This window comes from Amycolatopsis kentuckyensis, from assembly GCF_041679295.1.
In the GTDB taxonomy this organism is placed as follows: domain Bacteria; phylum Actinomycetota; class Actinomycetes; order Mycobacteriales; family Pseudonocardiaceae; genus Amycolatopsis; species Amycolatopsis kentuckyensis_A.
The window spans coordinates 335,678-390,289 of record NZ_JBGDMD010000009.1 but is presented as its reverse complement, the minus strand read 5'-3'; the positions used below and the strand labels follow the sequence as shown (position 1 = coordinate 390,289).

Annotated in this window: 57 protein-coding genes and 1 pseudogene (1 of these 58 running past the window's edge); 28 read left to right on the top strand and 30 right to left on the bottom strand. The window is 71.4% G+C overall.

Annotated elements, in window-relative coordinates; all coding sequences use genetic code 11:
• The first annotated feature begins 50 nt into the window (after positions 1-50).
• Together ACERZO_RS36115 and ACERZO_RS36110 are read left to right on the top strand one after the other, a co-directional pair.
• On the top strand, positions 51-1,148 hold the full coding sequence (locus ACERZO_RS36115) for an S-(hydroxymethyl)mycothiol dehydrogenase (protein ID WP_372670363.1): 1,098 nt from the start codon (positions 51-53) through the stop codon (positions 1,146-1,148).
• Positions 1,149-1,213: 65 nt separating this feature from the next.
• The gene (locus ACERZO_RS36110) at positions 1,214-1,768 is read left to right on the top strand and encodes a gamma-glutamylcyclotransferase family protein (protein ID WP_372670362.1); all 555 of its coding nucleotides are present in this window, start codon (positions 1,214-1,216) and stop codon (positions 1,766-1,768) included.
• On the opposite strand, the gene ACERZO_RS36105 is transcribed toward ACERZO_RS36110, so the two are convergent.
• The gene (locus ACERZO_RS36105) at positions 1,743-3,365 is read right to left on the bottom strand and encodes an FAD-binding oxidoreductase (protein ID WP_372670361.1); all 1,623 of its coding nucleotides are present in this window, start codon (positions 3,363-3,365) and stop codon (positions 1,743-1,745) included. The two genes, ACERZO_RS36110 and ACERZO_RS36105, sit on opposite strands and share 26 nt — an antisense overlap.
• A gap of 97 nt (positions 3,366-3,462) precedes the next feature.
• Between ACERZO_RS36105 and ACERZO_RS36100 the strand changes: the two genes are divergently transcribed.
• From ACERZO_RS36100 to ACERZO_RS36070, 7 genes and pseudogenes are all read left to right on the top strand, one after another.
• Entirely contained in the window at positions 3,463-4,026 is a 564-nt protein-coding gene (locus ACERZO_RS36100; protein ID WP_372670420.1) for a TetR/AcrR family transcriptional regulator, read from the top strand.
• On the top strand, positions 4,023-5,561 hold the full coding sequence (locus tag ACERZO_RS36095) for a glycerol-3-phosphate dehydrogenase/oxidase (RefSeq protein WP_372670360.1): 1,539 nt from the start codon (positions 4,023-4,025) through the stop codon (positions 5,559-5,561). The genes ACERZO_RS36100 and ACERZO_RS36095 overlap by 4 nt, the downstream gene beginning before the upstream one ends.
• Before the next feature lie 319 nt (positions 5,562-5,880).
• Positions 5,881-5,990 (top strand): annotated as a pseudogene (locus tag ACERZO_RS36090) (redox-regulated ATPase YchF); the annotation flags it as partial.
• 221 nt (positions 5,991-6,211) lie between these two features.
• Complete coding sequence (locus tag ACERZO_RS36085; RefSeq protein ID WP_372670359.1) at positions 6,212-6,481, top strand: helix-turn-helix transcriptional regulator; 270 nt, start codon at positions 6,212-6,214, stop codon at positions 6,479-6,481.
• A complete protein-coding gene (locus ACERZO_RS36080) occupies positions 6,478-7,011 on the top strand; it encodes a hypothetical protein (protein WP_372670358.1) in 534 nt (177 codons plus the stop codon). The genes ACERZO_RS36085 and ACERZO_RS36080 overlap by 4 nt, the downstream gene beginning before the upstream one ends.
• On the top strand, positions 7,008-7,919 hold the full coding sequence (locus ACERZO_RS36075; protein ID WP_372670357.1) for an ABC transporter ATP-binding protein: 912 nt from the start codon (positions 7,008-7,010) through the stop codon (positions 7,917-7,919). Before ACERZO_RS36080 ends, ACERZO_RS36075 begins: the two co-directional genes overlap by 4 nt.
• A complete protein-coding gene (locus tag ACERZO_RS36070; RefSeq protein ID WP_372670356.1) occupies positions 7,916-9,106 on the top strand; it encodes an ABC transporter permease in 1,191 nt (396 codons plus the stop codon). The genes ACERZO_RS36075 and ACERZO_RS36070 overlap by 4 nt, the downstream gene beginning before the upstream one ends.
• Here the strand turns inward: ACERZO_RS36070 and ACERZO_RS36065 are convergent, their stop codons facing one another.
• From ACERZO_RS36065 to ACERZO_RS36050, 4 genes are all read right to left on the bottom strand, one after another.
• A complete protein-coding gene (locus ACERZO_RS36065) occupies positions 9,107-10,453 on the bottom strand; it encodes a cryptochrome/photolyase family protein (RefSeq protein WP_372670354.1) in 1,347 nt (448 codons plus the stop codon).
• 64 nt (positions 10,454-10,517) lie between these two features.
• A complete protein-coding gene (locus ACERZO_RS36060) occupies positions 10,518-11,834 on the bottom strand; it encodes a citrate synthase (RefSeq protein ID WP_372670353.1) in 1,317 nt (438 codons plus the stop codon).
• 197 nt (positions 11,835-12,031) lie between these two features.
• Entirely contained in the window at positions 12,032-12,973 is a 942-nt protein-coding gene (locus ACERZO_RS36055; RefSeq protein ID WP_372670352.1) for a carbohydrate kinase family protein, read from the bottom strand.
• A gap of 41 nt (positions 12,974-13,014) precedes the next feature.
• Positions 13,015-13,596, bottom strand: coding sequence for a TetR/AcrR family transcriptional regulator (locus tag ACERZO_RS36050; protein ID WP_372670350.1), 582 nt, complete (start codon positions 13,594-13,596; stop codon positions 13,015-13,017).
• 101 nt (positions 13,597-13,697) lie between these two features.
• Here ACERZO_RS36050 and ACERZO_RS36045 point away from each other — a divergent pair, with 101 nt between their 5' ends.
• From ACERZO_RS36045 to ACERZO_RS36035, 3 genes are all read left to right on the top strand, one after another.
• Entirely contained in the window at positions 13,698-14,834 is a 1,137-nt protein-coding gene (locus ACERZO_RS36045) for an acyl-CoA dehydrogenase family protein (protein ID WP_372670349.1), read from the top strand.
• Between the two features lie 324 nt (positions 14,835-15,158).
• Positions 15,159-15,350 carry a hypothetical protein gene (locus ACERZO_RS36040; protein ID WP_372670348.1) on the top strand — a complete coding sequence of 64 codons (192 nt, stop codon included), beginning with the start codon at positions 15,159-15,161 and terminating at the stop codon, positions 15,348-15,350.
• A gap of 54 nt (positions 15,351-15,404) precedes the next feature.
• Positions 15,405-15,965 (top strand): Uma2 family endonuclease, encoded by a 561-nt coding sequence (locus tag ACERZO_RS36035; protein ID WP_372670347.1) that lies wholly within the window; start codon positions 15,405-15,407, stop codon positions 15,963-15,965.
• 19 nt (positions 15,966-15,984) lie between these two features.
• On the opposite strand, the gene ACERZO_RS36030 is transcribed toward ACERZO_RS36035, so the two are convergent.
• Genes ACERZO_RS36030 through ACERZO_RS36015 form a run of 4 tightly spaced genes read right to left on the bottom strand, consistent with a single transcriptional unit; the run spans position 15,985 to position 19,191 of the window.
• Entirely contained in the window at positions 15,985-17,202 is a 1,218-nt protein-coding gene (locus ACERZO_RS36030; protein ID WP_372670346.1) for an amidohydrolase, read from the bottom strand.
• Between the two features lie 45 nt (positions 17,203-17,247).
• A complete protein-coding gene (locus ACERZO_RS36025) occupies positions 17,248-17,823 on the bottom strand; it encodes a hypothetical protein (RefSeq protein ID WP_372670345.1) in 576 nt (191 codons plus the stop codon).
• A gap of 19 nt (positions 17,824-17,842) precedes the next feature.
• Complete coding sequence (locus ACERZO_RS36020) at positions 17,843-18,322, bottom strand: GNAT family N-acetyltransferase (RefSeq protein WP_372670344.1); 480 nt, start codon at positions 18,320-18,322, stop codon at positions 17,843-17,845.
• On the bottom strand, positions 18,289-19,191 hold the full coding sequence (locus tag ACERZO_RS36015) for an aldose 1-epimerase family protein (RefSeq protein ID WP_372670343.1): 903 nt from the start codon (positions 19,189-19,191) through the stop codon (positions 18,289-18,291). The genes ACERZO_RS36020 and ACERZO_RS36015 overlap by 34 nt, the downstream gene beginning before the upstream one ends.
• A 67-nt stretch (positions 19,192-19,258) precedes the next feature.
• Between ACERZO_RS36015 and ACERZO_RS36010 the strand changes: the two genes are divergently transcribed.
• Genes ACERZO_RS36010 through ACERZO_RS36000 form a run of 3 tightly spaced genes read left to right on the top strand, consistent with a single transcriptional unit; the run spans position 19,259 to position 21,491 of the window.
• Positions 19,259-19,837, top strand: coding sequence for a TetR/AcrR family transcriptional regulator (locus tag ACERZO_RS36010; RefSeq protein ID WP_372670342.1), 579 nt, complete (start codon positions 19,259-19,261; stop codon positions 19,835-19,837).
• Positions 19,837-20,670, top strand: a complete 834-nt coding sequence (locus ACERZO_RS36005; protein ID WP_372670341.1) for an MBL fold metallo-hydrolase — start codon at positions 19,837-19,839, stop codon at positions 20,668-20,670. The genes ACERZO_RS36010 and ACERZO_RS36005 overlap by 1 nt, the downstream gene beginning before the upstream one ends.
• Entirely contained in the window at positions 20,667-21,491 is an 825-nt protein-coding gene (locus ACERZO_RS36000) for an MBL fold metallo-hydrolase (RefSeq protein WP_372670340.1), read from the top strand. Before ACERZO_RS36005 ends, ACERZO_RS36000 begins: the two co-directional genes overlap by 4 nt.
• Here the strand turns inward: ACERZO_RS36000 and ACERZO_RS35995 are convergent.
• From ACERZO_RS35995 to pdxH, 3 genes are all read right to left on the bottom strand, one after another.
• Complete coding sequence (locus tag ACERZO_RS35995; protein ID WP_372670339.1) at positions 21,488-22,039, bottom strand: DUF3558 family protein; 552 nt, start codon at positions 22,037-22,039, stop codon at positions 21,488-21,490. The two genes, ACERZO_RS36000 and ACERZO_RS35995, sit on opposite strands and share 4 nt — an antisense overlap.
• Positions 22,040-22,063: 24 nt before the next feature.
• The gene (locus ACERZO_RS35990; protein WP_372670419.1) at positions 22,064-23,311 is read right to left on the bottom strand and encodes an MFS transporter; all 1,248 of its coding nucleotides are present in this window, start codon (positions 23,309-23,311) and stop codon (positions 22,064-22,066) included.
• Between the two features lie 138 nt (positions 23,312-23,449).
• Positions 23,450-24,115, bottom strand: coding sequence for a pyridoxamine 5'-phosphate oxidase (pdxH, locus tag ACERZO_RS35985; protein WP_372670338.1), 666 nt, complete (start codon positions 24,113-24,115; stop codon positions 23,450-23,452).
• 218 nt (positions 24,116-24,333) lie between these two features.
• On the opposite strand from pdxH, the gene ACERZO_RS35980 reads away from it, so the two are divergent.
• Complete coding sequence (locus ACERZO_RS35980) at positions 24,334-26,007, top strand: purine-cytosine permease family protein (RefSeq protein ID WP_372670337.1); 1,674 nt, start codon at positions 24,334-24,336, stop codon at positions 26,005-26,007.
• Between the two features lie 46 nt (positions 26,008-26,053).
• Here the strand turns inward: ACERZO_RS35980 and ACERZO_RS35975 are convergent, their stop codons facing one another.
• On the bottom strand, positions 26,054-26,764 hold the full coding sequence (locus ACERZO_RS35975) for a TetR/AcrR family transcriptional regulator (RefSeq protein WP_372670336.1): 711 nt from the start codon (positions 26,762-26,764) through the stop codon (positions 26,054-26,056).
• Positions 26,765-26,853: 89 nt separating this feature from the next.
• Here ACERZO_RS35975 and ACERZO_RS35970 point away from each other — a divergent pair, with 89 nt between their 5' ends.
• Positions 26,854-27,954, top strand: a complete 1,101-nt coding sequence (locus ACERZO_RS35970) for a lipase family protein (RefSeq protein WP_372670335.1) — start codon at positions 26,854-26,856, stop codon at positions 27,952-27,954.
• 104 nt (positions 27,955-28,058) lie between these two features.
• Here ACERZO_RS35970 and ACERZO_RS35965 read toward each other — a convergent pair whose 3' ends face one another.
• Genes ACERZO_RS35965 through ACERZO_RS35940 form a run of 6 tightly spaced genes read right to left on the bottom strand, consistent with a single transcriptional unit; the run spans position 28,059 to position 32,454 of the window.
• Entirely contained in the window at positions 28,059-28,775 is a 717-nt protein-coding gene (locus tag ACERZO_RS35965) for an urease accessory protein UreD (protein WP_372670333.1), read from the bottom strand.
• Complete coding sequence (ureG, locus tag ACERZO_RS35960) at positions 28,772-29,458, bottom strand: urease accessory protein UreG (RefSeq protein WP_372670332.1); 687 nt, start codon at positions 29,456-29,458, stop codon at positions 28,772-28,774. The genes ACERZO_RS35965 and ureG overlap by 4 nt, the downstream gene beginning before the upstream one ends.
• Entirely contained in the window at positions 29,448-30,119 is a 672-nt protein-coding gene (locus ACERZO_RS35955; RefSeq protein ID WP_372670331.1) for an urease accessory protein UreF, read from the bottom strand. Before ACERZO_RS35955 ends, ureG begins: the two co-directional genes overlap by 11 nt.
• Positions 30,119-31,834: an urease subunit alpha gene (locus ACERZO_RS35950; RefSeq protein WP_372670330.1), complete on the bottom strand. Its 1,716-nt coding sequence runs from the start codon at positions 31,832-31,834 to the stop codon at positions 30,119-30,121. The genes ACERZO_RS35955 and ACERZO_RS35950 overlap by 1 nt, the downstream gene beginning before the upstream one ends.
• A gap of 1 nt (position 31,835) precedes the next feature.
• On the bottom strand, positions 31,836-32,141 hold the full coding sequence (locus tag ACERZO_RS35945; protein WP_372670329.1) for an urease subunit beta: 306 nt from the start codon (positions 32,139-32,141) through the stop codon (positions 31,836-31,838).
• Between the two features lie 10 nt (positions 32,142-32,151).
• Complete coding sequence (locus ACERZO_RS35940; protein WP_372670328.1) at positions 32,152-32,454, bottom strand: urease subunit gamma; 303 nt, start codon at positions 32,452-32,454, stop codon at positions 32,152-32,154.
• Between the two features lie 280 nt (positions 32,455-32,734).
• On the opposite strand from ACERZO_RS35940, the gene ACERZO_RS35935 reads away from it, so the two are divergent.
• Positions 32,735-33,883: a citrate synthase 2 gene (locus tag ACERZO_RS35935; protein ID WP_086680247.1), complete on the top strand. Its 1,149-nt coding sequence runs from the start codon at positions 32,735-32,737 to the stop codon at positions 33,881-33,883.
• A gap of 22 nt (positions 33,884-33,905) precedes the next feature.
• Here the strand turns inward: ACERZO_RS35935 and ACERZO_RS35930 are convergent, their stop codons facing one another.
• Both ACERZO_RS35930 and ACERZO_RS35925 read right to left on the bottom strand, forming a co-directional pair.
• On the bottom strand, positions 33,906-34,493 hold the full coding sequence (locus tag ACERZO_RS35930; protein WP_372670418.1) for a TetR/AcrR family transcriptional regulator: 588 nt from the start codon (positions 34,491-34,493) through the stop codon (positions 33,906-33,908).
• Positions 34,494-34,507: 14 nt separating this feature from the next.
• On the bottom strand, positions 34,508-36,202 hold the full coding sequence (locus tag ACERZO_RS35925) for an SDR family oxidoreductase (RefSeq protein WP_372670417.1): 1,695 nt from the start codon (positions 36,200-36,202) through the stop codon (positions 34,508-34,510).
• A 229-nt stretch (positions 36,203-36,431) separates the two neighbouring features.
• On the opposite strand from ACERZO_RS35925, the gene ACERZO_RS35920 reads away from it, so the two are divergent.
• From ACERZO_RS35920 to serC, 6 genes are all read left to right on the top strand, one after another.
• Positions 36,432-37,271, top strand: a complete 840-nt coding sequence (locus ACERZO_RS35920; protein WP_372670327.1) for an ABC transporter ATP-binding protein — start codon at positions 36,432-36,434, stop codon at positions 37,269-37,271.
• Positions 37,268-38,077: an ABC transporter permease gene (locus ACERZO_RS35915; RefSeq protein WP_372670326.1), complete on the top strand. Its 810-nt coding sequence runs from the start codon at positions 37,268-37,270 to the stop codon at positions 38,075-38,077. Before ACERZO_RS35920 ends, ACERZO_RS35915 begins: the two co-directional genes overlap by 4 nt.
• A complete protein-coding gene (locus tag ACERZO_RS35910; protein WP_372670416.1) occupies positions 38,074-39,231 on the top strand; it encodes a sensor histidine kinase in 1,158 nt (385 codons plus the stop codon). The genes ACERZO_RS35915 and ACERZO_RS35910 overlap by 4 nt, the downstream gene beginning before the upstream one ends.
• Positions 39,228-39,848: a response regulator transcription factor gene (locus ACERZO_RS35905; protein WP_372670325.1), complete on the top strand. Its 621-nt coding sequence runs from the start codon at positions 39,228-39,230 to the stop codon at positions 39,846-39,848. Before ACERZO_RS35910 ends, ACERZO_RS35905 begins: the two co-directional genes overlap by 4 nt.
• A 23-nt stretch (positions 39,849-39,871) precedes the next feature.
• Complete coding sequence (locus tag ACERZO_RS35900) at positions 39,872-41,212, top strand: serine hydrolase domain-containing protein (protein ID WP_372670324.1); 1,341 nt, start codon at positions 39,872-39,874, stop codon at positions 41,210-41,212.
• Between the two features lie 515 nt (positions 41,213-41,727).
• Positions 41,728-42,852 (top strand): phosphoserine transaminase, encoded by a 1,125-nt coding sequence (serC, locus tag ACERZO_RS35895; protein ID WP_372670323.1) that lies wholly within the window; start codon positions 41,728-41,730, stop codon positions 42,850-42,852.
• On the opposite strand, the gene ACERZO_RS35890 is transcribed toward serC, so the two are convergent.
• The 6 genes from ACERZO_RS35890 to ACERZO_RS35865 form a co-directional block, all read right to left on the bottom strand.
• Positions 42,845-44,062: a glycosyltransferase 87 family protein gene (locus tag ACERZO_RS35890; protein WP_372670322.1), complete on the bottom strand. Its 1,218-nt coding sequence runs from the start codon at positions 44,060-44,062 to the stop codon at positions 42,845-42,847. The genes serC and ACERZO_RS35890 overlap by 8 nt on opposite strands.
• A gap of 48 nt (positions 44,063-44,110) precedes the next feature.
• Positions 44,111-45,628, bottom strand: a complete 1,518-nt coding sequence (locus tag ACERZO_RS35885) for an amidohydrolase family protein (RefSeq protein WP_372670321.1) — start codon at positions 45,626-45,628, stop codon at positions 44,111-44,113.
• A 171-nt stretch (positions 45,629-45,799) separates the two neighbouring features.
• Positions 45,800-47,005 carry an ABC transporter permease gene (locus tag ACERZO_RS35880; protein ID WP_372670320.1) on the bottom strand — a complete coding sequence of 402 codons (1,206 nt, stop codon included), beginning with the start codon at positions 47,003-47,005 and terminating at the stop codon, positions 45,800-45,802.
• Positions 47,002-47,688 (bottom strand): ABC transporter ATP-binding protein, encoded by a 687-nt coding sequence (locus ACERZO_RS35875; RefSeq protein ID WP_086680226.1) that lies wholly within the window; start codon positions 47,686-47,688, stop codon positions 47,002-47,004. Before ACERZO_RS35875 ends, ACERZO_RS35880 begins: the two co-directional genes overlap by 4 nt.
• Positions 47,685-48,779, bottom strand: coding sequence for a peptidoglycan-binding protein (locus ACERZO_RS35870; protein ID WP_372670319.1), 1,095 nt, complete (start codon positions 48,777-48,779; stop codon positions 47,685-47,687). Before ACERZO_RS35870 ends, ACERZO_RS35875 begins: the two co-directional genes overlap by 4 nt.
• Positions 48,776-49,318: a hypothetical protein gene (locus tag ACERZO_RS35865; protein ID WP_372670318.1), complete on the bottom strand. Its 543-nt coding sequence runs from the start codon at positions 49,316-49,318 to the stop codon at positions 48,776-48,778. Before ACERZO_RS35865 ends, ACERZO_RS35870 begins: the two co-directional genes overlap by 4 nt.
• A gap of 114 nt (positions 49,319-49,432) precedes the next feature.
• Between ACERZO_RS35865 and ACERZO_RS35860 the strand changes: the two genes are divergently transcribed.
• The 3 genes from ACERZO_RS35860 to sepH all read left to right on the top strand — a co-directional run bounded on the left by ACERZO_RS35860 (position 49,433) and on the right by sepH (position 52,272).
• Positions 49,433-50,095, top strand: a complete 663-nt coding sequence (locus ACERZO_RS35860) for a response regulator transcription factor (protein ID WP_372670317.1) — start codon at positions 49,433-49,435, stop codon at positions 50,093-50,095.
• Positions 50,092-51,240 carry a sensor histidine kinase gene (locus ACERZO_RS35855; RefSeq protein WP_372670316.1) on the top strand — a complete coding sequence of 383 codons (1,149 nt, stop codon included), beginning with the start codon at positions 50,092-50,094 and terminating at the stop codon, positions 51,238-51,240. Before ACERZO_RS35860 ends, ACERZO_RS35855 begins: the two co-directional genes overlap by 4 nt.
• A 192-nt stretch (positions 51,241-51,432) precedes the next feature.
• Entirely contained in the window at positions 51,433-52,272 is an 840-nt protein-coding gene (gene sepH / locus ACERZO_RS35850) for a septation protein SepH (RefSeq protein WP_372670315.1), read from the top strand.
• Here the strand turns inward: sepH and ACERZO_RS35845 are convergent.
• The 3 genes from ACERZO_RS35845 to ACERZO_RS35835 are packed head-to-tail and all read right to left on the bottom strand — an operon-like array spanning position 52,269 to position 54,076.
• A complete protein-coding gene (locus ACERZO_RS35845) occupies positions 52,269-52,622 on the bottom strand; it encodes an MmcQ/YjbR family DNA-binding protein (RefSeq protein ID WP_372670314.1) in 354 nt (117 codons plus the stop codon). The two genes, sepH and ACERZO_RS35845, sit on opposite strands and share 4 nt — an antisense overlap.
• A gap of 24 nt (positions 52,623-52,646) precedes the next feature.
• Positions 52,647-53,258, bottom strand: a complete 612-nt coding sequence (locus ACERZO_RS35840) for a DUF2537 domain-containing protein (protein WP_372670313.1) — start codon at positions 53,256-53,258, stop codon at positions 52,647-52,649.
• A gap of 11 nt (positions 53,259-53,269) precedes the next feature.
• Positions 53,270-54,076, bottom strand: a complete 807-nt coding sequence (locus ACERZO_RS35835; protein ID WP_372670312.1) for a TrmH family RNA methyltransferase — start codon at positions 54,074-54,076, stop codon at positions 53,270-53,272.
• Positions 54,077-54,287: 211 nt separating this feature from the next.
• Here ACERZO_RS35835 and ACERZO_RS35830 point away from each other — a divergent pair, with 211 nt between their 5' ends.
• Positions 54,288-54,612, top strand: partial view of a glutamate--cysteine ligase gene (locus ACERZO_RS35830; RefSeq protein WP_372670311.1) — the 5' portion only. 1,172 nt of this gene lie beyond the right edge of the window; only the first 325 of its 1,497 coding nucleotides appear in the window; it begins with the start codon at positions 54,288-54,290; its stop codon lies off the right edge, out of view.

Genomic DNA, 54,612 nt, shown 5'->3' with positions numbered 1-54,612 from the left:
ATCCGTGATTAGCTGCGGGCAGAGCCAGCAAAGCCGGAAGGTGGATTCGCATGCCGTACGAGGTGCAGGGGGTCGTTTCGCGGGCGAAGGGCGAGCCCGTCTCGCTGGAGACCGTCCTCGTGCCCGATCCCGGGCCCGGTGAGGCCGTCGTGAACGTGCAGGCCTGCGGGGTCTGCCACACCGACCTGCACTACCGCGAAGGCGGGATCAACGACGAGTTCCCCTTCCTGCTCGGCCACGAGGCCGCCGGTGTCGTCGAGGCCGTCGGCGAGGGCGTCACCGATCTCGCACCCGGCGACTACGTCATCCTCAACTGGCGCGCCGTCTGCGGCACCTGCCGGGCCTGCAAGCGCGGCAAGCCGTGGTACTGCTTCTCGACCTTCAACGCCGCCCAGCCGATGACCCTCCAAGACGGCACCAGGCTGTCGCCCGCCCTCGGCATCGGTGCCTTCCTCGAGAAGACCCTCGTCCACAGCGGACAGTGCACGAAGGTGAACCCCGAGGCCGAACCCGCGGTCGCCGGACTGCTCGGGTGCGGGGTCATGGCCGGGCTCGGCGCCGCCATCAACACTGGTGCCGTCACGCGGGGTGACTCGGTCGCCGTCATCGGCTGCGGTGGGGTCGGGGACGCCGCCATCGCCGGCGCCCAGCTCGCCGGCGCCACCACCATCGTCGCGATCGACACGGACGACCGGAAACTCGGCTGGGCCAAGGACTTCGGCGCGACGCACACCGTAAACAGCAAGGGCCTCTCCGAGGAGCAGGTCGTCGAAGCCATGCAGGACGCCACCAACTCCTTCGGCCCGGACGTCGTCATCGACGCCGTCGGGCGCCCGGAGACCTGGCGGCAGGCCTTCTACGGCCGCGACCTCGCCGGCACCGTCGTGCTCGTCGGCGTCCCGACGCCGGAGATGCGCCTGAACGACCTGCCGCTGATCGACTTCTTCTCCCGCGGCGGCTCGCTCAAGTCCTCCTGGTACGGCGACTGCCTGCCCAGCCGGGACTTCCCGATGCTCGTCGACCTCTACCTGCAGGGCCGGCTGCCGCTCGACAAGTTCGTCACCGAGCGGATCGGCGTCGACGGCGTCGAGCAGGCCTTCGAGCGCATGCACCACGGTGACGTCCTGCGCAGCGTGGTGACCTTCTGACCCTCTTCACCGACGACGAGTACCCGGCCGAGCCCTACCCGGGGACGCGGCCGGGCTACTCGTTCGTGCACGTCGACGGCATCGGGCACCCCTTGGAAACCGCGCCCGACGGCTGGCGCGACCGGATGGCCGTGCTGGCCTACGGCTCGAACGCGAACCCGTCGAAGATCACCTGGCTGCGCGGCCGGCTCGGCCTGGCCGGCCCGGTCGTCGTCGCGCACGCGCGCTGCGCCGGGCTCGCCGCCGTGTGGGCCGCCGGCTTCCGCGTGGTCGACGACCAGCGCCCGGCCACCCTCACCGCGCTCGAAGGCGTCGAGGAGCACGCCATCTGGTTCGTGACGCCGGACCAGCTGGCCGTGCTCGACCGCTGCGAGGGCCGCGGCACGCGCTACCACCTGGCCCGGCTGACCGAACCCGACATCACGCTCGAAGACGGCACCCGGCCGGCCGAGGTCCACACGTACGTCGGCGCCGCGCCGATCCGCTACCCGCTGCTCGTCGACGGCAAGCCGGTGCGCACCACCGACGTCCCGCAGGCCGAAGCGGCGAAGCTCGACGGCGTCGCCGCGGCCGGCCACGGCGTCCCCTGCGAAATCATCGAACCAGCTTGCCCGGGTTGAGGATCCCGGACGGGTCCACTGTGGACTTCGCCGCGCGCAGCACCTCGACCCCCAGCGAGCCGATCTCCGCCTGGAGGTACGGTGCGTGGTCGACACCGACGGCGTGGTGGTGCGAAATCGTGCCCAGGCCGGTGATCGCTTCGCACGCCGCCGCTTTCGCGCGCTGCCACTGGCCGATCGGATCGGTTTCGTCCCGGGCCGTCAGGACCGTGAAGTAGAGCGACGCGCCCGTCTCGTACGCGTGCGAAATGTGGCACATGACGATCGCGCGACCCAGGGACGCCGTCAGCGCCGCGCGGACGTCGTCACGCAATTCGTCCACATTGGACCAGTACGCCGCGGTCTCCAGCGTCTCGACGCAGACCCCCTGATCCAGCAACGCATCCCGCTGCCGGGGTCCGGCGAACCGGCCGTGGCGCCACGACTCGCCGAGTGCCTTGCCGACGCGCACCGCACCCGCCGCCTTCAACCGGCGCGTCGTCTCGCGGCGGCGCAGCGCCACGTCGTGCGCGGTACCTTCCCAGCCGACGATCAGGAAGCACGGGTGCGACACCCCGCGCGCGGCGAGGTACCGGCGCAGCGCCGTCGTCTTGAGGCCGGCGTTCAGCGCCAGCGAAACCTCGGTCTCGTCCACATCGGACAGTCGCGTGACGTCGGCGAGCGCGTGGTGCTGCGCGAGGTCGCGGACGGCCTCACGGCCCGCTTCCCAGCCAGGCAGGGCGTAGCCCTCGTAGCGGCGGACCGGCGGCGCCGGACGAACTCGCAGCGACACCTCCGTGATCACGCCGAGCGTGCCTTCGCTGCCGATGGCGAGCTGGCGCAGGTCCGGCCCGGCCGCCGACGCGGGCGCGACGCCGAGCTTCCACTCGCCGCGCGGTGTCGCCAGCCGCACGCCGGTGACCATGTCTTCGAACCGGCCGTAGCCCGACGAGGCCTGCCCGGCCGAGCGCGTCGCCGCGAAACCGCCGATCGTGGCGCGCTCGAACGACTGCGGGGTGTGCCCGAGCGTCAGGCCGCGCTCGCCGAGGAGGCGCTCGGCCTCGGGCCCGCGGACGCCGGCCTGCAGGACGGCGATGCGCGACTCGGCGTCGACCGACACCAGCGCGTCGAGCCGGACGAGGTCGAGCGCGATCACCGACGCCTTGTCGCCGCGCAGCGCCGCGACGCCGCCGACGACCGAGGTGCCGCCGCCGAAGGGCACGACGCCGACGTCGTGCGTCACGCAGACGTCGAGCACCGCCTGCACCTCGTCGGGGTCCGCGGGCAGCACGACCGCGTCGGGCACCGGGAAGTCCGCGCCGGGCGAACGGCGGCGCAGCAAGTCGAGGTAGGACAGTCCGGTCGCGCGCGCCAGCCGCTCCGCGGCGTCGACCAGCACGTTCTCCGCCCCGACCACTTTCGACAACGCGTCGGCAGCAGATCCGTCCAGTTTCGGTGACGGTATTTCCACCGGCAAATTCCCGGCCGGGGCAGCACCAGGAGCCGTCTGGCCGATACGCTGTTCAAGCCACTTGGCCGCCCGCGCGGGCAGCCGGGCGGCGTCGGCGGCTTCCGGGGTCCAGGACCGTCGAAGGCGGTGGTCAATGAGCGCGTTCACCGATACAGTGTGACATATGGACGTGAAACGTCACACCACTTCGACCGCGGGATCGTCCGCGCTCGCGGACACCCGCAACCGCCAGACGGCAACGCGGGTGGCCGATGACGTGCTGCTCGACGCCGCGCGCTCGTGCGTGCTGGCCGTCGGTGTGCGCCGCACCACACTCGCCGAAATCGCCCGGACCGCGCGCGTCAGCCGGATGACGGTCTACCGCCGGTTCCCCGACGTCCGCAGCGTGCTCGCGGCGCTGATGACCCGCGAGTTCAGCGGGTTGCTGCGCACGGCGAGCGAGCGCGGCGCCGAGGCCGCGCACAGCCGCGAGCGGCTCGTGCTCATCGCGTCGGCCGGCGTCCGCGCGCTGTCGGCCGACCCGCTGTTCCGCACGCTGCTCGACGTCGACCCCGAGCTGGTCCTCCCGTACATCGTGGAGCGGCTGGGCGCGACGCAGAAGTTCGCCGAGCAGGCGCTGCACGGGCTCCTGGAGGCCGGCCACCACGACGGCTCGATCCGGCGGGCGCCGGTCGCGGTGCAGTCCCGGTCGGTGCTGCTGGTGGTCCAGTCGTTCGCGTTCTCGCTGCGGCCGGCCACGGCGGACGTCGGCGAGGCGGCGCTGCTGGCGGAGTTCACGCACGTGCTCGACGCGGCGCTGAAGCCGTGACGTCCGGCTCGCTCAACGCGCGGCGCCGCGAACGGGAGCTCGCGGAGCTGGCGGCGGGCGAGCGGGTCGACGTCGTCGTGGTCGGCGGCGGCGTGACGGGAACGGGCATCGCCCTGGACGCGGCGTCGCGCGGGCTGTCGGTGGCGCTGGTCGAGGCGCACGACCTGGCGTTCGGGACGTCCCGCTGGTCGTCGAAGCTCGTCCACGGCGGCCTGCGCTACCTGGCGCACGGCGAGCTGGGCCTGGCCCACGAGAGCGCCGTCGAGCGCGGCATCCTGATGACGCGCACGGCCCCGCACCTGACACGCGCGATGCCGCAGCTGTTCCCGTTGTACCCCAGCACATCCCGGGCACAGCAGGCACTGGTGGCGGCGGGCTTGCGAGCCGGCGACGGCCTCCGCCGGGCAGCGCGGACGCCGTCGTCGGTGCTGCCGCGGCCGCGCTCGATCCCGGCCGCCGAGGCGTTGGCGTTGGCGCCCGGGCTTTCCCCGCGGGGTTTGCGCGGCGCACTGCTGGCGTACGACGGCGCGTTGGTCGACGACGCCCGGTTGGTCGTGTCCCTGGCACGAACGGCGGCGTCGTTCGGAGCCCGGATCTTGACGCGGTTGTCGGCGACGTCGCTGTCGGCGGACCGGGTGTCGGCGGTCGACGGCGTTTCGGGTTCCACTGTGGACATCCACGCCCGCCAGGTGATCAACGCGGCGGGCGTGTGGGCGGGAACGCTGACGGGATCGGTCCGGCTGCGGCCGTCGCTGGGATCGCACCTGGTGCTGGCGCCGGGGACGGTCCCGATGGGCACGACGTCGTTGAACATCGGCGTGCCGGGCGAGACGAACCGGTTCGTGTTCCTGTTGCCCCAGCCGGACGGGCGCGTCTACTTGGGACTGACGGACGAGCCGGTTTCCGGCCCGATCCCCGACGTGCCAGTGGTTCCCGAGTCCGATGTGGACTTCCTGCTGTCGTTGGCTTCCTCGGTGCTGGCGCGGCCGTTGACTCGCGCCGACGTGGCGGGTTCGTTCGCGGGGTTGCGGCCGCTGGTGGAGGGTGGCGGGCGTTCGGCGGACCTGTCCCGGAAGCACGCGGTGCTGGCAGGATCGGACGGGTTGCTGACCGTGGTCGGCGGCAAGCTGACAACGTACCGCCGGATGGCCGAGGACGCGGTCGATGCGGCGGTGAAGCTGGCCGGTTTGAGCGTTTCGCCGTGCCGGACCGCGCGGTTGCCGCTGCTGGGGGCGGCGCCTCGGTCGAGTTTGTCCCTTGTGGACGCATCGCCGCGGTTGGTGGGCCGGTACGGGACGGAGGCCCCACGGGCGGCGGCGCTGGGCGAGCTGGACGCGGAGTTCGCGGCCCCGGTAGCGCCCGGGACGGACATCACGGCGGCCGAGGTGGTGTGGGCGGTCCGCAACGAGGGGGCGCTCGACGTGGCTGATGTGTTGGAGCGACGGACGCGGCTGGCGTTGATCCCGTCGGACGCGGAGGCTGCGCGGGCGCGGGTCGCGGAGCTTGTCGACAAGTCGCTCGCCGGCTTGGCTTGAGCTGCCGGCCGCCACGCCCTGCCGACACTCGCTGCCGCCCCGCCGACACTCCCTCCCCGCCCCGCCGACGCTCCCTCCCACCCCGCCGACACTCCCTCCCGCCCCGCCGACACTCCCTCCCGCCCGAGAAGAGTCCGGCAAAGTCGGCGTCCTGGGTCACCGAGGCGAAGTCCCCATGCCTTGAATGACTCATTCAGGACCTGCGAGGACCTGAATGAGTCATTCAAGACGTCGGCGGAGCCGCCGCCGGCCACGCCACACCGGAGGTCGGCGATGCAAAGCATGGCCAGGCCGGTGCGTTGAGACTGCCGCTCAACCATCGCTCGAGTCGGTCGGCCAGCCGGAGCGGGCCTGCACTCGCTGGCCCGCGCGGGCTTCCACACGCTGGGGCTGCAGACGTACCTGACGGCGGGTCCCAAGGAGTCCCGCGTGCCATTCCCCCACTGAGGGGCGTCAGGCACACGAACCCGCAACGACCCGCCCCACCGCTCCCAGGGGGGCGTGCCCACGTCCAGTCTATCGGCGACCACCGACAGCAAACCCTCCCAAGCGCCGAGCCAGTCCACCTGTCCACATCACAGCCACCCTGTGGACGCCACTTGATGTGCACTTAACTTGACGACTCGTTGGGTTTTTGCAACAGTACGTTCATGAGTCCGGTCAGACGCGGCAAGGAGCTGCCGATCTTCAACCGGCTTCCCGTGCTCCGGGCCGAACGGGGCCTGAGCCGTGCCGCGCTTGCCACCGCCGTCGAGGTCAACCCGCAGACCATCGGCGCTCTCGAGCGGGGCGACCACTATCCGAGCCTGGACCTGGCCTTCCGGATCTGCGCGGTGTTCGACCTGCCCGTCGAAGCGGTGTTCAGCCGCGAGCCGTTCACGCCGTTGTCCACCCAGGTCTACCGCGAGGGGGGAGCATGACCACGAAACTCGCCGCCTACTGGGAACGCCAGCTGGACAAGATGGACCAACGGGAACTCCGGCACGCCAAGCGGCTGCCCGGCTGGCGCACGCGGAAGCACCGCCGGACCCTCGCCGTCGTCGTCGCGGCCGGGGATCTCGGCCTGGTCGTCGGCGCCTCGATCTTCACCACCGGTGCCGACTGGGTCTACGGCGCCGTCTGGATGAGCAGCATGCTCGTCGGTGCCAGTGCCTTCGTGCTGCTGCGGATCCTCACCGGCCGGATGAGCGGGGGCTTCTCGCGGCTGCTGGACGAACGCGAGCGCGAATGGCGCCACCGCGTCACCTACGTCGGCTTCCAGATCCTGAGCTACCTGATGATCGCCGCGATGATCTACGGCATCTTGGTGGCGGACACCGAAGACGGCGGCTTCCGCGGTGCGATGATGCTGTCCGCGCTGCTGGTCACCGGCACCACCATCCCGACCATCATCCTGGGCTGGGCGCTGCCGGACGACGACCCCGAAGACTTCGAAGAGGGGATGGCATGAAGGGGACACTGGAGATCGACGGGATCTCCAAGCGCTACGGCGCCAAGGTCGCGCTGGACGGCGTCACGTTCGACGTCCGCGCCGGGGAGCTGTTCGGCTTCGTCGGCAGCAACGGCGCCGGCAAGACCACCACCATGCGGATCGTGCTCGGCGTGCTCGCCGCCGACAGCGGTGAGGTCCGCTTCCAGGACGAGAAGATCACCCACGAGACGCGCACCCACATCGGCTACATGCCCGAGGAACGCGGCCTCTACCCGAAGATGAAGGTCCTCGAGCAGCTCGTCTACCTGGCCGAGCTGCACGGCCTCACCGCGAACGAGGCCCACCGCAACGCCGAGAACTGGATCTCCCGGCTCGGGCTGGCCGACCGCCGCAAGGACGAGGTGCAGAAGCTCAGCCTCGGCAACCAGCAGCGCGTCCAGCTGGCCGCCGCGCTCGTGCACGACCCGGCCGTGCTGGTGCTCGACGAGCCGTTCTCCGGGCTCGACCCGCTCGCCGTCGACGTCATGAGCGGCGTGCTGCGCGAGAAGGCCGCGGCCGGCGTGCCGGTCGTGTTCTCCAGCCACCAGCTCGACCTCGTCGAGCGGCTGTGCGACCGGGTCGGGATCATCCGCGCCGGCCGGATGGTCGCCGTCGGCACCGTCGGCGAGCTGACGGCCGGGGCGAGCAGCAAGCTCGTCGTCACCGCGCCCGCCGCGCCCGAAGGCTGGGCCGCGGGCCTGCCCGGCGTGCGCGTCCTGGAAAACCACGGCCCCACCGCGGTTCTCGACCTCGACCCGAGCGCCGACGACCAGGCCGTGCTCGCCGCCGCGCTGGCGACCGGGCCGGTCACCGAGTTCAGCCGCCGTCGCCGGTCGCTGACCGAGCTGTTCCGCGACGCCGTCTCGGAAGAGGGGATCCCGCGATGAGGAAGCTGAGCGGCCGGCGGGCCGTCTGGCTCGTGATGAAGCGCGAGCTGAACACGCGCCTGCGCACGCGCTCGTTCGTCGTCGGCACCGTGGTGCTGCTCGTGCTGCTGCTGGGGTACGTCGGGTTCCAGACGTCGCTGGCCGGCTCGGCGGACAGGAGCACGGTCGGGCTCACCGGGCAGGCGACCGGGATCGCGCAGCAGCTGCAGGTGGCGGCGGCCCAGTCCGGACGGCACATCGACACGGTCACCGTCACCGATCCGGCCGAGGGCCGCAAGAAGGTCGAAGACGGCGACCTCGACGCGCTCGTCTCGGGCAGCGCGGCGAAGCTGACCGCCACCTACAAGTCCTCTTTGGACGACCAGCTCCGCAAGGTGCTCGACCAGGTGGCACAGCGGCAGGTCCTCGACGGCGTGCTGTCGTCCGCGCAGCTGGAGCCGGCCGACGTGATGGCGCAGGTCAACGGCACCCACGTGCAGGACGACCCGATCTCGCCGGAACCCGCCGACCACACGCAACGGCTCGTCGTCGGCCTGATCGTCGCGTTCCTGCTCTACCTCAGCATCATCACCTACGGGATGATGGTCGCCCAGGGCGTCGTCGAGGAGAAGTCGAGCCGGGTCGTGGAGATCCTGCTCGCCAGCGTGCGGCCGTGGCAGCTGTTGCTGGGCAAGGTGATCGGGCTCGGCCTGGTCGGGCTGACGCAGCTGGTGATCCTCGGCGCCGCCGGGCTCGCCGCCGCGTCCGCGACCGGCGTCTTCTCCCTCTCCGGCTTCGCCACCGGCACGTTGCTGTGGGGGCTGCTCTGGTACCTGCTCGGTTTCCTGCTGTACGCCACGATCTACGGCGCGCTCGGGTCGCTCGTGTCGCGGCAGGAGGACACGCAGTCGGTGGTGTCGCCGCTCAACATCATCCTCATCGTCGGGTTCATCGCCGGGATCAACCTGCTGCTGCAGGACTCGGCGGGCACGGCCGTGAAGGTGCTGTCGCTGGTCCCGCTGCTCTCGCCGATCCTGATGCCGGCCCGGATCTCGACGGGCGCGGCGGCGGGCTGGGAGATCGCGCTGTCGCTCGGGCTGACCGTCGCGCTGGTCGCGCTGCTGACCTGGCTGGGCGGCAGGATCTACGGCAACAGCGTGCTGCGCATCGGCAGCCGCATCAAGCTGTCGGAGGCGCTGCGCGGCTGATCACGACGTGATCTTGCCGTACCGCTCCAAGGACACCTGGCGCTCGTGGGCGTGGTCGACCATGGGCTCCGGGTACTCCTTGGGGCGGTCCTTCAGCTTGTGGACCGCCTTCCCGGGCACCGAACGCAGTTCCGGCACGTACTTGCGGACGTAGTCGCCGTTCGGATCGAACTTCTCCCCCTGCGTCGTCGGGTTGAAGATCCGGAAGTACGGCGCCGCGTCGGTGCCGCAGCCCGCGACCCACTGCCAGTTCAACTGGTTCGACGCCAGGTCGCCGTCGACGAGGTGCTTCATGAAGTGCCGCGCGCCGAGCCACCACGGCAGGTGCAGGTCCTTCACCAGGAAGCTCGCGACGACCATCCGGACGCGGTTGTGCATCCAGCCCTCGGCCAGCAACTGCCGCATGCCCGCGTCGACGATCGGGTAGCCCGTTTTGCCCGCGCACCAGCGTTCGAACGCCTCCGGGTCCTCGTCGTGCACCATGGCGTCGAAGCGCTTGTCGTAGTTCTTCCGCGCGGTTTCCGGCCGGTTCCACAGGACGTCGGCGTGGAACTCACGCCAGCAGATCTCGCTGCGCAACGACTTCGCGCCGACCCGCTCATCACCGGAAAGGTCGGCCAGGATGGTTCGCGGGTGGATGTTCCCCCAGCGCAGGTACGGGGAAAGCCGTGTCGTCCCTTCGCGGTCCGGCCGGTCACGATCGGCGTCGTACGTCTCGATGGGACCGTCGAGGAAGTCGTGCCAGACGTCCAGCGCGGCCTGCTCACCCGGCTCCGGCAACGTCGCCGAAACGCGCGGCGCCCGAGGGATCTTCAGTGAGCGAGGTGGCTCCACCCAGTCCACAAGGGACGGTCCGGTGTCGGCGGGCGAGTGCCAGCCGCGCGCGGTCCACGCGCGGTAGAACGGCGTGAAGACGCGGTAGGGGTCACCGTCGGGTTTGGTGACCTGCCCGGGCGTCACGGCGTAGGGCGAGCCCGTCTCGACCCAGTCGATGTTGTGCTCCGCCAACGCTTTCGCGACGGCGGCGTCCCGCCGGCGGCCGTAGGGCCCGGTGTCGGCGCTGACGTGCACCGCGGCCGCGCCGATCTTCTTCGCCGCGCGGACGACCTCCACCGCGGGCTCGCCGCGGACCAGCATGAGCCGGCCGCCGAGCTGCTCGTTCAGCTTCTCCAGGCAGCCATACATGAAGGCTTCCCGCGGGGCCCCGCCGGGCTTGAGCAGCGCCTCGTCGAGGACGTACAGCGCGAGGACGTGCTTGCTGTGCCGGGACGCCTCCAGCAGCGCGGCGTGGTCCCCCAGCCGCAGGTCACGACGGAACCACAGGACGACCGGCGCTTCTCGAGTCACGAGGGACAAAGATAAGCGCCCCGCCGTGCGGGTGCACGGCGGGGCGCTTGCCAGGGTGAGGCGATCAGCGGTCCGACATCGGGACGTAGTCCCGCGAGTCGTAGCCGGTGTAGATCTGCCGCGGGCGGCCGATCTTGGTGGCTGGGTCGTTGATCATCTCGCGCCAGTGCGCGATCCAGCCCGGGAGCCGGCCCAGCGCGAACAGCACCGTGAAGAACTTCGTCGGGAAGCCCAGCGCCCGGTAGATCAGGCCGGTGTAGAAGTCCACGTTCGGGTACAGCTTCCGCTCGATGAAGTACTCGTCGGAAAGCGCCGTCTCTTCGAGCTTCTTGGCGATGTCGAGCAGCTGGTCGCCGCCCTTCAGCTTGCCGAGGATCTCGTCCGCGGTGTTCTTGATGATCTTCGCGCGCGGGTCGTAGTTCTTGTAGACCCGGTGCCCGAAGCCCATCAGCTTCACGCCCTTTTCCTTGTTCTTCACCCGCTCCACGAACTTGGCGACATCGCCGCCGTCGCGCTGGATGCCCTCGAGCATGTCGAGCACCGCGGAGTTCGCGCCGCCGTGCAGCGGGCCGAACAGGGCGTTGATGCCGGCCGAAATCGAGGCGAACAGGTTCGCCTCGGACGAGCCGACCAGGCGCACGGTCGAGGTCGAGCAGTTCTGCTCGTGGTCGGCGTGCAGGATGAACAGCAGGTCGAGCGCCTTGGCGGCCTCGGGGTCGACCTCGTACGGCTCGGCCGGGAAGCCGAACGTCATCCGCAGGAAGTTCTCGACCAGGCCGAGCGAGTTGTCCGGGTACAGCAGCGGCTGGCCCACGGACTTCTTGTACGCGTAGGCGGCCAGGGTCGGCAGCTTGGCCAGCAGCCGGACCGTGGACAGCTCCACGTTCGGCTCGTCGAACGGGTCGAGCGAGTCCTGGTAGAAGGTCGACAGCGCCGACACCGCGCTGGACAGGACCGGCATCGGGTGGGCGTCCCGCGGGAAGCCGCTGAAGAACGCCTTGAGGTCCTCGTGCAGCAGCGTGTGGCGCTGGATCTTCTCGGTGAAGTCGGCCAGCTGCGTCTCGGTCGGCAGCTCGCCGTAGATCAGGAGGTAGGAGACCTCGACGAAGGTCGACTTCTCCGCCAGCTGCTCGATCGGGTAGCCCCGGTAGCGGAGGATCCCGGCGTCACCGTCGATGTAGGCGATGGCGGACGACGCGGCGCCGGTGTTGACGAACCCGGGGTCGTAGGTGATGTACCCCGTCTGCGCCAGCAGCTTCCCCAGTTCGATCCCGGGCGCGCCCTCGACCGGGTGGACGATCTTGAACTCGTGCTCGCCACTCGGCAGGGTCAGCTTCGCGGTTTCGCCGCCGGACTGCCCCGCAGTCGTCGCGTCGGACATGCAAGTCCCTCTCACGTTCGGCACGGGTCGGCGGCGCCTGCGGGTTCCACAGGTAGCCACGTGTTAACGCGAGGAAACACTGGCGCCTCGCTGCACACCGCCCCGCTGGGGTATGAAGAATGCCCCTCAACGTTAGTCGAGAAACGTGCGTTCGCGCAGCGGTGGCGTTGCTCCTGGGTGCCCCTTTGGGACCAGGTTCACACGGCGGCCGCCATATCGGCGGACGTGGGCGGCTCGGCACCGCTGCGCGAAACCGTGATGGAAGCCGCTTTCGCCGCGAATTCGAGCGCTTCCCGCCACGCGCCCGCGTCGAGAGAGGCCAGGTCGGTGACGTCGTGGCTGTGCAGCCAGGCCAGCAGCGCGCCCTGGACGGTGTCGCCGGCGCCGATGGTGTCGACCACGGTCACCTTGCGCGACGGGACGTGGGCCAGCTCACCTGCGGCGGTGATCACCGCGACGCCGTCGGCGCCCCGGGTGAGCACCACGGCGTCCACACCGGACTCGACCCACGTCTTCGCGGCGGCGACCGGGTCGGCGCCGCCGGTGAGCCACGCGGCGTCGTCGTCGGAGATCTTCAGCAGGCGGACGTCCGGCAGCCAGGAGGTGAACCGGGCGCGGTAGGCGGCCGGATCGGTGATCAGCGCCTCGCGGATGTTGGGGTCGAGGACGGTCAGCACGCCGCGCGCGGCCTCGCGTCGCAGCATCGCCTCGTACGCCGACGCGCCGGGCTCGAGGACCATCCCGAGCGTGCCGAGGGAGAGCGCGGTCACGTTCTCCGGAAGCGGTCCCGGATCCGCGACGAGCCGGTCCGCGGTGCCTTCGACGTAGAACGTGTAGCGCGCGGCGCCCTTCGCGTCGAGCGCGACCACGGCGAGCGTCGTCGGCTCGTCGCCGCGCTGCAGCAGCGACGTGTCGACGTCGGAAGCGTGCAGCCGTTCGACCATCGCGTCGCCGAAGCGGTCGGTGGACACGCGCGAGAGGAACGCCGCCGGCACGCCGAGGCGCCCGGCCGCCAGCGCGACGTTGTACGGCCCACCGCCGAGCCGCGGCAGCAGCGCGCGCAGCCCACCGTCCACAGTGGAATCCAAGGGGTCACCGGGAACCAGGTCGACCAGAGCTTCTCCGCCTACGACGATCACGCCGGGAGTTTAATGGAGTTCGGGCTGACAATTCCTGTCCGCTATTTGTTCAGCCCGCCGAGCAGCAGTTCACCCAGGGCGGTGAACGCTTCGGCGTCGGAGACGTCGATCCGCCTGCCGAGCACCCCGGTCTGGATGCCTTCGATGATCAGGGTGGTCATCTCGGCGACGAGCCGGGCGTGGACGTCGCGGAAGACGCCGTCGGCGACGCCCTTGTCGATGAACTGCCGGAGCCGCTGCGCCGCGAACCGGCTGTTGACCTGGTAGGCGTCGCGGGCCGGCCCGAACTCGGCGAGGTCGCGCATGAACTCCGGCGACGCGCGGTTCAGGTGCTCGGCGACGCCGGCCAGGTACTCCCCGATGAGCTTGCGGGCGTCGTCGATCCCGCCGATCCGCTCCTCGATCCGTTCGCCGGCGCCCCGGAAGAAGTGGGTGACGACCTTGACGGCGAGCTGTTCCTTGCTGGGCGCGAGCGCGTAGAGCGTCGACTTCGAGCAGCGCAGGCGGCCGGCGAGGTCGTCGAGGGTGAAATCGGCGAACCCCTCCGCCAGGAAGAGCGCCTCGAGGTCACCGAGCAGGGCGCGCTGGCGCGCGGTCGGCCGGCGGCGGGGTTCGGGGGGCATCGGCTCACTATCTCCTACGTCTTCCGGCCACCCCAGGCCCGTCGTACTGTACTCTAGGCGAGCCCACAGTACTGTTTTCAGTACCGCTTTGGAGGACACCGATGCCCGCCGAACGCCTGCTGCCTTCTTCGGACGCCGAGGACCTGGTCGCGCTGGCCAGGGAGATCGCGCGCGACGAGCTCGCGCCCCGGGCGGCGGCGGCCGAGGAAGCCGAGCAGTTCCCGCGCGAGCAGTTCCGCCTGCTGGGCAAGTCCGGCCTGCTCGGGCTGCCGTACGCGGAGCGCTGGGGCGGCGGCGAGGTGCCGTACGAGGTGTACCTGCAGGTGCTGGAGGAGATCGCGGCGGCGTGGATGACGGTCGGCGTCGGACTGTCGGTGCACACGATGTCCTGCTACGCGCTGGCGGAGTACGGCACGGACGAGCAGCGTGCCGAGTGGCTGCCGGAGATGCTGGAGGGCTCACTGCTGGGGGCGTACGCGCTGTCGGAGACGCAGGCGGGCTCCGACGCGGCCGCGTTGTCGACGCGCGCGCGTCTCGACGGCTCGGACTACGTCGTCAACGGCACGAAGGCGTGGATCACGCACGCGGGCGTCGCGGACTTCTACACGACGATGGTGCGGACCGGTCCGGAAGAGATCTCGTGCCTGCTGGTTCCCGGTGCGACCGACGGTCTCTCGGCGGCCCCGCGCGAGCGCAAGATGGGCCTGACCGGCTCGCCGACGGCCCAGCTGATCTTCGACGGCGCCCGGGTGCCTGCCGCGCGGCTGCTGGGCGCTCCCGGTGACGGGCTGCGGATCGCGCTGTCGTCGTTGAGTTCGGGACGGCTCGGGATCGCGGCGTGCGCGGTCGGCTTGGCGCAGGCGGCGCTGGACGAGGCGGTGGCGTACGCGAAGGGGCGGTCGCAGTTCGGCCGGCCGATCATCGAGTTCCAGGGGGTGGAGTTCCTCCTGGCCGACATGGCGGCGGTGGTGGAGTCGTCCCGCGCGATGTACCTGGACGCGGCCCGCCGCCGTGACCGCGGGCTGCCGTTCCAGCGGCAGGCGTCGATCGCGAAGCTCGTGGCGACGGACGGCGCGATGAAGGTGACGACGGACGCCGTGCAGGTGCTCGGCGGGGCCGGGTACACGCGGGACTTCCCGGTGGAGCGGTACATGCGGGAGGCGAAGGTGCCGCAGATCTTCGAAGGGACGAACCAGATCCAGCGGATGGTCATCGCCCGGGAGCTGAAGAAGGCGTAGCCGGTCGGGGGAACGGTGTCACACGGTCGGTACGGATAGCGTTACTCCTGGTTGCACGGACGGCCGGCAACATGAGGAGGCGCGATGACCGCAGTTCCGGTTCGGCTGCTGACCGTCGGGGAGTACTCGGCGCTGGGCGCACAACCGGGCCACGTTTCAGTTCGCCAGCCGGCTCGACCCGCAGCTGCCACCCGAGTTGAGGGTCGTCCCCGGCATCGACATCGACCTGCGGCTGGCAGCCGCCGATCAGCCCGGCTTCTCGCGGCGGCCCGACTTGGCGATCTTCGACCGAGCCGCGCTCGCGCGCGGTGACGACGAGATGCTTTGCGCCGACGAGGTGGCGGTGGTGGTCGAGGTGGTGTCGCCGGCATCCCGCACTACTGGATCGTCGACATCACCGAGCCGGTGTCGCTGATCGCGTGCCGGGGCTACCGGAGCGCCGCCGCGGTCACCGGGACTTTCACCACCGACGTCCCGTTCCCGGTCAAAATCGACCTCAACGCGCTCCTCGACTGATCTGACCCGATCGAGCGAGGGCTGTCCTCCGCGCGCGACGGATACCGTTGCGCCATGCCCGGCCACCTGCTGACCATCGAGGAGTACGCGGCGCTCGGGGAAACCGGCGCCGGTTTCACCGAGCTGACCGAGGGCCGCGTCGTGACCTGCCCCGGTTCCGGCCGGACCCACGACATGGCGGTCTGCCTGCTGGCCGGCCAGCTCGAGCGGCAGCTGCCACCCGGGCTCGCGTTCGCCGTGGCCACCGATCTCGACCTGTGCCTCGTGCCCACCGGTGAGCCGGGGTTCTCCCGCCGGCCGGACCTGCTCGTCTTCGGCCGGGCCGCGCTCGCCAGAGCGGGCGGCCTCCTGCGGGCCGACGAAGTGCTCCTCGTGGCCGAGGTCGTGTCACCGGGTTCGAAGCGCACCGACTACCAGGTGAAACGCGACGAGTACGCGGACGCGGGCATCCCGCACTACTGGATCGTCGACATCACCGAGCCGGTGTCGCTCGTCGCCTGCACCGGCCACCGGGGTGCCGCCGCGGTGACCGGAACGTTCACCGCCGAAGTACCGTTCCCGGTCAAGATCGACCTCGACGCACTGATCGGACGGCACGCCGGAACCGCCCGGTAACCGGCGTGCCGTCCGAAACTCAACGGGCTTCGCGGTACCGCCGGTCCTTCGACACGCCTTCGCCCAGCGACTCGTCGAAGTGGTACACCTCGTCACCCCGGACGAACACGCGCAGCGCGCGGTTCATCACGTCCAGCGGGTCGCCCGACCACAGCACGACGTCCGCGTCCAGGCCCGGCTTCAGGGACCCGATCTGCTCGTCCAGCCCCAGCATCGACGCCGGGTTGACGGTCAGCGAGCGCAACGCCGTCGCCGGGTCGAGGCCGTCCTTGACCGCCAGCGCCGCTTGGTAGACGAGGAAGTTGATCGGGATCACCGGGTGGTCCGTCGTGATCGCGATCTTCACGCCGGCGCGGGCCAGGATGCCCGCCGAGCGCAGCGTGCGGTTGCGCAGCTCCACCTTGGACTTCGTCGTGAACAGCGGGCCGAGGATCACCGGGACTTCGCGGGAAGCCAGCAGGTCCGCGATCAGGTGGCCCTCGGTGCCGTGGTTGATCACCAGCTTGTAGCCGAACTCGTCGGCCAGCCGCAGCGCCGTCACGATGTCGTCCGCGCGGTGGACGTGCTGGTCCCAGTACAGCTCGCCGTCGAGGACCTTCGACAGCGTCTCCATGGTCAGGTCGACCTCGTGCGGCTTGCCCTCGGACTCGGCGTGCGCGCGCTTCGCCTGGTAGTTGCGAGCCTTGGTGAACGCCTCGCGCAGGATCGCCGCAACACCCAGCCTCGTCGACGGCGTCTGCTTCTTGTCGCCGTACACGCGCTTCGGGTTCTCGCCGAGCGCGCTCTTCACGCTGACGTGCTCGGCGAAGATCATGTCGAGGATGCTGCGGCCCCAGGTCTTGACGCCGATCGTCTGGCCGCCGATCGGGTTGCCCGACCCGGGCTTGATGACGACGCTGGTGACGCCGCCGGCCAGGGCGTCGTCGAAGCCGGGCTCGTACGGGTCGATGCCGTCGATGGCGCGGAAGCGGGCGCCGTTCGGGTCGGTCATCTCGTTCGTGTCGTTGCCGGCCCAGCCCTCGCCGTCCTCGTGGACGCCGAGGTGGGCGTGGGCGTCGATGAAGCCGGGCAGCACCCAGGTGCCGGCCGCGTCGACCAGTTCGGCGTCTTCCGGGATGTCGACATCGGCCTCGGTGCCGATCGCGACGATCTTGCCGCCGTCGATCAGGACCGTGCCGCCGTCGATGGGATCACCGTCGATGGGGACGACATAGCCCCCGACAATTGCCTTCGCCATAGTTCGCCACGCTAACGAACTGCGCCGGGCGCGCGACAGCGGGGCTCAGCTCGCCAGCAGATCGAACCCGAACCCGGCGACGACCAGCAGTACGCCGATGACGCGCAGCGATCGATCGGGCTGCGGACCGCGCAGAAGCATGAGCGCCGGCCACACGAAGAGGGCGTAGACGACCAGCGGCCAGGCACGGGACACCAGATTCGCGAACACCGCGACGGCGAGAGCGCCGGTCAGCACGACGAAGTTCCAGATCCCCACGACGAGGAACCCGCCCACGAAGAACGCGATGTCCATGACCTGGCCGCCGCCGTGCGTCTCGAACCAGGCGTCTCCGACCAGGAAGAGCGCGCACACCAGCACCGAGCTGATCGCCATGAACCGCCGGACCCGGCGAACCTCCGGTCGGAACCGCCGGTCGATCTTGCGGCCGAGGTACACCGCTTCGAAGATCTGCCGGGTGTGCCGCAGGGCGTCGGCGAAGGTCCGGCGATGTTCCCCTATCGGCCGGGCGCGCAGCCGCTCCCCCCACGCGCTGACCCGCGCCACCCCGATGATGTCGAGGATCGCCACCAGGCCGCCGGTGAACTGGCCCAGCTTGCCGATCCGGCCCCACCACAGCATCGGCAGGCACCGGAGCAGCCTAGTGACCGCGGGCCTTCTCCAAGTGCACCAATTCGTGGTTGTTCTCCGGCGTCCGGTGCGTCTCGCGGTACCCGTGCTTCGCGTACAAGTGCAGCGGCCCGACGCTCTTCGACCCGGTGAACAGCCGGAACAGCGTCACTTCAGGCGGCGCCACGGCCTCGACCGCGAGAAGCAGCGACCCACCCAACCCGAAGCCCTGCCGGTCCGGCGCGACGACCAGCCGGCCGATCACCGCCACCGAACCGGTCACCGTCAACCGCACCGACGCGACCAGCCGCCCCGCCTCCCGGATCCCCCACGACAACCCGGTCAGCGCCGCCCGCGTCTCCTCCAGGGTTTCCAGCAGCGGCGGCAGATCCCAGTCGTCGTGGGCACGCGCCTCCGTCACGTACGCCGCGCGTTGCAGCGTCAGCACTTCGCCCGCGTCGGCCACCCCCAGCCGGATCACCGGACGCGGATGCCCCAGCTGCCCGACCACGACGACGCCGGCTCCAGCTCGATCAGGTCCGTGCCCGTGTTGAGCGCGTCGGCCGGGCAGGTCATCGGCTCGATCGCCACCGCGCGGCCGCGGCCGACCAGGTCGTCCGGGGTGAACACCTGCGCCCAGCGGAAGTCCGGGCCGGTCCACACGACCAGCTGCTGCTCCTCGTGCGACAGCACGAAGTGGTGCTCGCCGCCCGAAGCGGACAACGAGCCGAACGCCGTGTCCAGGTTGACGCCGGCCAGTACCCGCCCGGCGCGGAAGTCGTACTCCGTGCCCTCGACGTCCTGCTCCGGCGCGTACGGCAGCTGCTCGTCGCCGAGGTACGGCCGCACGCGGCTCGCCGGCAGCGTCAGGGTCAGCTCGTCGGTCGGGACGTCGCCGATCCGGAAGTACGGGTGCGTGCCGACGCCGACGCCGATCGGCTGCTCGCCCTCGTTGCGGATCTCGTGGGTGACGGTCAGTTCGCGCGGCGCGACCTCGTACGTCACGGTCGCCCGCAGCGGCACCGGCCATCCGGGCTGCACCTCGACGTCGACGGCCAGAGTGATCGACGACTCGGCGTGCTCCAGCAGCTCCCACTCGAGGTGGCGGGTCAGGCCGTGGATGGCGTTGCCGCGCGCCTCCTCGGTGATCTCGAGCTGCTGCTCCTCACCCTGGAACGTCCACTTGCCGCCCTTGGTGCGGTTCGGCCAGGGCAGCAGCACCTGCCCGGCGCCCTTCGGCGGCTTCGCGTCTTCGGGGAACTCCTCGACGTACGGCACTCCGCCGACTTCGAACGCGCGCAGGCCCGCGCCGATTTCGGTGACGACGGCGCGCGCGTTGCCGCGGGTGATCTCGAACTGCTGACCGGTCGGGTTGCCCATGCGGACGACCTTACCGATCCAGAATATAACTAGACCGGTCGTCATAGTTTGAGCTACAGTCGGCGCCATGGTCCGTCGCACCGACACGCGGCAGCGGATGCTCGACACCGCCGCCGACCTGTTCCAGACCCAGGGCTACCACGCCACCGGCCTCACCCAGCTGACGACGGCGGGCGGCGCGCCCAAGGGCTCGCTCTACTTCCACTTCCCCGGCGGCAAGGAGCAACTCGCCGCCGAAGCCGTCCGGCTCTCGGGCGAGCGCACCGGCGCGCTGCTCGAAGCGGTCCTGGAGGACGCGCCCGACGCGCCGACGGCGATCGACCGGGCCGTCGAAGCACTCGCGGCCTTCCTCACCGAGTCGGACTTCCAGCGCGGGTGTCCACTCGCGACGGTCGCGCTGGACGCCGCCGCGGAGAGCGAGCCGATCCGCGAAGCCTGCGTGGACGGCTACTCGTCGTGGCACGAAATCCTGCGCGAGTACCTGGCACGACAAGAGCTTTCCGCCGAGCGCGCGGACGAACTCGCGACCGTCGTGCTCGCCGCGATCGAAGGCGGGCTGCTGCTGGCCCGCACCCGCCGCGACCCGGCGCCACTGCGCGCCGTCGCCGCCCACCTGCACGCCACCCTCGACCGGGAGCTGTCCTGATGCGCGTCCACCACCTGAACTGCGGCACCATGCGCCCGCTCGGCGGCCGGCTGATCGACGGGCGGCCGGGCCTGTTCCGGCGTGCCACCATGGTCTGCCACTGCCTGCTGCTGGAGACGGACACGGGCCTGGTGCTCGTCGAGACCGGCATGGGCACGCCGGCCGCCGTCGACCGGAACGCCTGGCTGGGCAGGGGTTTCGTCCGCCAGTCCAACCCGGTCGCCGACCCGGCGCAGACCGCGATCGCGCAGATCCGCGCGCTCGGGTTCGACCCGGCGGACGTCCGCGACATCGTGCTGACCCACCTCGACCTCGACCACGCCGGCGGGCTCATCGACTTCCCATGGGCTCGCGTGCACGTCTACGCCGAAGAGCTGCGGGCGTTCACCGAACCGCGCGACACCGCCGAGCGCGGCCGCTACCGCCGGATCCAGTTCGCGCACGGTCCACAGTGGACGTCCTATGCGGACACCGGCGAACCGTGGTTCGGCTTCGACGCCGTCCGGCAGCTCGACGGCCTGCCGCCGGAGATCCTGTTCGTCCCGCTGTCGGGGCATACGCGCGGGCACGCGGGGATCGCCGTCGACACCGGGGCCGGCTGGCTGCTCAACGCCGGCGACTCGTTCTTCTTCCACGGCCAGGTCGCCGCCGATCCGCACTGCCCGCCGGGCCTGAAGTGGTTCGAGGGCCACATGGAGACGGTCAAGCGCGCCAGGCTGGACAATCACCGCCGCCTGCGCCAGCTTGTTCAGGAGCACGGCGACGAGGTTTCCGTCTTCGCCGCGCACGACGAGACCGAGTTCGTCCGGCTGAGCTCCAGGAGCAAGGTATGAAGGTGCACCACCTGAACTGCGGATCGATGCACCCGGCGGGCGGCAAGCTGCTCGACGGCGAGCCCGGCCTGCTGCGGCGGGCGGAGCTGGTCGCCCACTGCCTGCTGATCGAGACCGGCGACGGGCTGGTGCTGGTCGACACCGGGTTCGGCACCCAGGGCGTCACCCGGCCGGGCGAGTGGCTCGGCCGGCCGTTCCTGGCGATGGTCGGCGCGAAGCCCGCGGCCGCCGAGACGGCCGTCGCGCAGATCAAGGCGCTCGGCCTGGACCCGGCCGACGTCCGGCACGTCGTCGCGACGCACCTCGACGTCGACCACGCGGGCGGGCTGGCCGACTTCCCGAACGCCGTCGTGCACGTCCGCGCGGAGGAGCACCGCGCGGCGACGTCGCCGGCGAACGCGGCGGAGAAGAACCGCTACCGCGCCGCGCAGTTCGCGCACCGCCCGCTGTGGAGCACGTACGACGAGTCCGGCGAGCCGTGGTTCGGCTTCGAGGCGGTCCGCTCGCTCAAGGGGCTGCCGGAGGAGATCCTGCTGGTCCCGCTGACCGGCCACACGCGCGGCCACACGGGCGTCGCGGTCGACACCGGCGACGGCTGGCTCCTGCACGCCGGCGACGCGTACTTCTTCCACGGCCAGCTGGACCCGGTCCGGCCGCACTGCCCGCCGGGCCTGACGGCGTTCCAGAACATCGTCCAGACGCTGCGCCGGCCGCGGCTGGAGAACCTGGCGCGGCTGCACGAGCTGGCGCGCGACCACCAGGACGAGGTCCGGGTGTTCTCCGCGCACAGCCCGGTCGAGCTGGCGGCGTTGCGGCGTTAGCTCGCTTCGAGGGCCTTCTTCAGCAGCGGCGCCATCTGGTCGGCGGTCATCTTCGCCGGGCCGGTGTAGTTGACCAGCACCGGCGTGCCCGACACCAGCTCGGCCGAGGCGAGCGTCGCCGTCTTCTGCTCGTCGATGTAGAAGACGGCACCGTCCGGGAAGCCCGGGACATCCTGCGCGCCCGGCTTGCCCTTCTTGATCGACGCCACCATCTCCTGCGGCTTGCCCTGACGGCCTTCGTAGCGGGTCACGGCCAGCGCGCCGGCTGCCTTGCCGTCGAGCTGGTACTCGCAGCTGCGGGACTTGCCCCCGTTGGCCGAAGTGTCGCGGGACGGACCCGGGACGGCCTTGAGGTTGTCGAGGAACAGCGCCTTCGACACGGCGTCCGCCGGCAGCAGCTTGCACGGGTCGAGCGCGGCCGCCGCCGCGGGGTTCGCGCTCGAACTCGGCTTCGGCGCCGACGAGGACGGCGTCGACGACGGCTTGTCTCCCGAAGAGCAAGCAGTCAAAGCGGCAAAAGCGACCAAAACGACGGCGAGGGTACGCATGCCCGGCACCGTACTCCGAACGGCCTACGCGGTCGGTGCCCGGTACCGCCAGAACGCCGGGAGCAGGAACATCGACGCGCACACGGACACGATCACCAGCACGCCACCGACGGACGCGGCGGCTGCGGTGCCGAACGCGGCCGCGCCCCAGCCGTGCACGAGGTCGGCGATCCGCGGGCCGCCGGCGACCACGACGGTGAAGACGCCCTGGAGCCGGCCGCGCATCTCGTCGGTGGTCGCGACCTGCAGGATCGCCATCCGGTAGACGGCGCTGACCATGTCGGCCGCGCCGGCCGCGGCCATGAAGACGACGGCGAGCCACAGCGAGTGCGCGAGCCCGAAGGCCGCCACGGCGGCGCCCCACGCGCAGATCGCCACGACGACCGCGACGCCCTGGCGCGGGATGCGCGTCAGCCAGCCGGAGAAGAGGCCGATCAGCATCGCGCCGGCGGGCAGGGCGGCGTAGAGCCAGCCGAGCGCGGGGCCACCGCCGGGTGGGTCGCCGAAGGTGCGTTCGGCCATCTCCGGGATCAGCGCGCGCGGCATGCCGAAGACCATCGCGATGATGTCGGCGACGAAGGAGGCCAGCAGCACCTTCTTGGTGGCGAGGTACTTGAAGCCGTCGATGACGTCGCTGACGCCCGCGCGGCGCGACGGGCCGTTGAGCGGCGGGATGGCCGGCAGCCGCCAGACGGCGAGGAGCGTGATGGTGAGCGCGACGACGTCGATCAGGTAGAGGGTCGAGAGGCCGAGGACGGGGATGAGCGCGCCGGCGAGCAGCGGCCCGAAGACGGCGCCGAAGGTGGACATGGTCGAGCTGAGCGCGTTGGCCGACGGCAGCAGTTCGTCGGGCACGAGCCGCGCGACGACGGCGCCGCGCGTGGGCATGTTGATCGCGAAGAGCGCCTGGTTGACGGCGAGCAGCGCGAGAACGAGCCAGACGGAGCCGAAGTTCAGGAAGGCCTGCAGCCAGAGCAGGGCGGAGGTGACGGCGACGAGGACGTTGGTGACGACGAGCAGCTTCCGCCGATCGACGGCATCGGCGACGGCCCCGCCCCAGAGCCCGAAGACGAGCAGCGGAACGAGCGCGACGAGCCCGGTGAGGCCGACGTAGGCGGAGGACCCGGTGAGGTCGAAGACCTGCTTGGGCACGGCGACGGCGGTCAGCTGCGTGCCGACGGCGGTGACCACAGTGGACAGCCAGAGCCGCCGGAAAGCGGGGATCTTGAGCGGCCGGGTATCGACGATGATCCGGCTGAGGAGTCCGCGCACCCCCGCGCGAGGCCGGGCGGTATCGGGCTCAGAGGTCACAACCAATGAGCTTAGCTCGGCTAACTACCTGGGGTCGCGTGATTTTGGTCGCCCACGAACGTGGCCCCCGCCGGAGCAGGGGCCACGTTTGGAAAGCGGTTACGGCGCCACGCGCTCGATGTTCCACCCGTCGTCGTTCCGCACGTAGCGCAGCCGGTCGTGCATCCGGTCCTCGCGGCCCTGCCAGAACTCGACCAGGTCCGGCCGGATCCGCCACCCGCCCCAGTGCGGCGGTGCCGGGATCTGCTCGACGTCCGCGAACCGGCGCTCGATCCCGCTCAACGCGTTGTCCAGCGCCCGCCGGCCATCGACCACACGGGACTGCGGTGACGCCCACGCCCCCAGCTGGGACCCGCGCGGGCGCTGGGCCCAGTACTCCGCCGTCTCCTTGACGCCGACCTTCTCGACCTCGCCCCGGACGTGGACCTGGCGGTGCAGCGCGTACCACGGGAACGTCACCGACGCGTACCGCGTCGCCGTCAGGTCGTGGCTCTTCGAGGACGTGTAGTTGGTGTAGAACACCACGCCGCGGTCGTCGAGGCCCTTGCACAGCACCGTTCGGGACGATGGCCTGCCTTCGGCGTCCGCCGTCGCCAGCACCATCGCGTTGGGTTCGGCGATCCCGGCGGCGACGGCCTGGTTCAGCCAGCCCTGCAGCTGATCGGTCCAGGTGGCCGCCAGCGCGGTTTCGTCGAACGCGGCACCGTCGTACGCCACCCGCATCCCGGGCAGGCGAACCACGGCGTCTTCGATCTCCGGCATCATCGCCAAACCTCCACGCCCGGTCGGGGCATCAGTCGACTTCGGCTCTAGGCACGTTAGGGCCTTCCGAGCTGCGGCGGAACCCACTGAACGGTGACACCCGCCACCACCGGGGCGTAACCGCTGGACAACAAGCCGTAACCCGTGCGTTACCCACCGGACCAGGATCGATACAGGGCGCACCTACCTTCGGCCCGTTCCCCACCACCCCGGAGGCAGGCATGACCGAGATCCTGTCCAACGCCGAAGAAACCGCTCCTCCGAAGCGCCGGTACGCCCCGCTCGCGGCGAACGAAAACCGCGAGGACTACTCACTGCGCTTCGCCGCGCATTCGTTCCGGAAATGGTCACCGTTCGTGGTCGCGACGACGGCGCTGGGCGGCATCGCCTACCTCGCCGACTTCGCGATCGGCGCCAGCATCGTCCTCTCCTACGGCTTCACCTCCGGCGTCCTGGCGATCCTCGCCGCGGCCGTCGTCATCTTCGTGACCGGCGTGCCCATCGCGGCCGCCTGCGCGAAGTCCGGAGTGGACATGGATCTGCTGACCCGCGGAGCCGGCTTCGGCTACTTCGGGTCGACGCTGACGTCGCTCGTCTACGCGAGCTTCACCGTCATCTTCTTCTCGCTCGAAGGCTCGATCATGGGCCAGGCGTTCGAGCTCGCCCTCGGCATCCCGCTGCCGATCGGCTACCTCCTCGCGACGCTCATCGTGCTGCCCTTCGCGCTCTACGGCATGGGCGCGGTCGCGAAGATGCAGACCTGGACGCAGCCGCTGTGGATCGCCGGGCTGGTGCTGCCGTTCGTCGTCGTGCTGGTCCGCGAGCCGGGCAAGTTCGCCGAGTTCGCGCACTTCGGCGGGACCGAGGGCACCGGCTCCGGGTTCTCCGCGATCGGGTTCGGCCTCGGCATGGGCGTCGCCCTGTCGCTGATCGGGCAGATCGGCGAACAGGCCGACTACCTGCGGTTCATGCCCGAGAAGACGGCGGAGAACAAGCGGTCGTGGTGGGCCGCGGTGCTCGCCGCCGGCCCCGGCTGGGTGATCCTCGGCGCCGCGAAGCAGATCGGCGGGGCGCTGCTGGCGTTCCTCGCGCTCGGCGTCGTCGGGAAGACGCACGCGCTGGAGCCGATCGCGCCGTACCTCGAAGCCGTGAAGCCGGCGCTCGGCCCGGTGGCCCTGACGTTCGCCGCGCTGTTCGTCGTCGTCTCGCAGATCAAGATCAACACGACGAACGCGTACTCGGGGTCGCTGTCGTTCGCGAACTTCTTCTCCCGCGTGCTGCACAAGCATCCCGGACGCGTCTGGTACGTGCTGGTCAACTGCGGGATCGCGCTGGCGCTGATGGAGTTCGGCGCGTTCGGCTTCCTCAACAAGATACTGGGCTTCTACTCGAACGTCGCCATCGCGTGGATCGGCGCCGTCTGCGCCGACCTGGTGATCGCCAAGCCGCTGGGCCTGTCACCGCGCTACATCGAGTTCAAGCGGGCCTACCTGCACAAGATCAACCCGGTCGGGTTCGGCTCGATGATGGTGGCGTCGGCGGTGTCGATCGTGGCGTACTTCGGCGCGTTCGGGCCGTTCCTGGCCGCGTTCAGCCCGCTGCTCGCCCTGGTCATCGCCATCATCCTGGTGCCGACACTGGCCGTGGCGACGAAGGGCAAGTACTACCTGGCGCGGGAGAACACCGTCGCCGGGCCGAACTCCGACGTCGACCTGCTGGCGACGTACACCTGCTCGGTCTGCGGCGACCCGTACGAACTGCCCGACGTCGCCGACTGCGTGAAGCAGGACGGCCCGATCTGTTCGCTGTGCTGCACGCTCGACAACACCTGTCACGACATGTGCCAGAACTCCGGCCCGGTCGCGCTCGGCCTGCCGACAGTCCGCACCACGTGATGTCCGTGAGGGCCCTTTCCCGGAATCCGCTGCCGGGAAAGGGTCCTCACGTGAGCCGGCTTCCCCCCAGGTCCCCCTCCCGGCTCGATTGCTTCACGTTCGGGGCGGCGCCGGGGTTGCCCGGGATTTCCAAGATCTTTTCCGGCCGCATGATGGCGGCCAGCATCAGCGCGCGCAGTTCCGCGCCGACGTCCTCCACCGGCAGCGGCGGCTCGTGCGCCTGCCACTCGCGCAGCAGCCCGGTGGCCGCGCCGACCAGGGCGATCGCCGTCAGCCGGTAGTCGCGGTCGGGGGCGGCGCCGTGCTCGGCCGCGCGGCGCGCCTCCGTCGCGATGAACGTCGCCCAGCGGTCGACCCACACCTGGTGCTGCTCTTCGAGCTCCGCGCTGACGCCGACGGCTTCGACGTAGTTGAGGCGCGGCAGCCGCGGGTCGACGGTGACCGTGTCGATGAAGACGTCCAGCAGCGTCGCGATGCGGGTCATCGCGTCGGCGTCGGCGACCTTGTCGAGCGCCGCGGTGACGTGGTCGAGGGCGAGGCTGTTGATCCGGTCGTGGAGGGTGCGCAGCACGTCCTCCTTGCCGCTGAACTCCTCGTAGAAGTTCCGCGTCGACACGCCCGCGCGGCCGCACACTTCGGTGATCTTCGTGTGCCGGAAGCCGGCGGAGGTGAACAGCTCGAGGCCGGCCGCGAGCAGCCGCTCGCGGCGGTCGGCGCGGCGTTGCTCGGGTGCGACGCCGCCGTACGTGCGAGCCACCGGTTGTCTCCTCCTTCTGAGGGATTGCCAGATCCTACCGGGCTGGCTAGTTTGTGAAAATCTCGATTACCAAACAGCCGGAGGCAACGATGCTTCGTCGGTTACTGGTCGCCGTCACGCTGCTTTTCGCGGTGCTCACCCCCGCGGCGCACGCGGATCCCGGTGTCCTGTTGTCCGCGCGGCCGACGACGGTGTTCGTCGGCCCGTTCCCCGCGCCGGTCCGGGCGTGGCACCTGCGGTACCGCTCGACATCGGCGACGGGCGCGCCGAACGCGGTCTCGGGCACGCTGCTGGTGCCGCCGGCACCGTGGCTGCGCGGCGGCCCGCGTCCGCTGATCACGTACGCGGTGGGGACGCACGGCCTCGGCGACCAGTGCGCGCCTTCTTCCCTGCTGGCGCGCGGCATCGAGAACGAGAGCGCGTTGCTGGCCCAGGCGTTGTCGCAGGGCTGGGCGGTGGTCGTGACGGACTACGAGGGGCTCGGCACCCCGGGGACGCACACGTACGCGGTCGGCCAGTCGGAGGGCCGCGCGGTGCTGGACGCGGCGCGCGCGGCGGCTCTGGTGCCGGGCGCGGGCTTGTCGCCGGCCGGCCCGGTGGGCGTGTTCGGCTACTCGCAGGGCGGCCAGGCGGCGGCGTGGGCGGCGGAGCTGCGGGGGTCGTACGCGCCGTCGGTGAACGTGGTCGGCGTGGCGGCGGGCGGCGTGCCGGCGGACCTGAACGCGGTGTTCGCGGCGAACGACGGCGGCGCGGCGTTCGGCCTGGTGCTGGGCGCGGCAACGGGTTTCGCGGCGGCGTACCCGGAGGTGCCGTTCACGTCGATCCTGAACGACCGCGGCCGCGAGGCGGTGGCGCGGGTGTCCCAGGCGTGCACGGTGGAACTGGGCGCGGCGGCACCGTTCGCGCACTTGACGGACTTCGTGACGGTGCCGGACCCGATCCACGACCCGCGCTGGCAGGCCCGGCTGGCGCAGAACCGCCTGGGGACGACGGCTCCTTCGATGCCGGTGTTCCTGTACCACGCGACGTTGGACGAGCTGATCCCGTTCAGCGTGGGAACGGCGTTGCGGGACCGGTGGAAGGCGGCGGGCGCCGCCGTCACCTGGCAGGGGTTCCCGCTGCTGGAACACATCGGCGGGGTGTCGGTCGGCGGTCCGGTGGCGATGACCTGGCTGGGCACGAAGTTCTGAGGCATCCGCTCGCCGGGGACGGGCGCAGGGGGCCGGTCCCCGGCGAGCGGGCGATCCACCCGAAACTGTCGGTGGCCTCCGGTAGCGTGGAAAACGGGGGCTGCTCAGAACGCCGCGGCTCCAGCCTCGGTCAGCCCCTTCATCGCCGCCACGGCGTCCGGAGCCAGCGAAGTCACCAGCGAGCCACCGGCGGCGAGCGGGCTGCGTGACCACCACTCGCCCGAGGCCGCCGGCAGCTCGGGGCCGCCGACCACCAGGTCCGTGGCCAGCACCCGGCGGCCCGCCAGCACCGCCAGGCTCCCGTCCAGCCCCGACCCGATCGGCAACGTCTGCCTCAGCACCGGTATCCCGGCCCGGAACACGTCCTGAGTACTCGTCAGCGATCCCGGACGCTCCCCCGACCGCCCCAGCACCAACACCTCCCGCGTGTGCAGGTAAGCCTCCGTTGCCAACGAAGCACGGAACACCGCCGCATGGCGAGCCCGCGACGTGATCACCGTCGGCTCCGGCAGGTACTCCAGTGACGCGCCCTCGTCGACCGACACGTCCACTGTGGACAACGAAGGCTCGCCGTGCAGACCAGGCAGAGCCAAGGTCGCCGCCACACCGGACAACCGGAGCGACGCCCCCGGCCCCACCCGGACCGTGAGCAGCAGGTCGTCCCCGCCCAACGGCGAAGTCGCCGAGTTGACCAGGTGCACCACGGCCGCCGCACCGGAACGCCGGCGGGGGAACAAGGTCAACGGCGCCATCGAACGCAACTCGCGCAGCACCGTGCGCGTTCCGTCGAAGCACGCCGTCACCCTGGCGTGGGCCTTCACAGCAGGGAACGGACCCAGCCGGCCACCGCCGGGGCGTCCGGAGTGTCCACAAGGGACTGCGTGATGACCGGCAACGTCCCCCGCATCCGGTGCGCGTCCGACGTCATCACGTCCATGTCCGCGCCCACCAGGTGGGCGATGTCGATCTTGTTGATCACCAGCAGGTCCGCCGTCGTGACGCCGGGGCCGCCCTTGCGCGGCACCTTGTCGCCACCCGCGACGTCGACGACGAAGATCTGGCTGTCGGCCAGCCCGCGGCTGAACACCGCCGTCAGGTTGTCGCCGCCGCTCTCGATGATCACCAGGTCCAGGCCCGGGAACTTCTCCTCCAGGCGCTCGACCGCGTCCAGGTTCGCGGTGATGTCGTCGCGGATCGCCGTGTGCGGGCACGCTCCCGTTTGGACCGCCTCGATCCGCGCCGGGTCCAGGACGCCGGCGCGACGCAGGAAGTCCGCGTCCTCCGTCGTGTAGATGTCGTTCGTGACGACGGCCAGGTTGATCTCGTCACCCAGCGCGCGGCACAGGGCGGCGGTCAGCGCCGTCTTGCCCGAACCCACCGGGCCGCCGATGCCGATCCGGTACGCGCGCCCCGCCGTGGGCGCCGCGTCGTAGTGGTCCGGCTCGGCGGCCGTCGGGTCGAAGTTGACCTCGTGGAAATGTCCATGACCGTGCTCAGCTGGCAAAGAGACGCACCTCTTCCTGGTGGTGCCGGGCGTGCGCCTCGGCGAACAGATCCAACGCGGGCGACCCCGGCGACGGCAGCGACGCCGGGTCGTCCCCCGCCACCGCCGCCGCGTCCGAACAAACGGCAGCGAGGTCCAGGCGCGCCACGACGGCGTTGACGGCAAAGGGATCCAGCCCCAGCAGCCGGACGGCCGCACTCGCCGGTCCGCTGACCGACAGGTACGCGGCCGCCATCGCGGCGTCGTACGGCGAGCCACCGGCGACCCCGACCAAGGCTCCCAAAATCACCGGGTGGTGCGGCCGCGGAGTCTCGGCGAGCAGCGCGTCGAGCACCGGAGACGGCCACGCGATCCGACCGGCCCGTGCGGTACCACGTCCCTGCGCCCGGGATGCCTCGCGCTGCGCGAGCGACGGAGTGCGCGCATCCAGCTCACTGTCCAAAAGCGACCAGTTCCCACTGGTGACGGCCGCGTGCGCCGAAGCGGCGGCGAACACCGCTGCCAGGAACCCGGCCGTCCGCAACCGTCCGGAAAGGAATCCCGGCAGATCGCGCACCGACGTCACCAGCCGGCGGGCGACGACTTCCTCCAGCCCGCCACTGTGGACGTGCCCGCCGCCGGGGAAGCGGGAGTCCGCGAGGATCAGCGCCGAGAGGTCCATCAGAACAGGAAGTACCTTTGCGCCATCGGCAGTTCCGTCACCGGCTGCGGCTCGATCAGCTCACCGTCGACGTGCACGGCGAAGCTGTCCGGCTCGACGCGGACGTCCGGCGTGGCGTCGTTGAGCACCATGTCCGCCTTCGTCCGCGCACGCATGTTCGACACGGCGACCAGCGGCCGCGTGATGCCGAACGTCTCGCGCAGCCCGCTGTCCAAAGCGGACGGTGCGACGAAGTGCAGGCTCAGCGCGGCCCCGATGTTCGCCCCGAACATGGGGCGCGCCATGACGGGCTGCGGCGTCGGGATGGACGCGTTCGCGTCACCCATCGCCGCCCACGCCGGGAAGCCGCCCTTCAGCACCACGTGCGGGCGGACGCCGAAGAACTTCGGCTCCCACAACACGAGATCCGCGAGCTTGCCGACCTCGACCGAGCCGATTTCGGTCTCCATGCCGTGCGCGATGGCCGGGTTGATCGTGTACTTGGCGACGTACCGCCGCGCGCGCAGGTTGTCGGCCGCGCCGTCGCCGGGCAGCGCGCCGCGGCGGCGTTTCATCACGTGCGCGGTCTGCCAGGTCCGGATGATCACCTCGCCGATCCGGCCCATCGCCTGCGAGTCCGAGCTCATCATCGAAATCGCGCCCATGTCGTGCAGCACGTCTTCGGCGGCGATGGTCGACGGCCGGATCCGGCTCTCGGCGAACGCGAGGTCCTCCGGCACCGACGGGTTGAGGTGGTGGCAGACGACCAGCATGTCGAGGTGCTCGTCGAGCGTGTTGGCCGTGTGCGGCCGGGTCGGGTTCGTCGACGACGGCAGCACGTTCGGCAGCGAGACGACCTCGATGATGTCCGGCGCGTGCCCGCCGCCGGCGCCTTCGGTGTGGTACGCGTTGATCGAGCGGCCACCGATGGCGTCCACAGTGGACTCCAGGAAGCCGGCCTCGTTCAGCGTGTCCGTGTGGATCGCGACCTGGACGCCGGCCTCGTCGGCCACGGTCAGGCAGGCGTCGATCGCGGCCGGCGTCGTACCCCAGTCCTCGTGCAGCTTGAAGCCGCCCGCGCCGGCCGCGAGCTGCTCCCGCAGCGCCTCGTGCCGGACCGTGTTCCCCTTGCCCAGCAACAGGACGTTGACCGGGTAACCGTCCATGGCGGACAGCATCCGGCCCAGGTTCCACGCGCCGGGCGTGACGGTGGTCGCCTTGGTCCCTTCGGACGGCCCGGTGCCGCCACCGACCAAAGTGGTCAGTCCGGCGGCCAGGGCCGTGTCGACGAGCTGCGGGCAGATGAAGTGGACGTGGCAGTCGATGCCGCCGGCGGTGAGGATCTTGCCGTTGCCGGCCAGCACCTCCGTCGACGGCCCGATGACCAGGGCCGGGTCGACGCCGTCCATCGTGTCCGGGTTGCCCGCCTTGCCGATGCCGACGATCCGGCCGTCGCGCACGCCGACGTCGGCCTTGACGACGCCCCAGTGGTCGAGGATCACCGCGCCGGTGATGACCAGGTCGGGCGCGCCCTCGGCGCGGGTCGCCATGCCCTGGCCCATCGACTCGCGGATGACCTTGCCGCCGCCGAAGAGCACCTCGTCGCCGGAGCCGCCGGCCCCCATCGAGCGGTCTTCGGTGACCTCGATCAGCAGATCGGTGTCGGCGAGCCGGATCCGGTCGCCGGTGGTCGGGCCGAACAGCTCGGCGTAGCGCTCGCGGTCGATCTGCGGCATTTCAGAACTCTCCCGAGAATTCGGACCGCAGCCCCGGCACGCGCCGGGCGCCGGCGAGCGGGACAAGATCCACTTCCCGTTCGACGCCGGGTTCGAAGCGCACCGACGTGCCCGCCGGGACGTCGAGCCGGTGGCCGCGGGCAAGCTCGCGGTCGAATTCGAGACCGGGGTTCACCGCGGCGAAGTGGTAGTGCGAGCCGACCTGGACCGGCCGGTCGCCGAGGTTGCGCACGAGCAGCCGGACGCGCGGGCGGCCCGGGTTCAGCTCGACCGGCTCGTCGCCGGGAATGATCTCGCCGGGGTGCATCGGCCCTCCTTCACACGATCGGGTCATGCACGGTGACGAGCTTCGTGCCGTCCGGGAAAGTGGCCTCCACCTGAACGGAGTCGATCATTTCGGGCACGCCGTCGAGCACCTGCGCACGCGACAGCACGCTCCGGCCGCTGGCCACCAGCTCGCTGACCGTGCGGCCGTCGCGAGCGCCTTCGAGGACGTGGTCGGTGATCAGCGCGACCGCCTCCGGGTAGTTCAGCCGGACGCCGCGGTCGAGCCGCTTCCGCGCGACGTCGGCCGCCACGTGGACGAGCAGCTTGTCGCGCTCCTGCGGGCTGAGGTGCATCGCACAGGTCTATCACCCGGACCACGGCCTCGCCTGGTTCGGAAACATACCTTTAACCTGGGCTTCGTCACACAGTGTGGTGAAAATTCTCCGGCCGGACGGCCTCGGTGACTGAATCGTTCTCGTAATCGTGACCGAAACCACCGCTTCTTTCGATTGCCCCCCGGCGATCGAGGGAGCAAGGTCTATCCATCCGTGCGATGGTGCGCGCTTTCCCGTGCGTATCCCGTCAGCGCGACCAGCCGGGGAAGAAAAGCGCACCGAAAGGTTCCGCGAAACAGTGACTACCTCCACGATCAGCAAGCCACAGCCGTCCGGCCAACCCGACGACGGCTTCCGACCGGGTCTGGAGGGCGTCGTCGCCTTCCACACCGAGATCGCCGAACCCGACCGGGACGGCGGTGCGCTGCGCTACCGCGGCGTCGACATCGAGGATCTCGCCGGCAAGGTGACCTTCGGTGACGTATGGGGCCTCCTCGTCGACGGTCGCTTCGGCCACGGCCTCCCGCCCGCCGAGCCGTTCCCGCTGCCGGTGCACACCGGCGACGTCCGGGTGGACGTCCAGGCCGCGCTGGCCATGCTCGCGCCGATCTGGGGCTACCGCCCGCTGCTCGACATCACCGACGAAGAGGCCCGCGAGCAGCTGGCGCGCGCCTCGGTGATGGCGCTGTCCTACGTGGCGCAGTCGGCGCGCGGCATCGGCCAGCCCGCCGTGCCGCAGACCCGCGTCGACGAGGCCCACTCGATCACCGAGCGGTTCCTGATCCGCTGGCGCGGCGAGCCCGACCCCGCGCACGTCAAGGCGCTGGACGCCTACTGGGTGTCGGCGGCCGAGCACGGCCTCAACGCGTCGACCTTCACCGCCCGCGTCATCGCCTCCACCGGCGCCGACGTCGCGGCGGCCATGTCCGGCGCCATCGGCGCGATGTCGGGCCCGCTGCACGGCGGTGCCCCGGCGCGCGTGCTGCCGATGATCGAAGAGGTCGAGCGCACCGGCGACCCGGCGGGCCTGGTCAAGGGCATCCTCGACCGCAAGGAACGCCTGATGGGCTTCGGCCACCGCGTCTACCGGGCCGAGGACCCGCGGGCACGCGTGCTGCGCCGCACCTGCCAGGAGCTGGGCGCGGCCCGCTACGAGGCGGCCGCCGCGCTGGAGCAGGCGGCGCTGAAGGAGCTGCGCGAGCGGCGGCCGGACCACCCGATCGAGACGAACGTCGAGTTCTGGGCCGCCGTCATCCTGGACTTCGCCCAGGTCCCGCCGCACATGATGCCCGCGATGTTCAGCTCGGCGCGCACCGCCGGCTGGGCCGCGCACATCCTCGAGCAGAAGCGCACCGGACGCCTGGTGCGGCCGTCGGCCAAGTACGTCGGCCCGGCGCCGCGGACGCCGGAGGACGTCGAGGGCTGGGAACTGGTCACCAAGCACTGACGCTCGGCCGAAGCCGGCACTCTCAGGTGAGGGTGCCGGCTTTGTCGTGCTTGGCGGTCGCGTCGAGCATGGCCGTGAGCTGGTCGACCAGCCAGCCGTCGAGGTCTTCGCGCGGGACCGTGCGCTCCTGGAGCCAGCTGAGCAGCGCGCCTTCGACGACCGCCGTCCAGCAGCGCAGGGTCAGGGACAGCAGTGGTGACGGATCCTCGACGCCGAGGGCGTCCAGGATCAGGGCCACCGCGCGGTTGCGGACCTCGTCGATCGCGGCGTCCGTTTCGGATGTCGCGATCACCGAACCGCTGCGCAGCAACGCGATGTAGCCGGCGCGGTAGTGGTCGGCGACGTCGATCAGGCCGCGGACGGCCGCCTTCAACCGGGCTTCGGGCGGGCCCTCTTCGAGTCCCGCGAGGCCGTCGATGAGCCCCACGGTGACCGTGCGCAGCGCCTCGACCTGCAGCTCGCGCAGGCTGGAGAAGTACCGGTAGAACAGCGGCCGCGAAACCTCGGCGCGGGCCACGATGTCGTCCACGGTGACCAGCTCCGGCGCCCGCGAGCCGAACAGGTCGAGCGCGGCGCGGATCAGGTCGTCGCGGCGGGCCTGCGGCGACATCCGCCGCGGTCTGCTCACGGCGTCAGGTCCAGCTTCGCCGCGGCCCGCAGCAGCCCCGGCGTCAGTCGCGAAAGGACCAGCGCGGCCTTCGCCTCCGGTGTGGACGGTGCGATCGCGGTGTCCTTCTCCACGGCTCGCAGGATGTCGCGCGCGACTCCCTCGGGGCCGAACCCGCGTCGGGCGTACAGCTTCGAGCTTTCCTTCTGACGCCGGCGTTGCTCCTCTTCGGACACCCCGACGAACGTCGTCGTGTTGGTGATGTTGGTCTTGACGATCCCCGGGCACACCGCCGTGACGCCGATGCGGTGCTCGGCCAGCTCGGCACGCAGGCAGACGCTCAACGTCAGCACGGCGGACTTCGTCGTCGCGTACGCGGTGAGGATCTTCGACGGCAGGTAAGCCGCGGCCGAGGCGAGGTTGACGATCTGACCGCCTTCGGCGCGCTCGGCGAGCATCGGCGCGAAGGCGCGGCAGCCGTGGATCACCCCCCAGAGGTTGACGTCGATGACACGTTCCCAGTCCTCCACGGACGTGTCGAGGAACGGGCCGGACATCCCGATCCCGGCGTTGTTGACGACGATGTCCGGGACGCCGTGGTTCTCGCGCACATCGCGGGCGAAGCGGTGCACGGCTTCGCCGTCCGAAGAGTCCACTGTGTACTCGGCGACGCCGTGGTCTTCCAGCAGCTTCCGGGTTTCCGCGGCGCTGGCCGCGTCGATGTCGGTGACGATGACGTCGGCGCCTTCCGCCGCGAAGGCGAGCGCGGTGGCCCGGCCGATGCCGCTGCCGGCGCCGGTGACGACGACCAGCTTGTGCGCGAACCGGCCGGTACCCACCCGGGCCTGGCGCAACGCCCGGCTTTCGGTGCCGGTTTCGGCGTATTCGATCAGTTCGGCGGCGGCCCGGGCGACCACGTCCGGCTTGGCGCGGGTGACCCAGTGCGTCCCGACGACCCGGCGGATCCGCAGGTCGGGGACCCAGCGGGCGACCTCGGTCTGCAGCGGAGTGGTGACGTAGGCGTCGCCGGTCGGCGCGAGGACCTGCACCGGAATGTCAGCGGCGCGCGGGGCGGGCCGCGAGAGCCGCGTGAACATGTTGGCGCGGTACAACTCGAGGCCGTGCAGGCCGTCGGACTTGTCCGGGGGCGCCGCGTCGGGTTCCATGCGCTGGATCTGCTTGCCCAGCAACCCGGTGCGCCACAGCAGGTCCGGGATCAGCGGGACCTGGAACGCGAGGATGTACCACGAGTGCAGGAACTGGCTCAGCGCGTTCTTGAGCCGCTTCGGCGTCGGCCGCGTGAGCTGCGCGCGGAACCAGGCACCCGCGTGGTCGAGGCTCGGGCCGGAGATCGACGTGTAGGACGCGACCCGGCCGCGCAGCCCGTCGCCGGTGACGGCGTGCCAGGTCTGGATCGAGCCCCAGTCGTGGGCGACCAGGTGCACCTTCCCGCTCGGCTGTACCGCCTCGACGACCGCACGCAGGTCGTCGGCCAGCTGGTCCAGCCGGTAGGACGCGCGGCCCGGCGGCTTGTCCGACTGTCCGGCCCCGCGGACGTCGTAGGTGACGACGCGGTGTTCGCCCCGGAGCCGGGCGACCACGCCGCCCCACATCGAGCTGTTGTCGGGGTAGCCGTGCACGAGCACGACCGTGGGCCCGTCTTCCCGGCCGTCGATGGTGACGGAGAGGCGGACACCGTCGCTGGCGGTCACCCACTTGTGAGACATTCTGTCATGTTAGACAACTTGTCAATAGCGGTGTTCACCCTCACGGCGGTTCCGCGTGCCGAAAAGTTCAGGTTTTCCCTTGTATGACAGCGTTTTCGAGGTTTCCCGTGGAACCAAGCGGGCTCGGCTGACGACTCTGTCCACCGAACGGTGGACACCGGGATTCAGCTGAGCGTTGCTCCCGATCAAGGTGCCGCGGGACCAGGCTGGAGCCATGACCACAGCAGTGAGCGTGCGCGGCCTGCGCAAGCAGTACCCGGGTCACCTGGCGGTGGCCGGGCTCGACCTGGACATCGCCCCGGGCGAGGTGTTTTCCCTGCTCGGGCCGAACGGCGCCGGGAAGACCACGACCGTCGAGATCCTCGAAGGCCACCGGCAGCGGACCGCCGGCGAAGTCACCGTCCTCGGCGAGGACCCGGGCAAGGCCGGCCGCGCGTGGCGGTCGAAGATCGGCATCGTCCTGCAGACCGCCAACGACGCCGCCGAGCTGAGCGTCGCCGAGACCGTCCGGCACTTCGCGAAGTACTACCCCGACCCGCGCGACCCGGACGAGGTCATCGAAAAGGTCGGGCTCACCGAGAAGGCCAAGGCGCGGGTGAAGTCGCTTTCGGGCGGCCAGCGGCGGCGCGTCGACGTCGCGCTCGGCATCATCGGACGGCCCGAACTGCTCTTCCTCGACGAGCCGACGACCGGCTTCGACCCCGAGGCCCGCCGGCAGTTCTGGAAGCTGATCAGCGACCTCGCCGCCGAGGGCACCACCATCCTGCTGACCACCCACTACCTCGACGAAGCCGAGGCGCTCGCCGACCGCGTCGCGGTGATCGCGCGCGGCGAGATCGTCGCGCAGGACACCCCGCAGAACCTCGGGGGCCGGGCCGCCGCCGAGGCGACCGTGCGGTGGACCGACGAACGCGGCGCGCACGTCGAGCGCACCGCGTACCCGACCAAGCTCGTCACCGAGCTCTCTGCTGGGGGTAGGGAGCTCGCGGGGCTGACCGTGACCAGGCCGAGCCTGGAGGACATCTACCTGGACCTGATCGGAGACAAGGCATGACCACGCTCTCGCTGCCCGGTCCACTGTCGCTCGGACTCGCCCGCGGCGGCACCGAGCTGCGGCAGTTCTTCCGGCACAAGGAACAGGTGGTCTTCACCTTCTCCCTGCCCGCGGTCCTGATGATCCTGCTCGGGTCCATCCTGGACGGTCCGACCGCACTGGAAGGCGTCACGTCCGGGCAGCTGCTGGCCGCCGGGATGATCGGTTCCGGCATCGTCTCGACGTCGTTCAACAGCATCGCCACCGGCGTCTCGGCCGACCGGGAAACCGGGGCGCTCAAACGCCTTCGCGGCACGCCGATGCCCTCGGCGTCCTACTTCGTCGGCAAGATGGTGCTGGTCGCGGTGTCCAGCCTCGCGCAGACCGTGCTGATGGCCGCGGTCGCCGTGCTGCTGTTCGGGCTGAAGCTGCCCACCGAGCCGGCGAAGTGGCTGACGCTGCTGTGGGTGTTCGCGCTGGGGATCGTCTCGTGCACGCTGCTCGGGATCGCGCTCAGCTCGCTCGCGAAGTCCACGACCGGCGCGGTCGCCGTCGTGCAGATGCTGTACCTGGTGCTGCAGTTCATCTCCGGCGTGTTCGTCACGCCGATCACGAACCTGCCGAAGATCATGGTTGACATCGCGTCGTTCTTCCCGCTGAAGTGGATCTGCCAGGGGTTCCGGTCGGTGTTCCTGCCGGACGGCGCGGTCGGAATGGAGATGGCTGGCTCATGGGAGCTCCCGCGGGTGGCGCTGGTGCTGGGGATCTGGTGCGTGGTGGGCGCGGTGCTGGCGCGGCTGACGTTCCGGTGGACCGACGCGAAGTGAAGGACGCCTGGGACCGGTTCAACTGGCTCTGGGAGATCCTCTTCGCGGTCGCGTACCTGGCCACGACGACGCTGGTGCTGCTGGACGAAACCGATCCGGTGCGCGCCGTCGTCGCGGTCGGGGCGCTCACCGCGCTCGCGCTGACCTACCTGCTGTGGGGACGGCGGGTGGTGCGCGACGACGGGCACCTGCCCCAAAGGTGGACGCTGGCCCTGATCGTCCTGGCGCTCGTCGCGGTCGCGATGTTCGCGAACACGACGGCCAGCTTCATCCTGTTCATGGTGTGCCCGCTGGTGTTTTCGACGCTCGAGTTCCGTCCGGCGGCGGTGGTCACCACGGTGGCGATCCTGCTGAGCCCGGTGTCGTCGATCGCCAACGAGGGCCTGCAGGGGCCGGCGCTGCACATCCTGCTGCCGATGACCGCGATCCTCGTCGTGTTCGGGATCCTGTCCGGCAAGTTCATCCTGCACGTCATCGAGGAGAGCCGGGCGCGGGCGGACCTGATCGCCCGGCTCGAGGAGAGCCAGGCGGAGGTCGCCCGGCTCTCCCGTGAGGCGGGCACGGCGGCCGAACGCGAGCGGCTCGCGCGCGAGATCCACGACACGCTCGCCCAGGGGTTCACCAGCATCGTCACGCTCGCCCAGGCGATCGAGTCCGAAGTGGACACCAATCCGGCGGCGGCGCGGCGGCACGCCGAGCTGGCCGCCCGCACGGCGCGGGACAACCTCACCGAGGCCCGCGCGATGGTCGCCGCGCTGGCGCCGGCCGACCTGGCGCGCGGCTCCCTTGTGGACGCCGTCAGGCGCCAGGCCGACCGGCTCGCCGACGAGACCGGCGTGTCCGTCGAGTACGAAGTGGACGATGCGCTCCCGGCGATCGGCACGGCGGGTGAGGTGGTCCTGCTGCGGGGCGCGCAAGAGGCACTGAACAACGTCCGGCGGCACGCGGCCGCGTCGTCGGTGTCGGTCCGGCTGTCCGTTGTGGACGACTCGGTCCGGCTGTCCGTCCGGGACGACGGCGCCGGCTTCGACCCGGACAGCGCGACCGGCTTCGGCTTGCGCGGCATGCGGTCCCGGGCCGAGCAGGTGGGTGGCACACTGAGCGTCCGGAGTGGCCCGAGCGGCACCGAACTCACCCTGGAGGTGCCGGCTTGATCCGCGTCATGCTCGTCGACGACCACCCCGTCGTCCGCGAAGGCCTCCGGGGCATGCTCGAAGCCGAACCCGACCTGACGGTGGTCGGCGAGGCGGGCTCGGGCGACGAAGCCGTCGCGCTCGACCGCGTCGCGCAGCCGGACGTCGTGCTGATGGACCTGCGGATGCCGGGCCTGGACGGCGTCGGCGCGACGAAACGCATCCTGCGCGACCAGCCGGGCCGCCGGATCGTCGTGCTGACGACGTACGAAACGGACGCCGACATCCTGCGCGCGGTCGAGGCGGGCGCGTCGGGTTACCTCTTGAAGGACGCGTCGCGCACGGAGCTGGCGAACGCGATCCGGGCGGCTTCGCGCGGCGAGACGGTGCTGGCGCCGTCGGTGGCCGGGAAGCTGGTCAACCGGGTGCGCAACCCGGAGCCGCAACCGCTGTCGGCGCGCGAAGCCGAGGTGCTGCGGCTGGTCGCGAAGGGCGGCACGAACGCGGACATCGGCCGGGCCCTGCACATCAGCGAGGCGACGGTGAAGACGCACCTGCTGCGCGTGTTCGGCAAGCTCGGGGTGTCGGACCGGACGGCCGCGGTGACGACGGCGATGGCCCGGAACCTGCTCGGCTGAGCGCCGCGCGGCAGAATGCCTTCATGCTTGAGTCGACCGAACACGCCCTGCTCCGCCGGATCGCCCACGAGCAGGCCGCCTGCCGGGCTCCCTCGCTCGTCGCCGCCGTCGTGCGGGACGGGGAGATCGTCTGGTCCGGGGCCCGGGGGCGCGTCGGCGACCAGCCGCCCGGCACCGACACCCAGTACCGGCTGGGCTCGATCACCAAGACCCTCGTCGCGACCGCCGTCATGCGGCTGCGCGACGAAGGCCTGCTCGACCTCAACGACCCGCTCGAGAAGCACGTGCCGGGGACGCCGTTCGGCGCCGCGACCGTCGCGCAGCTGCTGTCCCACACGTCCGGCCTGACGTCCGAATCGCCCGGTCTGTGGTGGGAGCGCACCCCCGGCGGCGACTGGGACGCGCTCGTCGGCAGCCTCGCCGACGGCGCCACCAAGCACCGGCCGGGCGCGCGGTTCCACTACTCGAACGTCGGCTACGGCGTGCTCGGCGAGCTCGTCTCGCGCCACCGCGGCAAGGGCTGGCTCTCGGTGCTCGACGAGGAGGTCCTCGGCCCGCTCGGGATGAGCCGGACGACCCCGCACCCGGTCGGCGCGCACGCGGACGGCTTCGCCGTGCACCCGTTCGCCGACGTCCTCCTGCCGGAACCCAGCCCGGACGCCGGCGCGATGGCCCCCGCCGGCCAGCTGTGGTCGACGGCGAAGGACCTCGGCCGCTGGACGGCGTTCCTCGGCGGCCACGGCGGCGGCGTCCTGTCCCCGGAGACGATCGAGCAGATGCGCACGATGGTCACCGTCGACGACACCGACGTCTGGACGACCGGCTTCGGCCTCGGCCTGATGCTGGTGCGCTACCAGGGCCGCCGGCTGGCCGGCCACACCGGCTCGATGCCGGGCTTCCTCGCCGTGACGCTGGTGGACCCGGTCGCCCAGACGGGCGCGCTGGTGCTCACGAACTCGACGGCCGGCGTCGGCATCACCCAGCTCTGCCTGGACCTGATCACGACGACCGACGAGCTGGAGCCGCGCCTGCCCGCCGAGTGGCAGCCGGCCGCGGTCGACCCGGTGCTGCTGGCGTTGACCGGGCTCTGGCACTGGGGCCCGACGCCGTACCACCTGCGCATCCAGGGCGACGGGCTGCTCCTGCTGGCCCCGGCCGAGGGTGCGGGCCGCAGCTCACGGTTCCGCGCGACGGGCCGTGACACGTACGTCGGCCTTGACGGGTACTACGCGGGCGAGACGCTCGAAGTGGGCCGGGACGCCGACGGCGTCGCGACGCACCTGGACTTGGCGACGTTCATCTTCACGCGCACGCCGTACGACCCGGCCGCGCCGGTGCCGGGCGGGGTGGAGAGCTGGCGCTGACCCGCCGGGCCCCGCTCACACCCCCAGGGTGGTGAGCGGGGCCCGCAAGCCAGTGCCGAAACCTACCGGCGGCCGGGACCGGCGGGAACCGTGTTTTTACCCCCACGGCCCGCGTGCCCGTTGGTCCCGACGGCGTAGCTGTCCCCGTCCGGCAGACCGGCGACCAGGTGTTCCGCCGGCCAGCCGGCCGGCCACAGCCGACGCCGGTCGCGAGGCAGCGGGCCGGGCCCGCGAGGTCCGACCGCCACCCAGCGAGCGCGAGCACCCGGCCCCAGAACACTCACCACCGCGGGCGCCACGGCGCTTCCTCCCCGTTCACGGCCGTGAAGCTACCGAGCTTCCCGGAATCGCCGACAGCGATTTACCCCCACGGCCCGCCGCGAGAAGCCGCCGGACGGCCGAGCCGCCTACAGTCGACGGCGGGCGTCCCGATGCCCGGAACAACGCTCGTTCCACATTTCGGACACCTGAACACCACCTTCACCAGCCGCATCCCGACCTGAGAGACTGGCCACATGACCGACGCTGAGTTGACCATCCCCGCAGACCTCAAGCCGGCCGACGGCCGCTTCGGCTGCGGACCGTCGAAGGTCCGCGCCGAGCAGCTGAGCGCACTGGCGGAGTCCGGCTCCACCTACCTCGGCACGTCGCACCGGCAGAAGCCGGTCAAGTCCCTCGTCGGGCGCGTGCGGGCGGGTCTGTCCGAACTGTTCTCCCTGCCCGAGGGCTACGAGGTCGTCCTGGGCAACGGCGGCACCACGGCGTTCTGGGACGCGGCCGCCTTCGGCCTGGTCCGCGAGCGCTCGCAGCACTTCACCTACGGCGAGTTCTCCTCGAAGTTCGCCTCCGTCACCAAGGGCGCGCCGTTCCTGGCCGACCCGATCGTCGTCAAGGCCGACGCCGGCAGCGCGCCGGACATCGCCTACGAAGCCGGCGCGGACCTCGTCGGCTGGGCGCACAACGAGACGTCCACCGGTGTCGCAGTGCCGGTCCGCCGTCCCGAAGGCAGCGAGGGCGCGCTCGTCGCGATCGACGCCACCTCCGGCGCCGGTGGGCTCCCGGTCAAGGCCGAGGACTTCGACGTCTACTACTTCGCGCCGCAGAAGTCCTTCGCCGCCGACGGTGGCCTCTGGATCGCGCTGGCCTCCCCGGCCGCGGTCGAGCGGATCGGCGAGATCGGCGGGAGCGACCGCTGGATCCCCGAGTTCCTGTCGCTGACCACCGCGCTGGACAACTCCCGCAAGGACCAGACGTACAACACCCCGGCCGTCGCCACGCTGTTCCTGCTCGCCGAGCAGATCGAGTGGATGAACGGCCAGGGCGGCCTCGAGTGGACCACCGCGCGCACGAAGGACTCGTCGTCGCGGCTGTACGAGTGGGCCGAGAAGACGAGCTACACGACGCCGTTCGTGAAGGACCCGGACCTGCGCTCGCAGGTCGTCGGCACGGTGGACTTCAGCGACGAGGTCGACGCCGCCGCGGTGGCGAAGGTGCTGCGCGCCAACGGGATCGTCGACACCGAGCCGTACCGCAAGCTGGGCCGCAACCAGCTGCGGGTCGGCCTGTTCCCGGCCATCGACCCGGACGACGTCACCAAGCTGACGCAGGCCATCGAGTACGTGGTCGAGCGCCTCAGCTGACCTGAGGTTCCTTCGAGGGGACCTTCGCCGCTTCGGTGGCGGAGGTCCCCTTTTCCGTGCTCAGGCGGCGGGCGGCGAACGCGGCCAGGACCAGCAGCGCGAGGCCGAACAGCTCGTAGGACTCCGTCGCGAGCCACCAGCCCACCGACGGCGCCGGGCGCGGGGCGAACCACATCGGCCCGACGATGAACAACGCCAGCCCGGCCACCACGACCGCGGCCGCCGTCCACCGGATCGCCCGGCCGTAGCGCCACGCGTACCACCCGGCGAGGACGAGGATCGGCACGCACCACGTCCAGTGGTGGGTCCACGAGATCGGCGACACGAGCAGGCCGCCGAGCGCGCAGGCGGTCAGCCCGAGCACCGGCTCGGCGCGCGCGACGACCACCGCGACCAGGGCCATCACCACCAGCGCGGCCAGCACCCAGGCGAACTCCGGCCAGCCCGCGCGCACGGTCAGACCGTGCAGCGACTGGTTGCCGACGTAGTCGACGCCGCCGATGCGGCCCGCGTCGAAGACCAGCTTCGTCCAGTACGTGACCGACGCCGACGGCCGGATCAGCCACAGCAGCGCCCCCGCCGCGACGAACCCGCCGGCCACGCGCGCGGCCGAGCGGTAGTCGCGGCGGAAGAGGAAGTAGACGACGAAGACGGCCGGCGTCAGCTTGATCGCCGCGGCCACGCCGATGAGCAGGCCCTTCGTCCGCTTGCGGTCACCGGGGAGCAGGACGTCGAGCACGACCAGGACCATGAGCAGCGCGTTGATCTGGCCGAAGCCGAGCGTCGAGCGCACCGGCTCCAGCAGCGCCCCGGCGAGCTGCGCGCCGATCGCGACCAGCGCGGCCACCGTCCGGCCCCGGACCTTCGTGGCGTCGGTGAGCGAGCCGTTGAGCGTCGCGACGTAGAGGTAGGCGACGACCCCGGTCGCGACGATCGACGCGATGCTGACCAGCTTCATCGTGACGGCGAAGGGCAGCAGCGTGCCGGGCCAGAACGCGGCCGCGGCGAACGGCGTGTAGGTGAACGGCAGCAGGATCTGGTGCGTGGTCGGCACCCAGGCGTCGTACGGCGAACCCTGCTCGGCCAGCGCCTTGGCCCCGCCGAGGTAGACCTCGAGGTCCAGGCCGTCGAACCGCTTGAGGACGAGCACGAGGATCACGGCGACGACTTCGAGCGCGGCGAGCGCCCACGCCAGCTTCCGCCCAGTCAACGCGCCCCCTCGAACCCAGGTCTTCGACCGGCCGAGATTACCGGGCGCTCAGCAGCAGCTGTGCACCGGCAAGCCCACTGACCTGGCGTTCGCCCGCAGGCTCGTCGCGGCTTCGACGTCGGCGAGCATGCGGTCCAGCGCCGCGCGGTCGTACACCCGCCCGGCCGCGACGACCGTGTCGATCCGCCGGACCGCGCGGATGTCGGCGAGGGGGTTCGCGTCGAGGAGCACCAGGTCGGCCACCTTGCCCGGGGCGATCGTGCCCGCGGTCGCGGACCGGCCGAGGAACGCCGCCGCGTCGCGAGTCGCCACCTGCAGCGCCCGCCGCGGCGACAGGCCCGCTTCGACCAGGTGCGCCAGCTCGTCGTGCAGGCTGAAGCCGGGGAAGACGTACGGGTTCAGGCAGTCCGTGCCGGCGAGGAGCGGGACGCCCGCCCGGTGGGCCGCGCCGACCAGCTCCACCTGCGCGTGGAAGTAGGAGGCCTGCTGCGCGATCTCCTCGGGGGTGACCGGCGTGCGGATCCGCACCTGCTCGGCCCAGTTGTCCCGCACGTCCCGCGGGATGTACTTCAGCCGCGGGTCGTGCGCGGAGGTGCCGGCGGGCGAGCACATCACCTTGTTGACGACCAGCGTCGGCGTCAGCCGGGTTCCGTTGCCCACAAGGTGGGCGAAGAACTCCTGGGCGCGCCACGGGCTGTACGCCTCGGTCGCGCGCCGGTCCAGTTCCCGGGCCAGGACGAAGAACGAACGCGGGTCCGCCGGGTCGAAGGGCGTCGCGGCCAGCGTCCGGACGAACTCGTCCCGGTGCGCCGACGTGTAGAGGGGGACGCCGAAGAGGTGCTCGAAGCTGTGCTGGCCGGCGTCGCTCGCGGCCGGTTGCGGGACCCGGTACGGCCAGTGCCCGGCGAACGGCAGCCCGGCCCGCCGGCACTCGTCGGCGATCGCCGCGAAGGCCTCCGCACCCAGGTAGGAGTACACCTTGACGAAGCCGGCGCCCTCGTCGAGCGCGGTCCGGACAGCGGCGCGTGCCTCGGCCGCCGTCGCCACCTTCGTCACGGGCGGCTGCAGCATGGAGACGGGACCGTCGACGATCGAGCTGCCCATGACGACCCGGGGGCCGGCCAGCTCCCCGCGGACGATCTTGTCGCGCGCCGCGCGGTTTTCGGGGTAGCCCCACATCTCGCGGATCCCGGTGACGCCGTTGGCCAGGTACAGCGGCGGGAAGATCGCCTCGAGGTCGAGGCCGTGGGTGTGCAGGTCCCAGAGGCCGGGCACGAGGTAGCGGCCCCGGCCGTCGACGGTCCGGACCCCGGTCGGGGACGGCAGGTGCGCGGCGGGGCCGGTCCACGCGATCCGGTCGCCGACCAGCACGACGGCCGCGTCCGGCAGGGGTGGGCCATCGGTGCCGTCGACGACGGTGGCCCCGAGCACGACGACGACATCCGAACCGGCCGCGGCGGCCTCCTGGGCGAAGACGGCGGGGACGACCCCCGCGGTGGCGAGCCCGGCACCGGCGGCTGCCAGCCAACGGAGGAAGTCACGCCGGTTCGCCTCGACCCGCACCACGGCCGCCCCCTTCGCTCGGGTTCGCCGCTCATTCAACCCGCCGCGCGGGGGGCGCGGATCTCCCAGCGTGCGGTGTTCCGGCTGCGCACGCTCGAAGGTAGCGCGGGGCGTGGCGCCACCGCGGAAGTGCACGGGGAGCCGAGCCTCCCCCTGAAGGCCCGGCCCCCGCCGTCACGCCAGCGCCTGCGTCGGTGCCAACCGCGCCGCGCGCATCGCCGGGTAGGCCCCCGCGATCGCCCCCACCAGCGCCGCCACGCCGACACCTCCCGCCAGCGTCGCCCACGGCAGCACCGCCGGCCACCCCTGGCTCAGCGCGTACCCCGCCGTCACCAGCACCCCGGCCAGCACCCCCGCCAGCCCGCCCAGCCCCGACAGCAGCACCGACTCCGCCAGGAACTGCCCGCGGACCTGCCTCTTCGTCGCCCCGAGCGCGCGGCGCAGGCCGATCTCGCGTCTCCTCTCCAGCACCGAAATCACCATCGTGTTCGCCACCCCGACCCCGCCGACCAGCAACGCCACCCCGCCCAAGCCCAGGAACAGCGCGCTGTACGTGGTGTCCGTGAGCTTCTGCGCGGCGAGCGCGTCCGACGGGCGGCGGACCTCGACCTCGTTCGGCGCCTGCGGGTTCAGCGTCGCGCCCAGCACCGACCGCACACCGTCCACTTGGGACTCTTCGGCGCGGACGTACACAGTGGACGGATGGCCGTCGAACCCGAGCAGCCGCTTCGCGACGTCCCAGCCGACCAGCACCGACCGCTCGATCTCCGGGGCCAGCGGCATCGGCGAGAGGATCCCGACCACCGTGAACCACTGCGTCCCGATCAGCACCTGCGGCGGCCGGGCCGGGTCGATGTGGTCGATGCCGAGGCGGGCCGCGGCCTGCGAACCGAGCACCGTCACCGGGTAGTCCTGGTTGCCCGCCGCGAGAAACGCCCCGGCCCGGACCTTCCCGCCGAGCACGCCCAGCAGGTCCGGCTTCGCCGCGTACACCGCGAGCCCCGATGTGTCGTCCGGCGCGATCTTGTCGCTGCGCCGCACGCTCGCCGACGTGTTCCCGGTCCCGCTGGCCGCCTGGACCGGCCCGATCCGCTTGGCCATCGGGACGGCGTCGTCGGGCAGGACGGCGTCGTCGCCGAACAGCGTCTGGCCCGGCCCGGCGGTGAGCAGGTTCGTGCCGAGGGCGGCCAGCCGGTCGTGCAGGGCCTGCCCGCCGGACGCCGGGATCGCCAGCACCGCGACCATCGCCGCGACGCCGATCGCGATGCCCAGCGCGGAAAGCACCGCGCGCACCGGCCGGGTCCGCATGCCGTGGGCACCCAGCGCGACGACGTCCGGCGGCTTGAGCCGGGCCGGTTCCGGCAGCAGCACCGCGGTCACCGCGCACCCACCAGGCCGGTGTCGAGCCGCAGGTGGCCGTCGAGCAGTTCGATCCGGCGCGGCATGCCCGCCGCGATCTCCCGGTCGTGGGTGATCACGACGATCGTGGTGCCGTCCGCGGACAGCTCGCCCAGCAGCGAAAGCACGGACGCGCCGGTGCCGGTGTCGAGGTTGCCGGTCGGCTCGTCGGCCAGCAGGATCGACGGCTCGTTGACCACGGCCCGCGCGATCGCGACGCGCTGGCGTTCCCCGCCCGACAGCTCCCCCGGCCGGTGCCACGCCCGGTGTCCCAGCTTGACGCGGTCGAGTGCGGCCAGTGCCCGGTCGCGCCGCCGTCGCCGCGGCACCCCGGCGTAGAGCAGGCCGGTGCACACGTTGTCCACCGCACTCATCCCTTCGTCGAGGAAGAACTGCTGGAACACGAACCCGATCCAGCGCGACCGCAGCGCCGAGACCTTCCGGTCCGGCAGCGCCGCGACGTCGTGGCCGTGCAGCTCGACGCGTCCCGACGACGGCCGGTCGAGCGTGCCCATCAGGTGCAGCAGGGTGGACTTCCCGGACCCGGACGGTCCGACGATCGCGACCATCTCGCCGTTTTCCAGTGAGAGCGAGACACCGTCGAGCGCGGCCACCCCGCCGGGGTAGGTGCGCGTGACCTCGTGGACGCGCAGCACGGGCGTCACGACGTCGTCACCACCCGCATGCCCGCGGTCAGCCCGGTCCCGGTGACCTCGACCTTGCCGCCGCTGAACAGTCCCGTTTGGACGCCGATCAGCCGCCGCTGCCCGTTCTCGTCGACCTCGACGGCGTACCCGCCCTCGGCGAGCGCGAGCAACGCGCCGACCGGAACCGCCAGCACGCCCCGGTGGACGTCCTTGGTGAACCGGACGCTCGCCGGCGCCGAGTCGAGCGTGCCCCCGGCCGCCGGGTCGTCCAGCTTGACGGTCACGGTGATCTTGGGCTTGCCGTCGTCCTGGCCGGCGGCGTCCTTGCCCTCCACGGCGGTGCGCCCGACGTCGGTGATCGTGCCCTGGGTCGTCTTCCCGTTGATCGTCACGGACGCCTTCGCGCCCTGCTGCGCGAGCTCCTGCTTCGCCGCCTCCAGCTTCACCTGCACCGACCGGACGGTCCCGGTCGTCTTGAGCACCTCGCCCTGCGCGGGCGAGCCCGGCTTCGCCGACAGCGCCGAGACGCGGACTTCACCCGCCGCGAGCACGACGTCACCCTGGCCGAACGCGCCGGTCTGCTCGAGCCCCAGCGACTTCTGCCACTTCTTCAGGGCAGTCGCCGTCGCCGCGGTGAACTTCTTGTCCGGCGTGCCGAACCCGCCGAAGCCGCACGCCTTGAGGTTCTCCTCCAGCTGCTTGACGTCGGCGCCGTCGTCCACGCCGGTGGCGAGGTCGCGGTAGAAGGGCAGCGTCCCGTAGAACAGCGGCACCGGCTTCGCGTCCACTCCGTACACCGGCTTGCACCGGGTGATCGTGGCGCCGGCGTCGGGCAGCGACGTGATCGTGCCCGGCTTGCGGCCCTGGACGCTCGATTCGTCGCCGTAGCCGAGGGTTCCGTCGGCTTCCTCTTCTTCGCTGAGGTCGGTCTTGACGACCTCGGCGGTCTCGGCCGCGGGCGGCGCGGCCTCCTTGACCGGTGTCGCGCTCGACACCCGCGTCAGGATCACGACCGAGCTGGTGCCCAGCACCACGACCAGGACCGCGCCGGCGACGAACCAGCGCGTCCGGCCGCGGCGGCGGGGCTTGAGGTGGGTCACTTCGCTCACTTGCCCGCCGCCTCGGAGTGGACGGACATGCCCAGGCCGCACGCCTTCGCGGCCTCTTCGAACTTCTTCGGGTCGTCGCCCGGCCCGCCGATCCGCGTCGCGCCCTTGCCGGTCGGGTCGGGGTCCGGCATGTCGACGCCGTGCTCGCGCATGCACTTCGCCTGCTGGCGCATCTTGTCGAGCTCCTCGGCGCTCGGCGGCTTCATCTCGCCGCCGTTGGGCATGAGGTGCTTGCACGCTTCCTGCGCCGCGTCGACCTTGCCGCGGTCCGAGGCGTCGCCCTGGATCGCGATCGACATCCCCTTGCCGTCGCCGGCCGGTTTCGGGTCGGGCATGTCGACGCCGTGCTCGCGCATGCACTTGGCGAAGTCGCGCATCTTGTCCTCGTCGCTCTTGCCGCTGTTGTCGGCCGCCGTCGGCCCGCCCGACTTCGGCGGCGTCGAGATCGACGCGACCTTCGACCCGTCGTCGGCCTTCGCGCCGCAGCCCCCGAGCAGCAGCGCCGCCCCGAGCGCCGCGACGAAGATCCGTGTCCGCATGGCTCGCTCCTTTCGTCTTCCGGATGGGTGCCAGGTCTACGGATCGGGGGATTCGGGCGCGCTAAGCGACGTCGCTTATGCGGTCCTTATGGCCCTCCTGCGCAGACTGGGCGGGTGCGCGTGCTGGTGGTGGAGGACGAACGGCTGCTGGCCGACTCGGTCGCGGAGGGGCTGCGGCGGTTTTCGATGGCCGTCGACGTCTGCTACGACGGCGAACAGGCCCTCGAGCGGGTGGGCGTGCACAGCTACGACGTCGTGGTCCTCGACCGCGACCTGCCGAAGGTGCACGGCGACGCCGTCTGCGCCGCGGTCGTCGAGGCCGGCGGCGAGGCGCGGGTGCTGATGCTGACCGCGGCCGCCGACGTCACCGACCGCGTCGCCGGCCTGGGCCTCGGCGCCGACGACTACCTGACGAAGCCGTTCGCGTTCGCCGAGCTCGTCGCGCGGGTGCAGGCGCTGTCGCGGCGCGCGCGACCGGCATTGCCGCCGGTGCTGGAACGCGACGGCGTCGTGCTCGACCTGCCGCGGCACCAGGCCGCCCGCGACGGCCGGTTCCTGTTGCTCTCGCCGAAGGAGTTCGCCGTGCTGGAGGTGCTCATGCGGGCCGAGGGCGCGGTGGTCAGCGCCGAAGACCTGCTGGAGAAGGCTTGGGACGAGCACGCCGACCCGTTCACGAACGCGGTGCGCGTCGCGGTGATGACGTTGCGGCGCAAGCTCGGCGACCCACCGGTGATCGAGACGGTCCCCGGTGCCGGCTACCGGTTCGGCACGCCGTGACCACGCTGTCGGTCCGGACGAAGCTCACAGCCTGGTACGGCGGGCTGTTCCTGCTCGCCGGGCTGGTCCTCGTCGTCCTCAACTACCTGCTGGTGCAGAGCGAGCTGCCGGACCCGGCCCGGGTCGCCTCGACGACGATCGGCTCGGCCGACGCGCTCTACGGCGTCCAGGCCGGCACGGTCGTCGGCTCCCCGGGCGTGGCGGTGCGGCTGCTCAGCGGCTCGCTGGAGGACTACCGCTCGTCGACGCTGTCCACGCTGGTCGTGGGCTCGGCGATCGCGCTGGTGGCGACGGCGGCGCTGGCCGTGCTGTTCGGCTGGCTGATGGCGGGCCGCGCGCTGCGGCCGCTGCACGACATCACGTCGGCGGCGCGTCGGCTGGAGGCCGGCAAACTCGACCGGCGGATCAACCTGGAGGGCCCGCCCGACGAGCTGAAGGAGCTGGCGGACACGTTCGACGGCATGCTCGACCGGCTCGCGGAGTCGTTCGACAGCCAGAAGCGGTTCGTCGCGAACGCGTCCCACGAGCTGCGCACGCCGCTGGCCGTGCAGCGGACGCTGGTCGAGGTGGCGATGGCCGACCCCGAAGCGGCGCCGGAGCTGAAGAAGCTCGGCACGCACCTGCTGCACACGAACGAGCGCAGCGAACGGATGATCGAGGGCCTGCTGGTCTTGGCTCGCAGCGACCGCGGCCTGCAGGCGCGGGCGCCGGTCCGGCTCGACGAAGTGGTGGCGACGGTCGTCCGCGCGACCGCGGCGTCGGCGAAGGCGGCCGGGGTGACGGTCGAGACCCGCCTGCGGCCGCGCGTGGTGGCGGGCGACCCGGTGCTGCTCGAGCGGCTGGTGACGAACCTGGTGGTCAATGCGATCACGTACAACGCCGCGGGCGGCTGGGTGCACGTCGAGGTCCGCGGCGATCCGGCCCTCGAGGTGCGGAACTCGGGGCCGGTGGTGCCACCAGAGGCCGTGCCGACGCTGTTCGAGCCGTTCCGCCGGGTGGGGTCGGAGCGGACGGGCGACACGCGCAACGCGGGTCTGGGGTTGTCGATCGTGCGCTCGGTGGCGACGGCGCACGGCGGCTACGCCGACGCCCAGCCCGGCCGGCGCGGCGGGCTCACCGTGACGGTCCGCCTACCGCCGTCGTGATCCACTCGATCGTGACTTACCGTGTCCGGCGTGTCACCCGGTGGCCGCCGACCTGGGTCGTCGATGATGCGGGGGTCGCTAAGTGAACAGTGGGCAGTTCGATGCGGACTCGGCGCGCCTCGCACGTCAAGCCGACGCGCCGTTCTAACGTGGGCACCCACAACGGTGAAGAAGATCGGGGAGGCGAGAACAATGCGGGCGCTGCGAGTGGTCGGGCTGCACGAGGACGGGAAGTCCATCGTGCTCGAAGACCCGGCGAGCCGTACTCGTTTCCTGCTCCCGGCTGATGAGCGACTGCGCGCGGCGGCGCGGGGTGACATCACCCGCCTCGGCCAGATCGAAATCGAGTTGGAGAGCCAGATGCGGCCACGCGAGATCCAGCAGCGCATCCGCGCCGGCGAGTCCGTCGAGCAGGTCGCCGCCGGCGCCGGTATCTCGACGCAGCGCGTCGAGCGCTACGCCTACCCCGTGTTGCTCGAGCGGTCCCGTACCGCGGAGCTCGCGCAGAGCGCCCACCCGGTTCGCGAAGACGGCCCCGACGTGCAGACGCTCGGCGAAGTCGTCGCGTACGGCTTCGGCGTCCGCGGGCACGACTACTCGCAGGCCACCTGGGACTCCTGGAAGGGCGACGACGGCCGCTGGGTCGTCGTGCTGCGGTGGAAGGCCGGGCGGTCGGACAACCGCGCGCACTGGGCGTTCTCGCCGGGGGCGCACGGCGGCACGGTCGTGGCGCTCGACGAGAACGCCGAGGTCCTGCTCGACCCGAACGCCTACCGCGCGCCCCGCACGGTCCGCGCCCTCGAACCGGCCCGCGAAGCGGAGTTCCAGCCGACGCTGGACTCGGTCGAACCGGAACGCGCCGAGCTGCCGGCCGCCGAGCCGGACCCGGACGACGACACCCGCGAGATCCCCCGCGTCCCGGCGGATCCGGAAGAGGACCACGCCGAGCCGCGGCCGAAGGCCAAGAAGAATCACCCGATCGTGCCGTCCTGGGAGGACGTGCTGCTCGGGGTCCGCTCGCAGCGCGGCTAATCCAGCCGCGCGGCGAGCGTCTTCGGCGCCACCTGCCGGTAGGCCTCCCGCACGATCCGGTCGATCTCGCCCCAGTCGACGTCGACGTCCAGCCGCACGCCCAGCCACCCGCGGTGCCCGACGTAAGCCGGCCGGAAGAACCGTTCGGGCTCGGTCCGCACGAGCTCTTCCTGCACCCCGGGCGGCGCCGGGCACCAGAAGGCGAGCCGGCCGTCGCCGTGGTGGTCGTTCTGGAACATGACGAGGGTCTTCTTGCCGCGCACGAACCAGGTGGGTGCGCCGTGGCTGAGGCGCTCGGTCACTTCGGGGAGGGCGAGGCACAACTTCCGCAACGCGTCCAGCTGCCGCATCGCGTCAGATTACGAGCGCACGCGTCAGAAGGCGATCACCAGCACGCCGACCCACGCGATCACGACGCCGCCCGCCGCGCCGTACGCGGCCCACCGCAGGATCGGCGTGCGGCGGATCAGCCACAGCGACGGCGTGATCCCGGCCGTCACGACGACCGACGCCACCAGCGCCAGCCAGCCGCTCGTCTCCCGGGCCAGCGTCGACGCCAGCGCCAGCATCGCCACCACGACCACGGCGGCGATGAACGCCGACACCGTCAGCCCGGTCAGCCACGGCGTCGGTTCCCCGGGCGGCCCCGGCGGCCCGAGCACGGTCTGGACGAACTTCCGGCCGGGCGCGCCTTCGCGCGGAGGCGGCTCGACGACCGTGTCGGCGCCCGTCACCGGGTCCACGAACCGCACGGTCGTGCCCATCACCGACGCGAGCCGGCCGGCCAGCTGGCGGCCGCGCTGCGAAACGACCGCGCCCGCTTCGGCCCCGGAGCCGGCCGAGACCGCGGACGCCACGCGCGCCCACTCGTGCAGGGCCTGCGCCAGGTCGGCGCCGATCGCGAGCTTGTGCGGGTCGACCTCGCGCGCCTGTTCCCCGCCCGGTCCGGCCAGCACGGCGCGCTCACCGCGGATCCGCAGCTCCATGAACCGGAACCTTAGTCGGCCCGCGCCAGTTCGTAGAAGGCCACGGCGGCGGCCGTGGCGATGTTGAGGGAGTCGACTCCGGCCGGCATGGGTATCCGGACGGCGTGATCAGCCGCCGCCAGTGCCGTTTCCGTCAGCCCGGGACCTTCGGCGCCGAACAGCAGGGCCACCCGGCCGGGCGCGTGCGCGCGCAGTTCGCGCAGCGGGATCGAACCCGGCCGCGGCGTGAACGCGGCGACGGCGAACCCGCGCGCCCGCAGGTCGTCGAGGCCGCCGGGCCAGTCCGCGAGGTGCCCGAACGGCACGCGCAGGACGTGGCCCATCGACACGCGCACGCTGCGCCGGTACAGCGGGTCGGAGCAGCCGGGGCCGAGCAGGACGCCGCCGACGCCGAGCGCGGCCGCGTTGCGGAACAGCGCACCGAGGTTTTCGTGGTCACCGACGCCTTCCAGCACGGCGATCGTGCCCGTGCCGTCGACGACTTCGGAAACCGTCAGCGGCGCCGGCCGGTCCGCGACGGCGAGGACCCCGCGGTTGAGGTGGAAGCCGACGATCTCGGCCATCGTCTCGGCGGACGCCGCGTACTGGGGCACGTCGAGCCCGGCGAGGTCGTCCGCCAGCTCGGCGAACCGCCGTTCGACGCCGAGCAGCGCCCGTACCGGGTACCGGGACGCCAGCAGCCGGGCGACCACGACGGTGCCCTCGGCGATGACGAGTCCCTTGCCGCCCGGGCGGTCCGGACGGCGGTCCGCTGTGGACAGGTCGCGGAAATCGTCGACGCGCGGGTCGTCGATTTCGTCGATGTGGATCACGCCCATCCGCCCAGTCTGTCACCCGCTTGCCGGGCGCTTCACTGGTCCGAACGTCGAACGGCGACTGGTACGAACGGGGGGATTTTGCTGTCGGTTAACTCGTCGTGACGGAGAGCACCAGTTTGGCCGCTAGCCCGGGTGCATCGGCTGTGTAACGGTTGTCCGCCGGGGCCTGAAACACGTCCTAGTTCCACGCCGACGAAAAGCAGGGATGGTCATGGGGATGGACCTCGCGGGTCAACCGAGCACGCTGGACCGCGGGAGGTACCGCCGCAAGGTGCAGCGTTGCCTGGACACGTTGGCCCGCATGCTCACCGACGGCAGCTTTTCGTTCCCCCGCAAGAACATCGGGCTCGAGGTGGAGCTGAACCTCGTCGACCGCGAGCTGCGCCCGTCGATGACGAACACCGCCGTGCTGGAGGCGCTGGACGACCCGTCGTTCACCACCGAGCTGGGCCAGCACAACATCGAGCTGAACGTGCCGCCGCGGCCGCTGGCCGGCGATTCCGCCCTCCAGCTCGAAGACGACCTCCGCGCGTACC

What these genes read in the sequence shown, in the direction of transcription:
- ACERZO_RS35980 (WP_372670337.1), top strand. Translation starts at nt 24,334, where the DNA reads ATGACCGAGATCCTGTCCAACGCCGAAGAAACCGCTCCTCCGAAGCGC.
- ACERZO_RS35940 (WP_372670328.1), bottom strand. Translation starts at nt 32,454, where the DNA reads ATGCACCTCAGCCCGCAGGAGCGCGACAAGCTGCTCGTCCACGTGGCG.
- ACERZO_RS35840 (WP_372670313.1), bottom strand. Translation starts at nt 53,258, where the DNA reads ATGGAGCTGCGGATCCGCGGTGAGCGCGCCGTGCTGGCCGGACCGGGC.
- ACERZO_RS36000 (WP_372670340.1), top strand. Translation starts at nt 20,667, where the DNA reads ATGAAGGTGCACCACCTGAACTGCGGATCGATGCACCCGGCGGGCGGC.
- ACERZO_RS36080 (WP_372670358.1), top strand. Translation starts at nt 6,478, where the DNA reads ATGACCACGAAACTCGCCGCCTACTGGGAACGCCAGCTGGACAAGATG.
- ACERZO_RS36015 (WP_372670343.1), bottom strand. Translation starts at nt 19,191, where the DNA reads ATGGGCAACCCGACCGGTCAGCAGTTCGAGATCACCCGCGGCAACGCG.
- ACERZO_RS35865 (WP_372670318.1), bottom strand. Translation starts at nt 49,318, where the DNA reads ATGCGGACACGGATCTTCGTCGCGGCGCTCGGGGCGGCGCTGCTGCTC.
- ACERZO_RS36115 (WP_372670363.1), top strand. Translation starts at nt 51, where the DNA reads ATGCCGTACGAGGTGCAGGGGGTCGTTTCGCGGGCGAAGGGCGAGCCC.
- ACERZO_RS36070 (WP_372670356.1), top strand. Translation starts at nt 7,916, where the DNA reads ATGAGGAAGCTGAGCGGCCGGCGGGCCGTCTGGCTCGTGATGAAGCGC.
- ACERZO_RS35970 (WP_372670335.1), top strand. Translation starts at nt 26,854, where the DNA reads ATGCTTCGTCGGTTACTGGTCGCCGTCACGCTGCTTTTCGCGGTGCTC.
- ACERZO_RS36050 (WP_372670350.1), bottom strand. Translation starts at nt 13,596, where the DNA reads ATGCCCCCCGAACCCCGCCGCCGGCCGACCGCGCGCCAGCGCGCCCTG.
- ACERZO_RS35915 (WP_372670326.1), top strand. Translation starts at nt 37,268, where the DNA reads ATGACCACGCTCTCGCTGCCCGGTCCACTGTCGCTCGGACTCGCCCGC.
- ACERZO_RS35955 (WP_372670331.1), bottom strand. Translation starts at nt 30,119, where the DNA reads ATGGACCTCTCGGCGCTGATCCTCGCGGACTCCCGCTTCCCCGGCGGC.
- ACERZO_RS35845 (WP_372670314.1), bottom strand. Translation starts at nt 52,622, where the DNA reads ATGCGGCAGCTGGACGCGTTGCGGAAGTTGTGCCTCGCCCTCCCCGAA.
- serC (WP_372670323.1), top strand. Translation starts at nt 41,728, where the DNA reads ATGACCGACGCTGAGTTGACCATCCCCGCAGACCTCAAGCCGGCCGAC.
- ACERZO_RS35900 (WP_372670324.1), top strand. Translation starts at nt 39,872, where the DNA reads ATGCTTGAGTCGACCGAACACGCCCTGCTCCGCCGGATCGCCCACGAG.
- ACERZO_RS36025 (WP_372670345.1), bottom strand. Translation starts at nt 17,823, where the DNA reads ATGCTGTGGTGGGGCCGGATCGGCAAGCTGGGCCAGTTCACCGGCGGC.
- ACERZO_RS36005 (WP_372670341.1), top strand. Translation starts at nt 19,837, where the DNA reads ATGCGCGTCCACCACCTGAACTGCGGCACCATGCGCCCGCTCGGCGGC.
- ACERZO_RS35945 (WP_372670329.1), bottom strand. Translation starts at nt 32,141, where the DNA reads ATGCACCCCGGCGAGATCATTCCCGGCGACGAGCCGGTCGAGCTGAAC.
- ACERZO_RS36035 (WP_372670347.1), top strand. Translation starts at nt 15,405, where the DNA reads ATGCCCGGCCACCTGCTGACCATCGAGGAGTACGCGGCGCTCGGGGAA.
- ACERZO_RS36045 (WP_372670349.1), top strand. Translation starts at nt 13,698, where the DNA reads ATGCCCGCCGAACGCCTGCTGCCTTCTTCGGACGCCGAGGACCTGGTC.
- ACERZO_RS36060 (WP_372670353.1), bottom strand. Translation starts at nt 11,834, where the DNA reads ATGTCCGACGCGACGACTGCGGGGCAGTCCGGCGGCGAAACCGCGAAG.
- ACERZO_RS35835 (WP_372670312.1), bottom strand. Translation starts at nt 54,076, where the DNA reads ATGGGCGTGATCCACATCGACGAAATCGACGACCCGCGCGTCGACGAT.
- ACERZO_RS35995 (WP_372670339.1), bottom strand. Translation starts at nt 22,039, where the DNA reads ATGCGTACCCTCGCCGTCGTTTTGGTCGCTTTTGCCGCTTTGACTGCT.
- ACERZO_RS36030 (WP_372670346.1), bottom strand. Translation starts at nt 17,202, where the DNA reads ATGGCGAAGGCAATTGTCGGGGGCTATGTCGTCCCCATCGACGGTGAT.
- ACERZO_RS35920 (WP_372670327.1), top strand. Translation starts at nt 36,432, where the DNA reads ATGACCACAGCAGTGAGCGTGCGCGGCCTGCGCAAGCAGTACCCGGGT.
- ACERZO_RS36010 (WP_372670342.1), top strand. Translation starts at nt 19,259, where the DNA reads ATGGTCCGTCGCACCGACACGCGGCAGCGGATGCTCGACACCGCCGCC.
- ACERZO_RS36075 (WP_372670357.1), top strand. Translation starts at nt 7,008, where the DNA reads ATGAAGGGGACACTGGAGATCGACGGGATCTCCAAGCGCTACGGCGCC.
- ACERZO_RS35930 (WP_372670418.1), bottom strand. Translation starts at nt 34,493, where the DNA reads ATGTCGCCGCAGGCCCGCCGCGACGACCTGATCCGCGCCGCGCTCGAC.
- ACERZO_RS35950 (WP_372670330.1), bottom strand. Translation starts at nt 31,834, where the DNA reads ATGCCGCAGATCGACCGCGAGCGCTACGCCGAGCTGTTCGGCCCGACC.
- ACERZO_RS36085 (WP_372670359.1), top strand. Translation starts at nt 6,212, where the DNA reads ATGAGTCCGGTCAGACGCGGCAAGGAGCTGCCGATCTTCAACCGGCTT.
- sepH (WP_372670315.1), top strand. Translation starts at nt 51,433, where the DNA reads ATGCGGGCGCTGCGAGTGGTCGGGCTGCACGAGGACGGGAAGTCCATC.
- pdxH (WP_372670338.1), bottom strand. Translation starts at nt 24,115, where the DNA reads ATGATGCCGGAGATCGAAGACGCCGTGGTTCGCCTGCCCGGGATGCGG.